Source organism: Amycolatopsis sp. QT-25 (genome assembly GCF_029369745.1).
Lineage (GTDB): Bacteria > Actinomycetota > Actinomycetes > Mycobacteriales > Pseudonocardiaceae > Amycolatopsis.
Window position 1 is genome coordinate 6,400,896 of sequence record NZ_CP120210.1, and the last position, 56,409, is coordinate 6,457,304.

The following is a 56,409-nucleotide window of genomic DNA, read 5'->3' on the forward strand; positions in this document are numbered from 1 at the left end:
CCCGCGTGTAGCCGGCGAGGAGGACGACCCCGGCGACCGCCGCCGAACCTTCGACTCCCGCCGCGAGGATGTCCCGCACCGCGGCGGAGTGCTGATCGAAGACGGCCGACAGCCCGGGCACGGCCGCCGCCGCCGCGAGCCCCGCGACACCGAGCTGCTGGTGCAGCCGGGAAAGCGTGCTACGAGCCGAAGATTCCACCCAGGACGAGACCAGATCCTTCACCCGACCAGGTTAGCCAGACCGGACGATTTGTCGACATCCTCGTGACGACCGTCGCAGCACTCAGCAAGCCTTGAGTGCCTGGGCCAAGTCGTGCCACAGGTCCTCGACGTCCTCCAGCCCCACCGACATGCGGATGAGCCGGTCGGTCACGCCCGCGCCGCGCCGGTCGTCTTCGGCCACGATCCGGTGACTGATCGACGCCGGATGCTGGATGAGCGAATCGACGCTGCCGAGGCTGACGGCCGGGGTGATCAACCGGACCGCACCGATGAGCGCGTGCGGATCCCCGTCGACCTCGAACGCGATCAGCGGACCGCCGACGGCCGGGTAGTGCACGGCGCTCACGTTCGCGTGACCGCGAAGCCGCTCGACGAGTTCGGCGGCTGTCGCGGACGCGGCGTTGACGCGCAGCGGGAGGGTCGAGAGGCCGCGAAGCAGCATGTACCCGGCCAGCGGGTGCAGTACGCCACCGGTGGCGAAGCGGATCTGCCGCAACATCCCGGCGTCTTCGGCACTGCAAGCGATCACGCCGCCCATGACGTCGCCGTGGCCACCGAGGAACTTGGTCGCGCTGTGCAGGACGAACCGGGCGCCGTGCCGTCCCGGCCGCTGGAGCACGGGAGTCGCGAAGGTGTTGTCGACCAGCACCGGGACCTCGCCCGCGGCACGCACGATCTCGGCGACGTCGACCTCGCGCAGCGTCGGGTTCGCGGGGGTCTCGAGCAGCACCAGTCCGGTGCCCGGCCGCAGCGCCGACACGACACCCTCCGGATCGGCCCAGGTCACCTCGGTGCCGAGCAGGCCGGACGTCAGCAGGTGGTCGGTGCAGCCGTAGACCGGCCGGACGGCGACGACATGCCGTTTGCCCTGTGCGACAGCGGTGAGCAGCGAAGCCGAGACCGCGGCCATGCCGGTGGCGAACGCGACGGCGTCGTCGAACCCTTCGAGTTCGGCGAGCGCCTTCTCGAACCGTTCGACGGTCGGGTTGCTCAGCCGCCCGTAGACCGGGAGCCCGGACAACGAGCCCGAGGCGGCGAATTCGTCGATGCGGCCCGCCTCCTCGACGCTTTTCCGTGACGGGTAGGTCGTGGACAGATCGAGCGGAGCGGCGTGGACGCCGAGGTCCGTGAGATCGTCACGGCCGGCGTGGACGGCTCGGGTGCGCAGCGTTGCGGTCATACCGAGATCCTGCGTTTTTCTCCGGAACGACCGCAATGTTCTCGGATATCATTCGCCGATGTCGGAATCTGGCGAACTGAGCACGGTCGATCTTCGAATTCTGCGGCTCCTCCAGAACGACGCCCGGATCTCGAACAAGGATTTGGCCGCCGAAGTGGGCATCGCGCCCTCGACCTGTCTCGACCGCGTCAACCGGCTGCGCGAGCTCGGCGTGATCACCGGCCAGCGCGCCGAGGTGGACGCCGCCAAACTCGGCCGCCCGCTCGAAGCGCTCCTGTTCGTCCAGGTCCGCCCGCACCGGCGGGCACTGGTCGACTCGTTCGTCGAGCATCTGCTGGCCCTGCCGGAGGTCCGCGCCGTCTACCACCTGACCGGCCCGGACGACTTCCTCGCGCATGTCGCCACCGCTTCGGCGACCGAGCTGCAACGGCTGGTGCTCGACGAACTGACCGCCCGCGACGAGGTCGCCAGGGTGCACACGAACCTGGTCTTCCAGCACTGGAGCGGGGGACCTTTGCTACCGCCGGGCTCGGCGCCTAGTCGATCCGGACCTTGAAGGGATGCGTGACGTCGGTGGGACAGGTGAAGACGTTCAGCGCGCCTTGCCGGCTGAACGACCAGCCCGCCGGTTCGCCTTCGCCTGCTTCGCATCCGCAGCCGACCTCGTGTTCCTCCGTGGCCAGCGCGATCGTCTGGCGTAGTTCTGCTCCGCACTCCCGGCAATCCAGCTCGGAGCGGTCGTTCGCGCCCCAGGCGGTCCAGCCGCCGATCTTCGAATAGTGATCCAGCTCGGGCCAGCCCTCCGGCTCGTCACCCGCTCCCTCGGGGATGCCGAGCGCGGCGCGGGTCTCCGCCGGGAAGTCACAGAGCCGGGGCAGCTCGTCGATCGAGCACGGCTCGAAAACGCAGGGTTCCGGCAGGTACGCGGCTTCGGCCTCCCCGGGGGCGGGCGGCGGATCCGAGACATCCCGCACCTCGCCGGAATCACGCCAGATCAGCCGGACCGCGGGCCCCTGGTGATACGGGCTGTCGTGCCCCATCGGGCAGAACAGGATCTGCAGGACGTCGGTGCCCTCCGGGAAGGGCAGTTCCGGGAAGTCGTCGCGGAAGAACTGCGCCACGCCGACCATCGCCGGGACCGGCGCGTCGAGTGGATGCCCGCCCGCCCACGCGTCGTCGGAGGCGTCCGGGTCGGGCGGCCAGGTGACCGGGCACTCCGGCCACGGCTCGTCGGACGGCCAGAGCAGCGGGCCGCCGAAGTGGCTTTCGTCCGGACCGGGCACTCCGGGCGCGGGGTGCAGCCGGATGGCCGTCCGGACCAGATCGTTCAGGCCGGGGATGGGCATCCCGTCGTAGGTGAGCTGACGCACTCACGCGAGCTTAGAGGTCCGGCAGCGGATCTTCAGGTTTTACCCGAAGGATCTCGGCGTCGGCCGCGTGCACCACCGCGACGTACTCGTCGTCGACTTCGTAGACGACGCCGTTGAACTCGAACCACGGCGTGGTCGTCGTCTCGACCGGCCCGATCCGGTGGTTACGCAGCGTCGTCGAGATGACGTGTTTCGGCGCCTTCCTGCTCCACCGGCCGGTGGTCAGGATCGTGATCGTCTTGCGGGTCACCGCGAAGAAGACGCAGGGATTGAAGCTGCCCGCGATGTCGGCTGGGAACACGTAATGGATCTCGTCGTCCGGATCGAGGAGTTCCTTGATCCGTTTCCTGACCCCCGAGGAAACCGGCATGGCAGCCAAGCTACCGGGCCGAGTAGTCCTTGAACCCCTTCCCGGTCTTCCGGCCCAGCCGCCCGGCGGTCACGAGGTGCTCCAGCAGCGGCGCCGGCGCGAAGCCTTCTTCGCGGAACTCGTTGAACAGGGTCCGCTGGATCGCCAGCGAAACGTCCAGCCCGACGACGTCGAGCAGTTCGAACGGGCCCATCGGCAGCCCGCAGCCCACCTTCATCGCGGTGTCGATGTCGTCGGCCTCCGCGTAGTGCGCTTCGAGCATCTTCACCGCGTCGTTGAGGTACGGGAACAGCAGCGCGTTGACGATGAACCCGGCCCGGTCGCCGCAGTGCACGGGGTGTTTGCCGACCGCTCCGCAGACGGCGTCGACGGTCGCGATCACGTCGGGTGCGGTGGCGATGGTCGAGACGACCTCGACGAGTTTCATCACCGGCGCCGGGTTGAAGAAGTGCACGCCGACGACGTCGGACGGCCGTGAAGTGGCGGCCGCGCATTCGATGACCGGCAGGGAGGACGTGGTCGTCGCCAGGACCGCGCCCGGCTTCACGACGTCGTCGAGCGCGGCGAAAACAGCCTGCTTGACGGCCAGATCCTCGGCCACCGCCTCGACGACGAGGTCCACGTCGGCCAGTTCCCCGAACTCCACCGCCGGCGAGATCCGGCCGAGGGCGGCGGCCGCGTCCTCCTCGGACAGTTTGCCCTTGACGACGGCCTTGTCCAGCGACTTCTTCACCCGCGCGACGGACGCCGCGGCCTTCTCCGCGCTGCGCGCCCGCAGGATGACCTCGTAGCCACGCTTCGCGAACACCTCCACGATGCCGGTCGCCATGGTCCCGGTGCCGACGACGCCGACCTTGCGCACCTCGCGCGGCGAGGCGGTGTCCACAGTGGACTTCGTGACCGCGTCGGTCACCGTCGGCGAATCGGGCGCGTCGTAGGCGTAGAAACCCTGCCCGGTCTTCCGGCCGAGCAGTCCGGCGGTGATCATCTGCTTCAGCAGCGGCGCCGGCGCGTGCAGCCGGTTGCGGGACTGGTGGTACATCGTGTCGAGGATCTCGTACGCGGTGTCCAACCCGATGAGATCGAGCAACGCCAAGGGCCCCATGGGATATCCGCAGCCGAACCGCATCGCCGCGTCGAGATCCTCACGCGTGGCGTAACGCTGCTCGTACATCCGCACCGCGTGGTTGAGATACCCGAACAGCAGGGCGTTCGCGATGAACCCGGCGCGGTCCCCGATCACCACCGGGGTCTTGCCGAGACGTTCGGCGAACGCGACGACGTCGGTGATCACGTCGGGTTCCGTCACGACCGTACGGACGACCTCGACCAGCTTGAGGATCGGCGCCGGGTTGAAGAAATGCATCCCGACGACCTTGCCCGGCCGCGCGGTGTGCACGCCGATCTCGGTGATCGACAGCGACGAGGTGTTCGAGACGAAGATCGTGTCCGGGCCGGTGATCTTGTCCAGCTGCGCGAACACGTCGGATTTCGCTTCGAGACTCTCCGGAATCGCCTCGATCACCAGGTCCACATCGGACAGTTCGGCCAATGAGGTGGTGTACCGGATCCGGCCGAGCAACCCTTCGCGTCCCTCGGCGTCGAGTTTGCCGCCCGACACCGCCCGTTCGGTCGAATGCTCCAGATGACCACGGCCCCGGCGCACGCCGTCGTCGTCGATCTCCACCGCGACGACGGACACGCCGCTCCGCGCGAGCACCTCGGTGATCCCGGCACCCATGGTGCCGAGACCGATGACTCCCACACTCGCGATTTCCCGCGCCACGACCGGCCTCCGGAGGTTACTCGCTGGTAATTTCTCCGATCGTGCCATGCCGGACCGCGGAAAGCAGCGGCTGTCACCCTCCGAATCGAGCAAGTGTCACTCACGGACGAAGCCCGGCGGGGACTTTTCCCTGCGTGCGACGCGGGGACGGGGTCGGCCACTGCGGCGGATGCAATGAAAGGCTCCTTCCTTGCAAATTTTGCAAGGAAGGAGCCTTTCATTGCACCGACTGGAGCGGGCCGGGCAGGCGCGGGATCAAGGGACCTTTGCTATCGCCCCCGGCCGGAATGCAGGCCTCAGCCCCCAGCTCACGAAACCCCAGCTCACGAAACCCCGGCTCACGAAACTCCAGCTCACGAACCCCCGGCTCACGAAACCCCGGCTCACGAGCCCCCAGCTCACTCGCCGAAGTTCTGCTCGACGAGGTCCTTGACCTTGCTGAGCGCCTCCTCGGCCTGCGCGCCCTTCGCCCGGACCTCGATCCGGTCGCCCTGACGCGCGCCGAGCGCCATCAGCGCGAGCACGCTGTCGGCGTCCGCGGTCTCGTCGCCGAGCCGCACGGTGACCTCCGCGTCGAGCCCCGCGATACTCCGGGCCAGGACGGCGGCCGGCCGCGCGTGCAGCCCGACCTCGTTCCGCAGCGTGAGTTCGACACTGCTCTCGCCGTCCTGCACACCTTCGTCGAACGTCAGGTCCGGCGGGGCGCCCGCCGAAGCGGCGGCCGCGGCGACGGCGGCGCGATCCGCCCCGCCCTGTGCCGCGACGGCGGCGGCGATCGCGCCTTCGACCAGTGGCGCGTCCACGACGACCGCCGCCGACGGGTCGGCGAGCGATTCGACGGCCAGTTCCGCGGTCATCTGCGCGCTACCGAGGTCGTACAGCAGGACGACACCCGCCCCCGCGTCAGCACGCTGCGTCGCGGCGACGACCTCGTCGTAATCCGTTCCGATCCCGCCTCCGGCCAGGCCGCCCGCCGCCGCGATGGTGACGTCCGGTGCCATCTGCGCGGCGAGTTCCGCGAGCCCTTCGGCGAGTTCGGCGCTGTGGGAGACGAGCACGATTCCGACGCTCACTTCGCGGCCTCCGCGAACGCGCGCAGCAGCAACGCCGTCGAACGGGCACCGGGATCCAGATGTCCCTTGGCCCGTTCGCCGAGATAGGACGCCCGGCCCTTGCGCGGTACCAGGTCCACAGTGGACTCGGCACCCTTGTCCGCGGCGTCGGCGGCCGCGGCCAGGATCGCCGCGACGCCGGCGCCGGACACCTCCTCGGCGGCGGAGACGGCGGGGAGCAGGGCGTCGACCATGGTCGCGTCTCCCTCGACGGCCCTGCCTCGCGCCTGCACTCCTTCGAGGGCCGCGCGCAGGGCCTCGACCAGCAGCGGACCGTCCACTTCGGCCGCGTCGCCCAGTTTGCCCGACGCGCGCAGGAAAGCCGTGCCGTACAACGGGCCCGCCGCACCGCCGACCTTCGAGATCAACGTCGTGGCGGCCAGTTTCGCGACGGCAGCCGGTGTTTCGGGCGTGGCGGTGTCCAAAGCGGACACGATGGCGGTGAACCCGCGGTCCAGGTTCTCCCCGTGGTCGGCGTCGCCGATCGCGCGGTCGAGGTCGACCAGTTCGGCGCGATGTTCGGCGACCACCGCGGCCGCCGCCCGCAAGGCGGCGGCGAGCGTCTCGGCGGTGCAGGCCATCAGACTCCCCACCTCAGTGCCGGGGTGTGCACCGGCGCGTCCCACAACTCGGTCAGCTCGTCGTCCAGTTTCAGCAACGTCAGGCTCATCCCCTGCATCTCCAGGCTGGTGATGTACGGCCCCACCAGGCGCCGCTCGACCACGATCCCACGCTCGGCCAGCAGCCGCTCGGCGATCCCGTGGGCGAGGTACAACTCGACCAGCGGGGTCCCGCCCATCGAGTTCGTGAACAGCAGGACCTTGTCGCCGTCGCCGAAGGGCAGGTCGGTGACCACCGCGTCGACCATGCGCGCGACGAGTTCGTCGGCGGAGAGGGCCGGTGTCCTTTCGATGCCCGGCTCGCCGTGGATGCCGATGCCGAACTCGATCTCGTCGTCGGCGAGGTCGAAACTCGGCTCGCCCGCGTGCGGCACCGTCGGGGCGGTGAGCGCGACGCCGATCGACCGGACCTGGCCGATCACCTTGCGCGCCAAGGCCTCCACCGCGTCGAGCGGGTCACCTCGTTCGGCGGCGGCGCCGGTGATCTTCTCCAGCGGCACCGTGCCGCCGACACCGCGACGGCCGGCGGTGTAGGTGGAGTCCTTGACCGCGACGTCGTCGTCGATCACCACGCTCCGCACGTCCAGCCCCTCGGCGGCGGCGAGTTCCGCGGCGGTCTCGAAGTTGAGCACGTCGCCGGTGTAGTTCTTCACGATCAGCAGCGCGCCCGCGTCCCCGGTGGTGGCCTTGACCGCGGCTTCCACGGCGTCCGGCGTCGGCGACGTGAACACCGCGCCGGGTACGGCGGCGGAGAGCATGCCCTGCCCGACGAAGCCACCGTGCAGCGGTTCGTGCCCGGAGCCGCCGCCGGAGATCACCGCGACCTTGCCGTCCAGTGGCGCGTCCGCGCGCACCACGATCGCCGGATCGTCCCGCACGCGCAGGACGTCCGCATGCGCCGCGGCGAGTCCGCGCAAGGATTCCGCGACCACCATCTTCGGGTCGTTGATGATCTTCTTCAAAGCGGCCTCCGACACGTCGGCGGGTGAGGTGTCCCCTTCCTACCTCGCCCCGCCGGATGCCGCCAGCGTCAGGGCTTCGGCAGCTTGGAGATCACCGATTTGGCGATCTTCACCGCTTTCCCGCAGGACGCGGCTTCGTCCTTCTTCTCGTCGTAGTGCTTGTAAATCACACTGGCGACCTCGACGTACTCGCCGGTCCACGGCTTGTGCTGCCACTCGACCTTGCACTCGGCGGAACTGCTGTTGCCGACTTTCTGGTAGGCGGTGACCCCGTCGATCTCGATCTGCTTGCTGTCGTCGCGTACCTCCGGCGGCCGGCCGGGGCGGAAGCCGATCGAGATCCGCGGGTTGGAGCCCGGGGTCCAGTCACAGGAGTGGAAGCTCGTCAGCATGGTGGCACCATGCGGTACCACCTCACCGAGGACGGCCGCGTCAGCCGCGGCGCACGGGTCGACAGCGGTCAGCGTGCCCGCGTCGGCGGGGAACTTGGCCGGCGACGCGTGCAAGGCCTTCGCGGCCTTCGCGGCCACCGCGCGGGCAGCCCCGCACGGGTCGCCGCCGTCGTAGACGACCGAGAAACCCACTCCGCGCTCAGGCTTGCGCAACGTCATGATGCCGACATCGCAGCTCTTGCCGTCCTTGCTCTTCCGCTCGACCTGGGGCAGGCCCTCGACCACCGAAACGGTCACCCCACTGGTCGAGACGTACGTCGACGCGCCGATGTCGACGGAGACCGTGAGCTTCTTGCCTCCGGCGTCGACGACCTTCGTCCGGCAGCCGCCGAACGCGATGACCGACGGCTGCGGATCCTCGGGGGTGCCGAGGCCGCTCAGCACGTCCTTGCCCACCAGCGGGCACGGATCGATCGTGCGCATCACCGCGGGGGTGACCGCCGGGTCGTTGATGTCCCCGTCGGGCACCGGACCGGCACCGGCTTCGGCGGCGACGGTGGTGCGGGCGAAGTTGGACTTGCCGAGGTTCTGACCGCAGGCCGTCAGCGCGCCGAGTGCGGCGACCAGGGCCAGCACGGACGCGATCCGGCGACGTCGAGCGTTGAGCGACACGACGTGCACGGTAGCCGGACCGTCTCGCGCCTGTCCGGACAACCCGGCTATTCGCCGCCCTCGCCGCCGGGCGGCACCACGATGGGCCGCAGCTTCGCCCACAGCACGAACAACGCCGCGAACACCAGCATGCCGATGCCCGCCCACAGGTTGATGTTGACGTCGGCGGCCTTGGCCAGCTCCTCCTCGGTGGTGAACCAGAGGCCCATGATCGTGAGCACCAGCCCGTAGCCGCCGATGAGCAGCGCGATGATCAGCCGGATGTCGAAGACGCCGGCCTTCTTCGGAGCTTGGGACGCAGCCATCTCCGGCCTCCTAGAAGATGATGTTGAGCGCGATGGTCAGGATCAGCACGATGCCCGCGAGCAGGCCCGGCTTGCGGTACCAGCCCGCGTCGTCACCGGTTTCGTCGTGCTTCAGCGACTCCTTCGGGGTGAGGGAGTACACGAGGCCGACCAGCTGGGCCTCCGGCTTGGGCGCGGTGGCGAGGGAGACCCCGACGCTGACCGCGATGTCGACGACGAACGCCGTACCGGCGGCCACGAAGCTGATGCCCTGCCCGGTGAGCCCGAGAACCCCGGCCTGGGAGAGCAGCCAGACGGTGATCGCGGAAGCGGTACCGGACACGAGACCGACCCAGCCCGCCGTCGGCGTCATCCGCTTCCAGAACATGCCCAGGATGAAGGTGGCGAACAGCGGCGCGTTGAAGAAGGAGAACAGGTCCTGGAGATAGGTCAGGATGTTCCCGGAGTTCGACGCGATGAACGCGGTGCCGATCGCGAGCACGGTGCCCACCGCGGTGACCAGGCGGCCGAGCCGGAGGTAGTAACCGTCCGACTCGTTCTTCTTCACGTACGACTGCCAGATGTCGTAGGTGAACACGGTGTTGAAGGAGCTCAGGTTCGCCGCCATCCCGGCCATGAACGACGCGAGCAGACCGGCGAGCGCGACGCCGAGCATGCCGTTGGGCAGCAGGTCGCGCATCAGCAGCAGGATCGCGTTGTTCGCGGTGACGCCGCTGGGCGCCTCGCCGCCGTCCAGCAGGACCTGCTTGTCCTGGACGTACTCGGACACGGTGACCGCGGCGATCATGCCGGGGATGATCACGATGAACGGGATGAACATCTTCGGGAACGCGCCGATGATCGGCGTCCGCCGCGCGGCCGACATGCTCTTCGACGCCATCGCGCGCTGGACCTCGACGAAGTTCGTCGTCCAGTAGCCGAAGGACAGCACGAAACCGAGGCCGAAGACGAGACCGAGGATCGACAGGAAGCTGTTCCCGAAGCCGGTGAGGTTGTCACCCGGCCACGAATGCAGCTGCGCTTCGCCGCCGGGGCTCGCGGTGACCTTGTCGACCAGGCCCTGCCAGCCGCCGACCTTCACCAGGCCGACGATGGTCAGCGGCAGCAGCGCCGCGACGATCACGAAGAACTGGAGGACCTCGTTGTAGATCGCGGCGGAGAGACCACCGAGCGCGGTGTAGGAGAGCACGACCGCGGCCGCGACGATGATCGACACCCACAGCGGCCAGCCCAGCAGGAGGTTCACCACGCTGGCGAGCAGGAACAGGTTCGCGCCGGCGATGAGGATCTGCGCGCTCGCGAAGCTGATGCCGTTGACCAGGTGGGCGGGTTTGCCGAACCGGCGGAGCATGAACTCCGGGACACTGCGGACCTTCGAGCCGTAGTAGAACGGCATCATCACGATGCCGAGGAACAGCATCGCCGGGATCGCGCCGATCCAGAAGTAGTGGACCGTCGGCAGGCCGTAGAGCACGCCGTTGGCCGACATGCCCATGATCTCGACCGCGCCGAGGTTCGCCGAAATGAAGGCGAGACCGGTGACCCAGGCGGGCAGTGAGCGGCCGGAGAGGAAGAAGTCGAGGCTGCTCGAGACCGACTTTCGCGCCATGTACCCGATGCCGAGCACAAGGGCGAAATAGAAGGCGAGCAGGACGTAGTCGATCGGACTTGCGTCGAGCCGCAGGTTCGCATCGGCCAGCACGGGCAACCGACCCACCTCCATCAGTGAATACGTTCACGAGAAACGTTCGTGTCGCGTCAATCGCGGACCATACTGCATGGATTCAGGAACGGCAGTGCGGGCGGGCGAGGACCACCCCGAGTGTCCGGAATGGACTGTTCCTGACAATTCTTGTCCGGTTCGGCCCCTCGGCGAGCGGAACCCCCACAGCCGGGAAAGGGCCGCTCCGGCTTTCGCCCGGAACGGCCCTTTCCCGTGACCGGCGGGGGTTCACCGGTCCGTGGGCAGGCCGACTTCGCCGTCCTCCTCGATCAGCCGGGCGAGGACGTCGTCCGGCAGGTACGTCCGGTGCGGGTAGCCCGAGCCCCACGAGTTGAGGAACGGCACGGCGCCGAGTTCGTCGGCACGCGGATTGCTTAGCACCGCGTGCACCTCGTCGACCGTCTTCGCCCAGCGATAGGCGTGGAGGCCGTTCTCGGCATCGGGCGTGTAGGCGGCCCGCCTGACGTGATCGTCTTCGGCGTAGGTCTCCGACCACGGGACGTGTCCCCGTTCGAGCAGCACCTCGGCCGCCGCGCGGACGGACGTGCCGTTGTCGTCGCCGGGGTTGGTCTCGCCCCATTCGTCACGCAGCTTCGACTGGTCCCACAGCCACCGCGCGGCGTAGAGGTCTCCGTTGAAAAGCGTCATGCACCTCGACCAGCCGAAGCCGACGCAGGCGCCCTCCTTGCCCTGGTCGTAAAAGGAATACTGGGTGTCTCCGTCGGTCGATTCACCGGGTTCGAGGCAGACGCAGTGCCCGCCGCGGATCCTGGTGAGCGATTTCGCACCGCCTTTCGCGACGAAGAACTCGCCGGACTTCTCGTCCTTTTCCGGGACGTCGAATTCCTGGTACCAGTTGACGCCGATGACGACCGGAGACCGGGTGGGCCGGTCCTCCGTGGCGAGCGCGGTCAACGGATAGCGCTCGACGTGAAGCCAGTCGTCCGGGACGAACCGGCCGAGGCGGCCGTCCGCCGGGTCACTGCCGATCGGGCGATAACGCATGGGATCCTCCTGTCCCTCATCCACCGGAACACCGTCGGCGAGTTCACCGCGGCACCATCATTTCCACCAACCGCCGCGGCCTCCCGTCCGCTTCGGCAGCGGCACTTCTTTTCCTCTTCGGAGCACACCTTCCTCGTGCGATCGGTAACGATTCCAGTCCGGCAACGGGATTTCGAGCGAACCGATGACGATCCGCAACGCACTCTTCACCGGTTCGCCCCTGACGCCCACGGGTTCCCCGAAAAGCTTCATCCCCCAGGTGGCCATCGGGGCTTCTTCGTGTCGGTCCGGTCGAAGACGGCGATGGGGAAGTTCGACAGCATGCCCCGGCGTTTTTGATAAGCGGCGATCAGCGGGAACCAATAGCCGGCTTCGTGCCATCCCAGCACCGCTTCCCACAGCTCGATGCCTTTGAAGCCGCCGTCTTCGAGCCCGAGATCGACATGATCAAATGAATCGTGCATGGCCATCACCCCCGCGACCGCGACCACCGGAAGCCGGTGATTCCCCTCGCGGAATTCGAGTGTGGCACAGCGCGAGACGAAGGAATCCGCGGTTCACCCGAATGACACCAAAACAGCCGGTTCTTTTGCGAGAGACCCCGAGTTCGTTAATTTCCCGCCGCCCTTGGCGGCATTCCGTGGCGCGGGAAAGAACGCAGATACAAAACCGGGAACTCGATTCGGTATCGGCTGTTCAAGGCCACGAACCCGCGCAAGTAGTCCGCTGGATGCGACGGTCGCGCGGCCAACCACCGCATCCAGAGGACTACTTGCGCCAGGAGGTTCGCGTGCCGTCCGTCAGTCACGACGTTCGCGCGTGCAGGCCCTTCCCCAGCACAGGAGGCGCCTCTCGCAGCTCGCTCAGAAGAGGCGGAACTCGTCCGACTCGATGCCGCGCAAAGCGTCGTAGTCCAGCGTGAGGCATCGGATACCGCGGTCCTCGGCCAGCACCCGCGCCTGCGGCTTGATGATCTGCGCCGCGAAGACGCCCTGCACCGGCGCCAGCAGCGGGTCGCGGTTGAGCAGTTCGAGGTACCGCGTCAACTGCTCGACGCCGTCGATCTCGCCGCGCCGCTTGATCTCGACGGCGACGCTGGCACCGTCGGCGTCGCGGGCCATGATGTCGACCGGGCCGATCGCGGTCGGGAATTCCCGTCGCACCAGGGTGTAGCCGTCGCCGAGGGTCTTGATGTGCTCGGCGAGCAGTTCCTGCAGGTGGGCCTCGACGCCGTCCTTCCGCAGTCCCGGTTCCGCGCCGAGTTCCTCAGCGTGATCGTGGAAGATCTCGTCGATGGTGATGACGAGCTTCTCTCCCTGCTTGTTCTCGACGATCCACAGCTTGCCGTCCTCGATCAGCCAGCACGGCGGGCTCATCCAGTTCAACGGCTTGTAGGCGCGGTCGTCCGAGTGCACGGACACCGAGCCGTCGGCCTTCACGAGCAGCAGCCGGGTGGCCATCGGCAGATGGGCGGTCAGACGGCCGGCGTAGTCGACCTGGCAGCGAGCGATCACAAGGCGCACCACGCGAGGGTAGGACAAGCACGGCGATACTGTGCGCATGGACCCCGTTCAGCGTGTCAGCTCGCGTGAGGTGTACCGGAACAACTGGATGACCGTGCGCGAGGACGCCGTCCGGCGGCTCGATGGTTCCGAAGGGATCTACGCCGTCGTCGACAAACCCCTCTGCGCCGTGGTCATCCCGTTCGACGGCGCCCGGTTCCACCTGGTCGAGCAGTTCCGCTATCCACTCGGGCTGCGGCGCTGGGAGTTCCCCATGGGCACCGCGCCCGGCCGGGCCGACGTCCCGCCGCTCGAACTCGCCGCCCGCGAGTTGCGCGAGGAGACCGGATTGATCGCGGGTTCGTGGACCGACCTCGGCATGACCGACGTCGCCCCCGGCTTGACGAGCCAGCGCGGGCACGTGTTCCTGGCCACCGACCTCACGCAGGGGGAAGCCCAGCGCGAGGTCGAGGAGCAGGACATGCGGACGGCTTGGTTCGACCTGGACGAGTTCGAGAAGATGATCGCCACCGGTGACATCACCGACGCGCAGACGCTGGCCGCCTACATGGTGCTGCTCATGCGCGAACGCGCGCTCTGACCTCAGTCAGGCCACACCGGCGAACGCTTCTCCAGAAAGGCCGCCATTCCCTCACGCGCCCCTGGTAGCTGCGAAGCCGAGGCCATCACCTCCAGCGCCAGCGCGTAGGCGTCGGCCTCGGGCCGGTCCAGCTGCGCGTAGAGGGTCTGCTTGCCCATCGCCTTGCTCGCCCGGCTTCCCCGCGTCGCCCGCCCGAGCAGTGCGGCGACGGCCTCGTCCAGCGCATCGTCCGGGACCACACGGTTCACCAGGCCCCAGTCCAGCGCGGTCGCGGCGTCGACGACGTCGCCGGTGAGCGCCAGTTCCATCAGCCGTTTCCGGCCGATCGCGCGCGCCACCGGCACCGCGGGGGTGTGGCAGAACCAGCCGCCCTTGCCGCCGGGCAGCGCGAATCCGGCGGATTCGGCGGCGACGGCGAGGTCGCACGAGGCCACCAGCTGGCAACCCGCCGCGGTCGCGAGCCCGTGCACTCGCGCGACGACGACTTGCGGCACCGACTGCATCGTGCCCATCAGGTCCGTGCACAGGCGCAGCAGCTCACGCACGGCCATCAGGTCGCGCGCGGCGACGTCGCCGAAGTCGTGTCCCGCCGAGAACACCGGCCCGGCGCCCGCCAGGACGATCCCGGTGGCGTCGCTCTCGCCGGCCTCGCGGAACGCCGCGAGCAGCTCGGCGAGGTGGTCCGCCGACAGCGAGTTGCGCCGCGCGGCGCGGTTCATGGTGATCGTGACGGTGTCACCGTCCCGCTTCACGAGGATGTGCTCGTACCCGGCCATGCTTCGACGGTAACCGACCGGAACGTCCGGCGATACGAATCGGGACCGACACCGACGTCGGCCCGTAGCCGTCGCCGCAGGTTGGCAGCGGTGCCGAGGCCGGACCGCCGCGCGACCCGCTCGACCGGGAGGTCGGTGGTCTCCAGCAGCCGCCGTGCGAGCCGCACCCGCTGCGCGCGCAGCCAGCGCCCCGGCGTCACCCCGGTGGCCGCCGCGAACTCGCGGTGGAAGGTCCGCTCGCTCAGCCCGGCGTGAACGACGAGGTCGTCGACGCCGATGTCATCGGCGATCCGCGCCAGTGCCCAGTCCATTGTGGACGAAACACTCGGCCGGGACGGTTTGGGCGGCAACGGGTTGTCGACATACTGCCGCTGGCCGCCTTCCCGTGCCGGTGGCATCACCAGACGGCGGGCGAGGGCGGCGGCGATCTCGGCGCCGTGCTCGCGGCGCACCAGGTGCAGGCAAAGGTCCAGCCCGCCGACCACGCCGGCGGAGGTCAGCACGCCACCCTCGTCGGTGAACAGGACGTCCCGCTGGACGACGGCGTCGGGAGCGGCCGCTTCGAGGTCGTCCAGCAATCGCCAGTGCGTGGTGACGGACCGGCCGTCGAGCAGCCCGGCCGCGGCGAGGGTGAACGCCCCGGAACACAGCGACGCCACCGTGATTCCCGCCCGATGCGCCCCGCGCAGCGCGGCGACGGCCGCCGCGGGTACCTCGGCGTGCGGATCGACCCGGCCGGGTACGAGGACGAGATCGCAGCCCGCCAGTCCGCTCAGCCCCTGGGTCGCCTCGACCCGGCCGAACGGGTGGGTGGCGATCCGGCCGCGGCCGGACGCGCAGAGCCGGACCTCGAACGGGCCGATGCCGCTGTCGGTGCGGTCCACGCCCCAGACCTCGCCGAGCACGCCCAGATCGAAGGACCGGCTGCCCGGCAAGAGGAGCACACCCACGGTTCTCATGGCAGGAAAGTACCGCATCGCGCCTCTTCTGCCACTCCCCTGTGGCGGCGGACCACGTGAGACTCGAAGTCATGACCACTGGAAACAAGGCCCTGCTCGTGATCGACGTCCAGCGTGGCTTCGACGAGCCCGTCTGGGGCCCGCGCGACAATCCCGGCGCGGAGGCCAACATCAAGGCGCTCGTGGCCGCGTACCAGGAGCGCGGGCTGCCGATCGTGCTGGTGCACCACGATTCCGTGCAACCCGGCTCGTCACTGCGACCTGGCCAGGAGGGCAATCACTTCAAACCCGAACTCGACGGTGTGCGCGCGGATCTGGTGTTCGGCAAGAAGGTCAACTCGGCCTTCCACGGCGACATCGATCTCGACGGCTGGCTCAAGACCCGCGGCATCACTTCGTTCGTGCTCGCCGGTATCCAGACGAACTTCTGCTGCGAGACCACCGCGCGCGTCGGCGGGAACCTCGGCTACGACGTGACTTTCGCGCTCGACGCCACCTTCACCTTCGACCTCGCCGGGCCGGACGGCAGCGTCCTGACCGCCGGCGAGCTGTCCAAGGCGACCGCGACGAACCTGCACGGCGGCGGGTTCGCCACGGTCACCTCGACGAAAGAGATCCTCGGGAGCCTTTGAAACCCCGGAAGCGCTTGGGCCGGGCTGGTCGTGAGTGGCGATTCGGGTTCCAGTGCGGGTTAAGGCAAACGTGTCGTGTGGGTGGCAAGGCCGTGAAGGACTCCTTGAGGGACCCAGGGTCCCTCAAGGAGGCCTTCACGGCCAGCAAACCGACCCCTCGCGCACGACCACCTGTACCGGCGCCTTCCCGCAGTTCTCCCCTCAGGCCCGGTCGATGACCGCCTTGAGGAACCGCCGCGTCCGGTCGTGGTCCGGATCGTTGAACAGCTTGTCCGGGGTGGCGTCCTCCAGCACCTGTCCCTGGTCGAACATCATCACCCGATCCGAGACGTCCCGCGCGAACTGCATTTCGTGCGTGACACAGAGGATCGTGATGTCGGTGGACGCCGCGATCTCGCGCAGCACGCGCAGGACGTCGGCGACCAGTTCCGGGTCGAGTGCGGAGGTCACCTCGTCCAGCAGCAGCACGTCCGGCCGCATGGCGAGCGCGCGGGCGATCGCGACGCGCTGCTGCTGGCCGCCGGACAGCTGTGTGGGGTGCGCGTCCCTCTTGTCCGCGAGCCCCACCATATCCAGCAGTTCGACGGCCCGCGCCTCGGCTTCGTCCCTGGTGACGCCGAGCGAGTGGATCGGTGCTTCGGTGATGTTGCGCAGTACGTTCATGTTGGGGAACAGGTTGAACTGCTGGAACACCATCCCGATCCGCTTGCGCGCCTGCCGCAGGTACTTCTCGTCCGCGGGCACCAGTTTTTCACCGCGCTTCGTGTGGCTCAGGTAATCGCCGCAGACCTCGATGGTGCCGCCGTCGACCTTCTCCAGGGTCATCAGCAAGCGCAGGATCGTCGTCTTGCCGGACCCGCTCGGCCCGATCAGCGAGACGAATTCCCCTGGCGCGACGGTGAAATCGAGGTCCCGCAGCACCACGTGGTCACCGTAGGACTTGACCACCCGCGAGAACCGGATCATCGGGGATTCAACCGTGGGCGGCACGACGCTCCAACCTTCTCACCAGAATCGAAGCCGGCAGGCTCACCAGCAGGAACAGCACCCCGGCCAGGGTGTACGGCTCGACGACGCGGAACGTTTCGGCGCCGACCTCTTTCGCCCGGTTGAGCACGTCGAGGACGCCGATCCCCAGCAGCAGCGGGACTTCCTTGAACAACGAGATCGTGTAGTTGCCCAACGCGGGCACCACTCGCGGCACCGCCTGCGGCAGGACCACGGCCGTCCACACCCGTGACCGCGGCAGGTTCAGCGCGGTCGCGGCCTCCCACTGTCCTCTCGGGACGGCTTCGATCCCGGCCCGGTAGACCTCCGCCGCGTAGGTCGCGTAGTGCACGCCGAGCGCCACGACACCGGTGACGAACGGCGACATCGTGAACCCCGTCAGCGGTGGCACCAGGTAGAAGATCGCGAACACCTGGATCAGCAACGGAGTGCTGCGGACGAACTCGATGAACAGCGTGACCGCCTGCGACAACACGGGAATGCCCGTGCGGCGGATCAGCGCGAACATCAGCCCGAGCGCGTACGCGACGGCCGAGGCGAGCAGCGTGATCTCGACGGTGACCAGAAGCCCCTTCAGCAGCAAAGGAATCGAGTCGTAAGCCGCTTCCCAGCTCCAGTCCATCAGACACCCCCCGCCACGGCCGTCATCTTCGACGGCACCTTGCCGAGACGCCGCGCCGCGGCCCGCTCCAGCGCCCGCATCCCGCTGGTGATCAACAAGGCGATGAGCAGGTAGAGCACGAGTTCGGTGCCGTAGATCCAGCCGATCTCGGCGCCGAACACCGGCCGCAGCAGTTCACCTTGCCGCGCCATCTCCGGCACGGCGATGAACGACAGCAGCGCGGTGCTCTTCAGCAACTGGATGAACAGGTTGTTGAACGGCGGCAGCATTTCCACGAACGCCTGCGGGAGAATCACCCGCCGCATCCGCTGAGCGGGCGTCAGGTTGAGCGCGATGGCTCCTTCGAACTGAGCCCGCGGGACCGAATTCACCGCGCCGCGCACGATTTCGGCGCCGTACGCGCCGTGATTGAGCCCGAGCACGAGAATCCCGGCGAACATCGGGACCAGTTGGAAACCGACCAGCACGGGCAGGACGAAATACAGCCAGAAAAGCTGGACGACCTCCGACGTTCCACGGAAGATCTCCACGTACACCCGTGAAATTCCCCGCACGAGCCGGGACGGCGATCTCAGCGCGAGCCCGGCGGCCAGCGAGAGCACCACGGTGAGTGCGATCCCGCCGAGGGTGGCGGTGACGGTCGCGGGCAGTCCACTGAGGACGGACGTGATGATGTGCGACACCGACGACGACATGACGTCAGCCCCGTCACACCGCGCAGAGTTTCTCGGTGGTGACGTCGGGCTTCGGCAGGTTGGCCGCCGAGAAGCCGAACGGCGTCACGATCCTGGTCCATTCGCCACTGTCCTGCAGCTTCTTGAGTTCGGTGTCGAAGGCCTCGCGCAAGGGGTTGTCGTCCTTGCGGAAGACGAAGGCGCCGGCGGAAACGACCGGCTTGCCGTCCTTGATCGGATCGAAGCCGGGGGTGACCTCGGCCGCCGCGCCCGGATTCTTGCTCAGCACGTCCTTGAGGGAGATGTCGGTGAGCGCGGCGCAGTAGACCCGGCCGTCGGTGACCGCGCGAAGCATGTTGTCCTGCGAATCGAGCGTGACGATCTGGTCCTCGGCGACACCGGAGTCGGCGGCGTACCCCTTCTCCACGGCCGCCGAGAGCACGGCGACCTTGACCTTCTTGGCCGCGATGTCCTCGAACTTCAGCACCTGCCGCGGATTTCCCTCGGGTACCAGCAAAGCGGTCAGCGCCGAGTAGTCGGGGATCGAGAAGGCCGCCGCGTCGCACCGCTCCTTCTTGATGTTCATCCCCGCCGCGACGATGTCGTACTTCCTGGCGTTGAGCCCGGGGATCAACTGGTCGAAGGAGACCGCTTCGGCTTCCACGCCGTCGATGTTCATGGCCTTGAAGACGGCTCGGGCGACTTCGGGGGCTTCCCCGGTGACCTTGCCGCTCTGGTCCGTGAAACCGTAGGGCGCTTCGTTCGCGATTCCGATTTTGATCTTCTTCGCGTCCTTGGCCGATTGCAGTACGTCCCCCGAGCCGGTCGACGTACACGCGGACGACAGAACCGGGCCGCCGATCGTCACCGCGCCCAGAACAGCCGACCGCCGGAAGAATTCTCGCCTCGACCATTCGCCGTGCGCCATTGCCGCACCCCTTTTCGATCGATCGGTTCGATCGAAACGTAGGGCGGGCACCTCTGTCCCGGCAATGCGAGCGGCTCACCCATCAGCGGGCCGTTACGGTACCGAGATCAACGGTGACGTTCAGTGCCCAGACCGTGGCGCTCCCGCACCAATCCGACAATTCCGTCCATGATGTCGGTGAGTTCGTAGTCCTTCGGCGTGAACACCTTCGCGATCCCCCGCTCCAGCAGGAGCTTCTCGTCGTCGGGCGGGATGATGCCGCCGACGATGACCGGGACGTCGCCCGCGCCCGCGGCCCGCAAACCGTCCACGACCTGTGGCACGACCTCGAGATGCGAACCGGAAAGCACCGAAAGCCCGACCACGTGCACGCCCTCCTGGACGGCGGCCGCGACGATCTGCTCCGGCGTGAGCCGGATGCCCTGGTACACCACCTCGAAACCGACGTCACGCGCCCGGACGGCCACCTGTTCGGCGCCGTTCGAATGCCCGTCCAGGCCGGGTTTGCCGACCAGGATCCGCAGCCGCTCACCGAGTTCGGTGTTCGTCGCCTTGACCCTGTCGCGGACGCGGCGGAGTTCCTCGTTGCCCTCACCCGCGGCCGCCGAGGCGGAAACCCCGGTAGGGGCACGGTATTCACCGAACACTTCGCGCAACGCCCCCGACCATTCCCCGGTGGTGACACCGGCGCGGGCGCACTCGATCGTCGCCTCGAACAGGTTTTCCGATGTCTTCGCGACGGTCTTCAGCTTCTCCAGCGCCGACTCGGCGGCCGCGCTGTCGCGGTGCGCCCGCCATTCCTCGATCGCCGTGACGGCCTGTTTCTCGACGGCCGGGTCGATCGTTTCGATCGCCTTGGCGCCTTCGGCCTGCAACGGGGAAGGCTCCGTGGTCTCGAACTTGTTGACCCCGACCAGGATCCGCTCGCCGTTCTCCATACCGCGCCGGTATTCCGCGAGCGAGGCGACGAGTTGCGACTTCATGTAACCGCTTTCGACAGCGGCGACCGCACCGCCGAGATCCTGCACCCGCGCGATCTCTTCGCGCGCGCCCGCCATGATCTCGTCGACCTTGGCCTGGATGACGTGCGAGCCGTCGAAGATGTCCTCGTACTCCAGCAGATCGGTCTCGAACGCCAGCACCTGCTGCATCCGCAGCGCCCACTGCTGATCCCACGGCCGGGGCAGGCCGAGTGCCTCGTTCCACGCGGGCAACTGGATCGCGCGGGCCCTCGCACCGCGGGAAAGCGAGACCGCGAGCATCTCCAGCACGATGCGCTGGACGTTGTTCTCCGGCTGCGCCTCGGTCAGTCCCAGCGAGTTGACCTGCACGCCGTAACGCAACCGGCGCGCCTTCGAATCCGTGACGCCGTACCGATCACGGGTGATTTCGTCCCACAGCGCGGTGAACGCGCGCATCTTCGACATCTCTTCGACGAACCGCACACCGGCGTTGACGAAGAACGAGATCCGCGCGACCACCTTGGCCATGTCGGACTGCTCGACCTGCCCGGAATCCCGCACCGCGTCGAGGACGGCGATGGCGGTGCACAACGCGTACGCGACCTCTTGCGTCGGCGTCGCGCCGGCCTCCTGCAGGTGATAACTGCAGATGTTGATCGGATTCCACTTCGGCACGTGGTGCACGGTCCACGCGATCATGTCGGTGATCAGGCGGAGACTCGGGCCCGGCGGGAAGATGTAGGTGCCACGGGAGAGGTATTCCTTGATGATGTCGTTCTGCGTCGTGCCGGTGAGCTTGGCCAGCACCTCGTCCACGTCACGGCCCTCGGCTTCGGCCTGCTCGCGCGCCACGGAGACGTAGAGCGCCAGCAGCCACATGGCCGGCGCGTTGATCGTCATCGACGTGTTGGCCTCGGCGAGCGGGATGCCGTCGAACAGGCGCCGCATGTCGCCGATATGCGAGACCGGGACGCCGACCTTGCCGACCTCGCCCTTGGACAGCTGGTGGTCCGGGTCGTAGCCGGTCTGCGTCGGCAGATCGAAGGCGACCGAGAGACCGGTCTGCCCCTTCGCGAGGTTGCGGCGATACAGCTCGTTGGACGCGGCCGCGGACGAGTGGCCCGCGTAGGTCCGCATCACCCAGGGGCGGTCCCGTTCACGATCCGTGGGATAGGGCACGGTACACCTCCGGCACTGGACGACCGCCTGAGTGTACCGGCCGGTAACATCGGCCGTGCAGTTGAATCGGACACAGTCGGGTCATTCTCCGGCGACCGAATCGTGGCGCTGCCGTGCCTCGCCCACCGCTGTCGCGAGCTTTTCCCGCACTTTCGCCACATCACTTCGCCACCTCACCGACACCCACGAGGATGACCGGCGCCTCGCGATCCTTTCCGGTGCCCGCACCGAAGTTCGCCGACGCCCACGCCAGCACGCCGAGCCTGCCGAAGGTGATCGTCCCGGTCTCGCCGGGTCCCGGGGTGACGACAGGATCGGCCGGCCCCGCCGGCTCCTTGAACTTTTCCTTGCGGCGAACCAGCGAGCTGGTCTGGATGACCCGGCCGTCCGTCACGGCGTAGGTGGTCGACGCGAGCCTGAGGTAGCGGATCAGCTGCCTGCCGACGGAAGGGAACACACCCGCGACGGTGAGCACGGCCCACGCGGCCACGTGGACCGCCGTGTCGTGGTTGCCCGAAAAGAACAACGTGACGCCACCGAGCCAGAGCAGGCCGACAGGGACGTTGAAGTAGTCGCCGGGATCGAAGAGGGGCCTGCGCACCGGCTGCCCGGCCCAGCTGACCCGTTCGCCTGGAAGGAGGTCGATCCGCCCCTCATGCGTGCCACGGCACCCTACCCGTCCGCGAGGCGGGCGAGGAGTGCCCGTTCGTCGGTCGCCGGCAGGCCGAACGGACCTCGATACATGAGCGGACGACAAGCCCGCCTCTTCCCGCAGGCCAGGGCTTGCCGGGAAGCGCACCGGACACTGTGACCGAAATCCGGGAGACTCCCCCGCATGCGGCGTCTAGCGTGAGTGACCGTGACCTGGAGTTCGTACAGCAGCTACCTGCTCATCGTCGTCCTGCTCGTCCTCGCGCCGGGGCCGGACACGATGATCATGCTCAAGAACTCCCTGTCCGGTGGCACCCGCGGCGGTTTCCTCGCCACGGCGGGGATTTTCGTGGCCAACACCGTCCAGGGCACCGCGGCCGCGCTCGGCCTCGGCGTCGTCATCGCGCAGTCCCAGCCGGTGTTCGTGACGCTCAAGTGGGTCGGCGCCGCGTATCTCGTCTTCCTCGGTTTCCAAGCGCTGCGCGGCGCTCGGCGAGGCGACTATTCCGGTGTCGCGGCCGTGAAGCAGCAGGGAGCGACCGGATTCCGCCGCTTCCGCGAAGGTTTCCTTTCCAACATCACCAACCCCAAGGTGCTCGTGCTGTATCTGTCCGTGCTGCCGCAGTTCCTCGACCCCGTGACGACGTCGGCGTGGCACGCCCTGCTCCTCGCCTACACCGTCGCGGTGCTGGGCGCGATCTGGCTGATGACGCTGCTGTTCTTCGTGCATCGCGTGCGTGCCTGGCTGGAACGCCGCGAGGTCCGCCGCGCGCTCGACGGCGTCACCGGGACGGCGCTGGTCGGGTTCGGCGCGGCGCTCGTGCTCGAGTGACGAACCCGCGCTGCCGGGCCGGGTCCGCCGACCGCGGGCGGTGCCCCGGTCTTGGCCGGAACCCGGCGGCGCGTGACCTACGGTCTGCTCAAGCCCGGTCGGGTTCCCCCGTGACGCGCTCGATCCGGGCGCCGAGGCGGTTCAGGTTCTCCACGAAATGCGGATATCCGCGATCGATGTGGAAGACGTCCCAGACCTCGGTGACACCGTCCGCGCACAGCCCGGCCAGCACCAGCCCGGCGCCGGCGCGGATGTCCGCCGCCCACACCGGAGCGCTCGAAAGCTTCTCCACGCCCCGGACGACGGCGTGGTGCCCGTCGGTGCGCGCGTCGCCGGAAAGCCGCATCATCTCTTCGATGAAGCGGAACCGGGCCTCGTAGATGTTTTCCGTGATCATCGACGTGCCTTCGGAGACCGCCGACAACGCCACCGCGAACGGCTGCAGGTCGGTCGCGAAACCGGGGTACGGCAGCGTCACCCAGTCGACGGCCTTCGGGCGCTCGTTCTGGACGATGCGGAAACCCTTGCCGTCGAACGTCTCGACCTCGGCGCCCGCCAGGCGGAGCTTGTCGAGGACCAAGTCGAGGTAGTGCGGGTTGACGCCGCGGACGGTCAGGTCGCCCCTGGTCATCGCGGCGGCGAACGCCCAGGTCGCGCCGACGATCCGGTCACCGATCACGCGGTGCTCGGTGGGATGCAGCTTCTCGACGCCCTCGACGGTGAGCGTCGAGGTGCCCGCGCCTTCGACCTTCGCGCCCATCTCGGTCAGCATCGTGCAGATGTCGACGATCTCGGGCTCGCGTGCGGCGTTGTCGATGACCGTGGTGCCCTCGGCGAGCACGGCGGCCATCAGGATGTTCTCGGTGGCGCCGACGCTCGGGAAGTCCAGCCAGATCTGCGCGCCGCGCAGCCCGTCGGCCTTCGCCACGACGCAGCCGTGCTCGATGGTGCTGGTGGCGCCCAGTTTGCGCAGGCCGTTCTGGTGCATGTCCAGCGGACGGGAACCGATCGCGTCACCGCCCGGCAGCGCGACGACGGCCTGCTTGAGCCGTCCGACGAGGGGACCCAGGACGCACACCGACGCGCGCAGCTTGCCCATCGCGGCCGAATCGGCCCGATGCGACAACTCCGCCGGAGTGGTGATCTTGGCGGTGTCACCGTCGATGACGACGTCGCAGCCGACACTGCGCAGGACGTCGCCCATCAGGGGGACGTCCAGGATCTGGGGGCAGTTCGTGATGGTCGTCGTACCCTCGGCCAGCAGGGCCGCGGCCATCAGTTTCAGGACGCTGTTCTTGGCCCCGACCACGTCGACCTCGCCGACCAGCCGTGCTCCGCCGTGCACGTCGAAGTGCTCGCTCATGGGCGCCAATCATGCCCTCTCGCCCGGATTTGCCTTACGCCGGGCCGGTAGAGTCGGCTTCATGGTCGTTCGAATCAACCGCGTGTACACGAAGGTCGGCGACAACGGCACCACGGCCCTCGGCGACGGTTCCCGCGTGCCGAAGACCTCGCCGCGGCTGTCCGCGTATGCCGACGTCGACGAAGCCAACTCCGTCATCGGGCTCGCGCTCGCGATGGGCGGTCTCTCCGAGGAGATCACGCAGGTGCTGCGTACGGTGCAGAACGACCTCTTCGACGTCGGCGCGGATCTGTGCGCGCCGATCGTGGAGAACCCGCCGTACGAGCCGCTGCGCATCACCGAGCGGTACATCGAGCGGCTGGAAGGCTGGTGCGACGAGTTCAACGAGCGCGTGCCGAAGCTGACGTCGTTCATCCTGCCGGGTGGCACCCCGGGCGCGGCGTTCCTGCATCAGGCCCGCACGGTCGCACGACGGGCGGAGCGTTCCGGCTGGGCACTGTCCGAGGCCGAACAGGCCACGACGAATCAGCTCGCGATCAAGTACTTGAACCGGCTTTCGGACCTGCTGTTCATCCTGTCGCGGCTGGCGAACCCGGACGGCGACATCCTCTGGCAGCCCGGTGGCGCCTCCTGACGACGCAATTCGGCACCTGGTTGCGGTCGTTGCGCGTGCAAGTACCGCAACCAGGTGCCGAATTGCGTGCCGGTCGGAAGTTCAGCCCTGTTCCTGCGCAGTCCAATAACGCTCGAGGTCGACTTCGGGCGTGCCGTCCTTACCCGGGTCGATCGCCTTCATCGTGATCGTGTCCTCCAGGGACACGGCCTCGGGAAGGTGGCTCCAGCGGTTCGTGTCCTCGCTCTGAGTCATAGACCGAGAATAGACGTGAATCACGTCGGGAACCCGGTAGAAATGCCGCTTCGTGATGATCCCATGTTTCGAGGGCGCATCCAGTCGACTAAACGCCCCAGGAACTCCGAAGCGCGGCGAGGGCGTCATGGAAGCCGGGGAAGGTCTTCTTCACGCACCCCGGGTCGTCCAGCGTGATCCCCGGTGTCCGCAGCCCCGTGACGCTGAACGCCATCGCGATCCGGTGGTCGCGCCGGCACTTCACCGGAGTCCCCGCCGGCACACCAGGCCGGATCTCGATCCAGTCCCGCCCGGTCTCCACCGAGACACCCATCGCGCGCAGGTTCTCCTCGCACGCCGCCAGCCGGTCGCATTCCTTGATCCGCGTGTTGTAGACGTCCTCGATCCGCACCGGCCCGTCCGCGAAGGGCGCGATGGCCGCGAGCGTGGGCACGGTGTCGGAGATGTCGCGCATGTTCACCGTGACGCCGCGCAGCCCGCCGGTCCCGGTCACGGTCACGGCGTCCGAACCCACCTCGACCTCCGCGCCCATCTGCCGCAGGACGTCGACGAAGGCCAGGTCGCCCTGCAGAGCGCCCTCGCCAAGGCCCGGCACGGTCACCGAGTTGCCGGTCAACGCGGCGGCCGCGAAGAAGTAGCTGGACGTCGAGGCGTCGGGCTCGATCTCGTAGCGGCAAGCCCGGTACGGCGTGGGCGGCACGACGAACGTGTCGCCGTTCCGCACCACCTCGACGCCGAAGCGCCGCATCATGGCGATGGTGATCTCGACGTAGGGCACCGAAACGAGGTCGGTCACGGTGATCCGCAGTCCCTCGGCGGTCAGCGGCCCGGTGAGCAGCAACGCGGTCAGGAACTGGGAGGACAGCCCGGCGTCCAGCGTCAGTTCCCCGCCCTTGATCCCGGCGGCCCGCACGACCAGTGGATGGTGCCCCGGCGAGCCTTCGAAGGTCAGGTCGACGCCCAGTTCCCGCAACGCGTCGGTCAGCGGCCCCAGCGGCCGGGCGCGCATCTGCGCGGAGGCGTCGAACCGGAAGGTGCCGTGCCCGGCGGCGGCCAGTGCGGGCAGGAAACGCGCGGTGGTGGCGCCGTCGCGGCAGAAGACGTCCGCGCTGTCGACGGCGGGCCCCTCGGGCCTTCCCTCGATCGTCCACTCGCCGGAAGCGCGGGAAACCTGATAGCCGAGGTCGAGGAGACCTTCGGCGAAGCCCTCGGAGTCATCCGAACGCAGCGGCCTGCCCAGCACGGTCGTCCCGTGGGCGGCGGCCGCGAGGAACAGGCCTCGGGCGGTGATCGACTTCGAACCGGGGATGTCGACGATGGTCACGGCGTGAGCATACGGCGTGCCGGACCGGCGAACTCACGTGCTCAGAGGCGCGACACGCGTGATTGGACGCGTAACTCACGTGCTCAGAGGCGTAACTCGCGTGCTCAGGAGGCGCGCGGGAGGCGGCGCCCTGGTGGGGCCGACTCGAGCCAGGAGAGGAAACCGGTGAGGGCGCCGGGGCCCATCGCCATCTCGATCGCCTCCTGCGTGGCGGATTCACACCGCAGGACGATCGAGCCTTCGGGGACGGCGTACGCCTCCGTGCCGGAGGGGTCGCGCCGGTCCGCGATCTCCATGCTCTCCCGCTGGAAGACACGGTCCGGGCCGGTCCGCAGGCTCCACACCCGGAACCAGACGAACTCGTCGCCCTCGTAGCGGCCCAGCCCCAGATGCCAGCTGGACCGCGCCTCGTCCGGACGCCACCGCAGCGCGACGCTCACGCCGCCACCGCGGCGCATCCGGACCCACCGCAACGAATACCAGGCCGCGACGACGGCCAGGACGGTCAGGGCCCCGAGAACACCCACGGCGATTTCCACGGCCCGGCCCCTGTCCTTCGCCCGGTCAGACTGACTGACCGGCCGCGCGGAGCTGGGCGGTCGCCCTGGCCCGCTCTTGCTCGTCGTCGCCGCTCAGCGCCTTCTTGGCCGCATCGACGTCGATCTCGTGCGAAAGCTCCGCGCTTTCGGCGAGGACGCTCACGCCGGTCGCGGTGACCGACAGGAATCCGCCGTGCACCGCGGCGGTCACGGTCTCGCCGTCGGTGGTCGTCACCTTGACGACGCCACCCTCGACGAGCTGACCGAGGACAGGCTCGTGACCGGCCATGATGCCGATCTCGCCCTCGGTGGTCTGCGCCACCACGAACGTGGCGGTACCGGACCAGAGACGGCGCTCGACGGCTACCAGCTCGACAGAAATCTCAGCCACGTAGCTTCCCTTCACTTCAGGTGCTGGCACCGAGTGTAATAGTCGACGATCCCGGTATGCGAACGACGGGACCAGTGTCCACAACAGACACCGATCCCGCCGCTCGCCGGAACATCACTTCTTGGTGATTTCCTTGTACTTCTTCTCGAGGTCTTCGAGGCCACCGATACCCAGGAACGCCTGCTCCGGGTAGTGGTCGAAGTCGCCCTTGCTGATGCGGTCGAAGGACTCGATGGTCTCCGACAGCGGCACGGTCGAGCCCGGGATGTTCGTGAACGCCTCGGCGACCAGCATGTTCTGCGACAGGAACCGCTCGATGCGGCGCGCGCGCTGCACGGTGAGCTTGTCCTCTTCCGAGAGCTCGTCCATCCCGAGGATCGCGATGATGTCCTGCAGCTCCTTGTACTTCTGCAGGATCCGGATGACCTCGGAGGCCACGCGGTAGTGCTCCTCGCCGACGATGGCCGGGTCGAGAATGGTCGACGTCGACGCCAGCGGGTCCACCGCCGGGAAGATGCCCTTCTGGAAGACACCACGCGAAAGCTCGGTGGTGGCGTCCAGGTGGGCGAACGTCGTGGCCGGGGCCGGGTCGGTGTAGTCGTCCGCGGGGACGTAGATCGCCTGCATCGAGGTGATCGACCGGCCACGGGTCGAGGTGATCCGCTCCTGGAGCTGACCCATCTCGTCGGCCAGCGTCGGCTGGTAACCCACGGCCGAAGGCATGCGGCCCAGCAGGGTCGACACCTCGGAACCGGCCTGGGTGAACCGGAAGATGTTGTCGATGAAGAGCAGCACGTCCTGGTTCTGCACATCGCGGAAGTACTCCGCCATGGTCAGCGCGGACAGCGCGACCCGCATCCGGGTGCCCGGCGGCTCGTCCATCTGACCGAAGACGAGGGCGGTGTCGTTGATGACGCCGTCCTCGGACATCTCCAGGAAGAGGTCGTTGCCCTCACGGGTGCGCTCGCCGACCCCGGCGAACACCGAGGTACCACCGAAGTTCCGGGCGACACGGGTGATCATCTCCTTGATGAGCACCGTCTTGCCGACGCCGGCACCGCCGAACAGGCCGATCTTGCCACCCTGCACGTACGGGGTCAGCAGGTCGACGACCTTGAGGCCGGTCTCCAGCATCTCCGTCTTGCCCTCGAGCTGGTCGAAGGACGGCGGGTTGCGGTGGATGCCCCAGCGCTCGAGGTCGTCGCCGTAGCCGGGCTCGTCGAGGCACTCGCCGAGCGCGTTGTAGACGTGGCCCTTGACCTTGTCGCCCACCGGCACGGTGATGGGGCCACCGGTGTTGGTGACCTCGGCGCCACGGACGAGGCCGTCCTGCGGCTGGAGCGAGATGGTGCGGACGAGGTTGTCACCGAGGTGGCTGGCGACCTCGAGCGTCACCGTCTTGCGGAGCTGCTCGAACTCGATTTCGACCTTGAGCGCGTTGAACTGGTCGGGGACGGAACCGCGCGGGAATTCGACGTCGACGACCGGGCCGGTCACCGAGACGATGCGCCCCTTGGCACGGGCTTCAGTACTGGTCATCAGTCATCACTTCCTGCTGCGGTGAGAGCGTTCGCCCCACCGACGATTTCGGAGATCTCCTGGGTGATCTGCGCCTGGCGGGCCTGGTTCGCCTCCCGCGTCAACGTGTTCACCAGTTCGTTCGCGTTGTCCGACGCCGCCTTCATCGCGGTGCGGCGGGCGGCGAGTTCGGACGCGGCCGACTCGAGCATCGCCGCGAAGATCCGCGTGTTGATGTACTTCGGCAGCAACGCGGAGAGCAGCTTCTCGGCACTGGGCTCGAACTCGTAGCTCGGGAGCAGGCTTTCCGGCTTCTCTTCTTCGCCCTCGGTGTACTCGACCTCGAGCGGCGCGACGCGCTTGGCGGTCGGACGCTGGGTGAGCATCGAGACGAACTCGGTGTAGACGACGTGGATCTCGTCGACACCCAGGATGCCGTCGGCGTTGCCCGCCTCGTCGTCGGCGCCGTTCAGGAACGACTCGACGATGAGCTCACCGGCTTCGACGGCGTTGGTGTAACCGGGCTGGTCGGAGAAACCCGTCCAGCCTTCGGTCACCTCGCGGCCGCGGAACCGGTAGTAGCTCAGGCCCTTGTTGCCGGTCACGTACAGCACCGGCTCCTTGCCCTGTTCACGCAGCAGCGTGAGGAGCTCCTCGGTCGCCTTCAGCACGTTGGAGTTGTATCCACCGCACTGGCCCTTGTCGCTGGTGATCACGAGGACCGCCGCCCGCTTCGGGTCGGGGCGCTCGACCAGCAGCGGATGGTCGAGGTTGGCCGAGGCGCCGGCCAGGGCCGAGAGCACGTTCGTGATCTCGTCCGAGTAGGGCCGGGACGCCGCGACCTTCGCCCGCGCCTTGGTGATGCGCGCGGTGGCGATGAGCTCCATCGCCTTGGTGATCTTGCCGATGGACTTGGTCGCCTTGATACGCGACCGGAGTTCTCGGAGTTGTGCGGCCATGAGCTATCAGCTCACTTCTTCGGTGCGGGCTTGTTGACCTTGACGGTCTCCTGCCCGACCTTCTCGGCGTCCATCGCGTCGGAGACCTCGAGGAGGCTCTTGCCCTCGGCGGTGGTGAACTCCCTCTTGAACTCGTTCACCGCGTCGACCAGCCCGGAAGCGGTCTCGTCGGAGAACTTGCCCGACTCGCGGATGTCCTTGAGGAGCTCGCCGTGCTTACGACGGGCGGAGTCGATGAACTCTTGGCTGAAGCGGCGCACGTCCTCGGTCGGAACCGAGTCGAAGTGCCCGTTGGTACCGAGGTACACCGTGACGACCTGCTCCTCGACCGGGATCGGGGAGTACTGCGGCTGCTTGAGCACCTCGTACAGGCGGGCACCACGCTCGAGCTGCGCCTTCGACGCGTCGTCGAGGTCCGAGGCGAAGGCCGCGAAGGCCTCCAGCTCGCGGTACTGCGACAGGTCGATACGGAGCGAACCCGAAACCGACTTCATCGCCTTGACCTGCGCGGCACCACCCACGCGGGAAACCGAGATACCCACGTCGATGGCCGGGCGCTGACCGGCGTTGAACAGGTCCGACTGGAAGAAGCACTGACCGTCGGTGATCGAGATGACGTTGGTCGGGATGTAGGCCGACACGTCGTTCGCCTTGGTCTCGATGATCGGGAGACCGGTCAGCGAACCCGCGCCCAGCTCGTCCGAGAGCTTCGCGCAACGCTCGAGGAGACGGGAGTGCAAGTAGAAGACGTCGCCGGGGAAGGCTTCACGGCCCGGCGGGCGGCGCAGCAGCAGCGAGATCGCGCGGTACGCGTCGGCCTGCTTGGTCAGGTCGTCGAACACGATGAGGACGTGCTTGCCCTCGTACATCCAGTGCTGGCCGATGGCCGAGCCGGTGTACGGCGCGATCCACTTGAAGCCGGCGGAGTCCGACGCGGGGGCCGCGACGATGGTGGTGTACTCCATCGCGCCGGCGTCCTCGAGGGACTTCTTGACCGCGGCGATCGTGGAGCCCTTCTGGCCGACCGCGACGTAGATGCAGCGAACCTGCTTCGACGGGTCGCCGGAGTCCCAGTTGGCCTTCTGGTTGATGATCGTGTCCACCGCGACGGCCGTCTTACCGGTCTTGCGGTCACCGATGATCAGCTGACGCTGGCCACGGCCGATCGGGGTCATCGCGTCGATCGCGGTGATACCGGTCTGCAGCGGCTCCGACACCGGCTGGCGCTCGACCACCGAAGCGGCCTTGACCTCCAGCGGGCGGCGGCCGGTGGTCTCGATCTCGCCGAGGCCGTCGATCGGGGCGCCCAGCGGGTTCACGACGCGGCCGAGGTAGCCCTCGCCGACCGGAACCGAAAGGACCTGCCCGGTCCGCTTGACTTCCTGACCTTCGACGACGGTCTCGAAGTCACCGAGGATCGCGGCACCGATGGAGCGCGCGTCCAGGTTCAGCGCCACCCCGAGGACTCCGCCGGGGAACTCGAGCAGTTCGTTGGCCATCGCCGAGGGAAGGCCCTCGACGTGGGCGATGCCGTCACCGGCGTCGATGACGACGCCAACTTCTTCCCGGCTCACGTCCGGGGCGTAACTCGAGACGTAGTTCTCGATCGCGCTACGGATCTCATCCGAGGAGATCGTCAGCTCCGCCATTTCAATCCCGCTCTCGCTTCGTTCGTGCCAGTGTGCAAAGTCGTTGTTGTGGGTCAGCCGGCCAGACTGGATTTCCCCCGCCCCCTGCGGGGCCCACCCCCGGCCCGCGGCTAACCGGCGAGTCGCCGCCGTAGCGCGTCCAGCCTGCCCGCGGTGCTGCCGTCGATGACCTCGTCGCCGACGCGGACGACGAGTCCGCCGCCCAGTGACGGGTCGACCTCGACGTGCAGCGCGAGCTGCCGCCCGTACAGGGCGTTGAGCTTCTCGCTCAGCCGAGCCTGCTGCTCGTCGGACAGCGCGCTCGCGCTGGTCACCTGGGCGACCGAGCGCTGACGGCGTTCCGCGGCCAGCTGGACCAGCCGCTCGAGGGCGTTGCCGACTCCACGGCCCTTGGCGCGCAGGACGACCTGCTCGACGAGGGTCTTGGTGACCACGTCCACCTTGTCGGCGAACAGGGTGCGGACGAGGGTCCGCTTCGCCTCGGGGGGAGCGGTCAGGTCGGACAGGGCCTGTTCGAGCTCCGGTGCACCCGCAACGATACGAGTGACCCGGAACAGCTGGTCTTCGACAGCGTCGATGTTCCCGGACTTCTCCGCACTGGTGAGCAGCGCCGAGCGGCCGAGGGCCTCGAGCCCGTCGGTCAGTTCGCGCGGGCTCGACCAGCGGCTGCCCGCCACGGAGTCGAGCACCTGCAGGGCCGGCTCGGACACCTTGCCCGCGAGAATCCCGCGAGCGAGGCCGATCCGGGCTTCGGGCGTGGCCGAACCGTCGGCGACGGCCCGGCGCAGGCCGATCTCCCGGTCCAGCAGGGCGACGACCGAAAGCAGCTCGTCGCCGACCGTCGCCGGGTCGGTACCCGCGGCGGCCAACACCTCGCCGAGACGATTCTCGGCGAGGTCGAGCGCTTCACGGCTCGCAGCATGCAGCGTCATTCTGGTCTACTTTCCCGCTCCGAGACCGGCACCGTTGGTACCGGCGGTCTCCAATTCGGCCAGGAACCGGTCCACGGTGCCGTGGCGGCGCGCGTCGTCCGCGAGCGACTCGCCGACGATGCGGCTGGCCAGCTCGACGGAGTTACGGCCGAGTTCGGCGCGCAGCTCGGCGATGATCTGCGCCTTCTGGGCCTGCAGCTGGGCCTGCCCCTGGGCGACGATGCGCTGGGACTCGGCCTCCGCCTCGGTGCGAAGCTCCGCCTTGATCTGCTCGGCTTCGAGCCGGGCGTCGTCGCGGATCTTCGCGGCCTCGGAACGGGCTTCCGCCAGCTGCGCCTTGTACTGCGCAAGGTTTTCTTCGGCTTCGGCCTGCGCCTTCTCGGCTCGCTCGATGCCACCCTCGATCAGCTTGGTCCGCTCTTCGTAGGCCGTCTCGAATCGCGGGACGACGTACTTCTTCAGAACGAACAGCAGCAGAAGGAAGGCGACGAATCCGAGGATGAGCTCGGGAATGTGCGGCACGATCGGGTTGGGCACCTCTTCGGCGGCCAACACCAATTCGGTCTTCAGCACAACGTCTCCTTAAAGCGAGTTGAGTTGGGAAAACTCAGCCGACGGAGGCGAGGAAGTAGATAACGATACCGATCAGCGCCAGCACCTCGGTCAGCACGAAGGTCGAGAAGGCGATGCTCTGCAGCTTGCCCTGCGCCTCCGGCTGACGGGCGGTGCCGTTGATGACCGCGGCGAAGATCAGACCCACACCGATGCCGGGGCCGATCGCGCCGAGGCCGTAACCGATGGCGGCGAGACCCGGGTTGATGTTGACAGCGGCCTCGGCAGCCTGCGCAAGAACGATGTTGCTCACGTGCGTTTCCCTTCAAACTCGGTCCGCGCGACTCACGCGGATCGGGGGCTTTGGTGTTTCTCAGTGCTCCGACGCCAGCGCGGCGCCGATGTAGCCTGCGGACAGCAGTGCGAAAATGTATGCCTGCAGGACCTGGATGAATGCCTCCAGGAACGTCATCGCGATGGCGAACAGGAACGCCACCGGCGACGCGGCCTTGACGATGCCTTCACCGTCGGTCAGCAGGAAGCTCCCGCCGAGCGTGAAGACCATGATGATGAGGTGACCGGCGAACATCGCGGCGAAGACCCGGATGGCCAGCGTGGCCGGTGCGATGAAGAACTTCTGCGCGAACTCGATGGTGGAGTACAGCGGCAGAACGAATCCGGGAATGCCCGCCGGCGCCAGTTCCTTCTTCAGGTAACCCTTGAAGCCGTGGCGTTTGAACCCGACGTAGTGGTACACCGGGTAAACGACAAGGAACGCGAGAGCGACCGGGAAGCCGATTCGCGCCATCGTCGGGAACTGGAAGAACGGGATGATCCCGAAGATGTTGTTCACCAGCACGAAGCTGAACAGACCCAGGATCAGCGGAATGAACGGCTTGAAGTCGGCAGAGCCGATCTGTTCCCGCGCGATGTTGTTGCGGCCGAAGTTGTAAATCGACTCGGCGATGAACTGTCCCTTACCCGGGACGACCTTCAGCCTGCGCGACGACACCATGAAGTAGGTGACGAGGATGATCAGGGAGATGACCACCAGCAACATCGGCTTGGTGAAGCTCAACCAATAGCCGGAGCCGAACAACGGCGGTAGGTTGAAGTCTTTGACGCCAGGCGGCGTGAACTCCGCACCCTCGGCTAGTACCAGCGCGCCCACTGGGCTCCTTCCGGTTCTCCCGGCCGGCGTTCACTCCGCCGGGGGAATCGTCACGATCTGGACTTAACGTACCCGACACGTATCGGGCCGTCGGAGGCGGCCACCCCACGATGTGCTGAACACGGTTTCACGTTCCGCGCACGAGGATTCTCGATGCAGTGCTCCCGGGAGACAAACGCCTGCCAGCGGGTAAGAGGGACGAATCAACGCCGTCGCCACACTGCTGTTCGGGGTTCGTCATCGGGAGCCGGCAGCCGAGGCCGCCGCCCATACGCGGACCATATCAGCAGGTTCACCCGCGCCGTACAGGCGTACTACATTGCCCCCGATCGGCCGAGGACCTAGGTCCCGCACCAGGTCAGGACCTCGGTCCCGGGATCAGCGGGAGGCGGGGATGATCGTCGGGATCTTGGTCTTGCGGAACGCCGCGAACTCGACGGCGGCGGCCACGAGGATGGCCACGATCATGGTGACACCGAGGGCCATCGGGTGGATCGCGGTGACCCCGCGAAGCAGGCTCAGCGCCGCGAACAGGACGACGACCTTGAGCACGTAACCACCGAGGGCGATCACCATCACGAACATCGGGTCCATGCCCGCGCTGAAGCGCATGAGGCCCAGCGTCGCGAGCGCGGACACGAGGGCGAGCACGCCACCGATGACCGAACCGAGCAGTCCCGGCTGTCCGTTGAGGATGGTGAACACGACGATGCAGATCAGCACCGCGGGCGGAACCAGCTTCAGGGAAGCCTTCGTCATCGCGTTGGCCGCCTGCAGAACCACCTTGGCGTGGGGGTTCTCCTCCGCCTCGACGGTCTTCTCGGTCTCGCTCACAGAAAGCTCCCTGGTCGTCTCAGCCCGCCAGTGTAGGCCCGGGCGGATGCGGGCGTTCAGGCGGTCCGGTTCCGCGATCGCAGCCGCGGGACGACCGACACCAGGGTCGCCAGCAGGAACCCGAAGCCGACGATCCAGAAGACCGCGACATCGTCGAACAACGTCACCGAGACCGCGCCGAACGCGAGCAGACCGGCCCACAAATAGATGAGCAGTACCGCGCGACGCTGGGAATGGCCGATCTCCAGCAGGCGATGGTGCAGGTGCATCTTGTCCGCGGCGAACGGGCTCTCGCCGCGACGGGTGCGACGGATGACCGCCATGATCAGGTCCAGCAACGGTACGAAAAGGACCGCGGCGACCACGACGAGCGGCGAGAGCAGCGCGAGCGCGTCCTTACCGCTGAACTGCGGATACGGCACGCGACCCGACGCCGACGTCGTCGCGCCCGCCAGCATGAGACCGATCATCATCGAACCCGAGTCGCCCATGAAGATCTTCGCGGGCTGGAAGTTGTACGGCAGGAAGCCCAGACAGGCCCCGGCGAGCGTGGCGGCGATGAGGGCGGGCGGGTACGCGCCGACGTCCCCGCCCGAGGAATCGAGCAGGCCGAGGGAGAAGGAGCACGTCGCCGCGGCGGCGATGAAGCCGAGACCGCCGGCGAGCCCGTCGAGGCCGTCGACGAAGTTCATCGCGTTGACCATGACGACCACCAGCACGACGGTCAGCAGCGCACCCTGGTTCTTGTCCAGCACCAGCACCTGGCCGAAGGACTCGCCACCACCGCCCCACGGCACCCAGAACGACACCCACTGCACCCCGAAGATCACCAGGATCCCCGCGCACATGACCTGACCCGCCAGTTTCGTCCAAGCGTCCAGTTCGAACCGGTCGTCGAGCGCGCCGATCAGGGAGATCACCCCGGCGGCGAGCAGGACACCCAGCGAGTCGAAGGAGAAGTCGAAGCCTCGGCTCAGCGCGGGCAACTGGTGCGCGAGCCCCATCGCGGCGGCGACCCCGAGGAATATGCCGATGCCGCCCATCCGCGGGATCGGGGTGACGTGGACGTCGCGGGCCCGCGGGTTGGCGATCGCGCCGATCCGGATCGCGACCCGGCGCACGACGCCGGTGAGCAGGAAGGTCACGGCCGCCGCGGTGAGGGCGACGAGGATGTACTCCCGGATCGGGAGGCCTTGCGCAGGAGGCATGATGCGTTACGCCGCCGAGGTCCAAGTCACTCGAACACGCTACCGCGCCAGGGGGACACGGCGGCCAACGGTCCTGCCCCGCGGCGGATCGGCCGCGGATGTGCCGTCCATCCGAGCACGCGAGTCGTCCGGCGAGTCACCCGTGTCGTCCATCCGCTCACGCGGCGCTCAGGCGAGTGACTCCGCGGGCACGCCCAGTACCTCCGCGACGGCGGCACGGCTGACCGCGCCCTCCCGCAGGATGACCGGGTCGTCGCCGGTGAGGTCGACCATCGTGGACGGAACGGGCTCTCCGGTGGACCCGCCGTCGAGGTACACCGCGACACTGTCGCCGAGCTGGTCGACGGCCTCCTGCGCGGTGGAGGCGGGCGGCTGACCGGACACGTTGGCGCTGGAGACCGCCATCGGGCCGACGTCCCGCAGCAGTTCCAGCGCGACCGGGTGCAGCGGCATCCGCAGCATCACCGTTCCGCGTGACTGGCCGAGATCCCACTGCAGGCTCGGCGCGTGCGGCAGGACGATGGAGAGGTCGCCGGGCCAGAAGGCCTCGATGAGCGCGCGGGCCTGCGGCGGCGTGCCGAGCACGAGGCCGTCCACAGTGGACCAGGAACCGACCAGGACCCCGACCGGCATGTCCGGGCCGCGGTTCTTGGCCCGCAGGAGGGACTGGACGGCGCCACCGTCGAAGGCGTCCGCGCCGATGCCGTAGACCGTGTCGGTCGGGAGGACGACGAGGCGGCTGGAGCGCACCGCGCTCGCCGCCGCGGCGAGCCCGTCGGCCCGCGATTCACGCTTGCTGCAGTCGTACACCGCGCTCATGGCCCGTGAGCCTAGCGCTGTGCCGGATTCGCGAAGGCGCCCGCCCTGTGCGATGAAGGGGCCTTTCCTCGCGAATTTCGCGAGGAAAGGCCCCTTCATCGCAGCCGAGGGCGGAGGTCAGAAGGCGAAAGCGGTGCAGAACGACGTCGCCGTCTTCGCCGGGTCCGCGATCGACGTCGCGGTCAGCTTGATGTGCGCGACGTGGTCACCGCCCGCGGCCCGTTTGGCGTGCGCCGTCGCCGAAGACCGTCCGCCGAACGGGACGGTGGACAGCTCGTTCGGCAGCCGCACCTGCCAGCCCTTCGCGCTGGTGGACGCGCTCAGGCGGTAGGTGTCGGTGTCGTACGGCGCCGCCGCGCCCTTCGCGTTGCCGGTGTTGAACACCGGGAACGAGCAGCTCGCGAGCCCCTGCTTGGCGAACGCGGGGGCCGACGGCCACAGCGAAACGCCCCTGGCCTGCGATCCCGCCCCGTCGAGGGAGGCCACCGTGACGACGTAGGACAGCACGCCCTTGCGGTCGCGCTCGACGTCCGAGACGAGGAACTTGAGCTTGTTCGCCACGTCGGTGTACTCGTACTTGCTCGCCGAACCGGTGCCCGCCTTGAACGCGGCGTCGTTGAGCTGACGGTAATCACCGATGGGGATGGGGACCGCGGTGCCGTCGGGCTTCTTGTAGTCGGTCATGCCGATGTCGGCCGGGTTCGCGTCGACGATCCATTCGAACGGCGCGTTGTCCTGGTTCTTCGTCTTCGCGATGATGACGCCGGAATCGGGGGCGAAGGAATCGCTGCCCATCCGGTCGACGACCTCGACGGTGTAGTTGTCGTAGCCGCCACCGTCGCAGAACGGGTCCTTCGAGCGATCGCATTTCGGCGAGAGGTCCCCGCCGTTGAGCGCGATCGTGATGCCGCTGTAGGCGCCCTGCCCCGGCAGGACCGAACGCGCCGTGATCCTGGCCGAGACCGGCCCGTTCTCGGCGAGCTGGTTCCGGTCGATCCTGAGGACGTCTTCGAGGTCGATGATGTCCAGTTTCATCTTGGTGCGCAGCATGTGGTGCGAGCCCATCGAGCCGCCCTGCGTCGCCGGGATCTGCCAGCGGGTGTGCGGTCCGCCGGGGCCGTTGAAACTGCCGCGCGACATCATCTCCCACGGACCGGTGTAGGTCCTGGACGGCGGGGTGCCGAACGGGTTGTTGTAGTTGTCGCCGATACCGAGGATGTGGCTCAGTTCGTGCGCGTACACCGCCTGACCCGAGCTTTCGGCCTGGGTCGAGGAGCCGGTGACCGCGTTCGGCCAGATGCTCGCCGCCGATTTCCACGACGTCCACGGGACGTAACGGGTGGAGGCGGCGTTCGGCATTCCGGCGACACCGGGACCGAATTCGTCGGGCACGTTCCCCGGCTCGCCGAACTTCATCACGCCGAATTCCTGCCAGGTCGCGCTCTCGTCCTGGCCGGCGGAAAGATAGAAGATGAAGTCGAACTGCTTGGAGACGTCGCCCACGTCCGCCCGCCAGGCGGCGCCCGCGTCGGCGCGGAGATCACGTTTGCAGTTCGCGCCCGGCGGACAGGCGTCGGGCTGGAACTCCATGCCGTATTCGAAGGACTTGCCGGGCAGCCGGTACGGCCCGAACGCGGTCAGGTCGACACCCATCCTGCCGCCGGAGTCCTCCATCCAGTACTCGTTGATGGTGTGGCCCTGGTTCAGCGCCTGCGGTTTGTTGAGGAAGTCCTGATAGAACTGCGCGACGTTCGCGCGGGGGACGTTGCTCGCGGCGGGGCCGGGATTGCCGAACACCGTCGAACGCGCCGGCTGCGTGACGGCGAACTCCTGGTCCGGGTAGTCCGCGAGCACCACGGCGCCCTTGAACGTCCGCTTTGTCGGCTTCAGCGAAGGGTCGGCCCAGTTGGTGCCGGGCGGCTTGCGGTAGTCGTCCCACGTCATGTGGTCCTGGTTCTCCCAGGTCGACCCGTCGATCGGGGCGGGCCAGCCCTTCACGGGCACCGCGGCGGACGCGGGCTGGGCGACCAGACCCGGCAGTAACGCGACGGTGGCGAGGACGGCGAGTGTGCTGAGTGGGGCTCGTCGGAGAGACGATCGCATCGGGGTACACCTCCCAGTCGGACCGCCGAACGAGGCGGCCGGGACCGACGTTAGGAGGTGGGCTTTGCCCTGGGCACCGCCGGAAGTCGTGAGTCTCGCTAACTATCCGGCCTTACCCGCCGGAAACCTCAGGAGACGCGCAGGGCGGTGACGAACCGGGGCCGTCCGGCGAGGTCGACGTGCCCCCGCACGTCGGTCAGCACCCGCCGCGCCCGCACCAGCGCCGGGACGGCGGAGCCGTGCGTGTCGTCGTGCTCGATCGCCATCCCGCCGGTGGGCCGCAGCAGCCGGGCGGCGGCGGCGATCGCGTGCCGGATCACCGCGAGCCCGCTCTCCTCCGCGAACACCGCCCGCGGCGGATCGTGCTCGGCGACCTCCGCCGGCACCGGGGTGCCTTCCGGCACGTACGGCGGGTTGCACAGGACCAGGTCGACGAGCCCGTCGAGTTCGGCGAACATCGTGCTGTCCGCGACGTCACCGGAGTACAGCCGGATGGGGGTGTCCCCCGCGTCGGCGTGGACGTCGGCGTTGTGCCGGGCCCAGGCGAGCGCCTGCGCGTCGATGTCGACGGCGTAGACGACCGCGTCCGGCCGCGCGTGCTGCACGGCCAGCGCCAGCGCGCCGGAGCCGGTGCACAGATCGACCACCACCGGGTACTCGCGCCCGTGCAGCAGTTTGAGGCCCCATTCCAGGAGCAGTTCGGTCTCCGGGCGCGGGACGAACACCCCGGCGCCGACGTTCACCGTGATGTCGCCGAGCGCGGCCCAGCCGGTGAGGTACTGCAGCGGAATTCGTTTGGCCCGCTGGTTCACGAGCTGGCCGATCGCGTCGATGACGGGCGGGTCCACCAGCGGCACCATCGGCAGCCGGCCGCGGTCGACGCCGAGGACATGGGAGGCGATCAGTTCCGCGTCCGAGCGCGGTGACGCCACACCGGCCTCGGTGAGGATGCGGGTCGCTTCCATGATGGCGAGGCGCAACGGCTGCCGGTTCACTGGTGTTCCTTCACAGAGTCAAGCCTGACACACGAGGCACGCGTGCCGGGGTCGATACACGCGGGCCCAGGGTATCGATTCCTTTCAGCGCACCCGCCACGAGAGCGACGACAACGTCAGCGCCGCTTCGGCCACACCACGCGCCAGGTCGGTCTGAAGGTTTTTCATCGCCGAAGCGATCCACTCATCGACGTTCCGTACGCCGACATCGCGATACTCGAGGGCCTGAAGCAGCATTTCGAGCTTGTCCGCGTCGCGTGCGTAAAGCGCTTCGAGGCTTTCCGCGGCTTCGTACTCGTCGACGGCGTCACGCACCGAATCACGCGCCGCGCCGGGGAGCGCCGACGTCTGCGCGGCGGTGATCGCCCGTGGATCCGGTTTCTCGACGAAACCCTTGATCGTATGCGGGAGATCGCCGGTCCGTGTCTCCTGCGTGTCGTGCCAGAGCGCGAGATACGCCGCCCGTGCCGGTTCGGCGCCGCCCTCGGCCGCCAGGAGTCCGGCCAGCTGCGCGACCCGGGTGGTGTGCTCGGCGACCGATTCGGGGTCGCGGACCCCGGCCTGCCACCACCCGGCCCGGCGGATCCGCTTGAGCACACCCAGTTCGAACCCGAATCTGGCCAGGGCTTCCACAGTTCTCCTACGCGTCGGCGGTGAGATATCCGGCCAGTGTCCCGCGCCGCTGCCGGAGGGTGTCGATGCGGTCGTCCATTTCGGCCAATTCCCGCCGGATCTCCGCCACGACCGTGGGGCACAGGTCGAGTTCCGGCAGTTCGCCGTTCGCGCACGGCAACACCTTCGCGATGACCTGCGTGCTCAACCCCGCCGAGAGGAACGCGCGGATCTGCCGCACCGTGGTGACCGCGTCGTCGTCGAAGGTGCGGTAGCCGTTGAAGTCGCGTCGTGAGACCAGCAACCCCTGTTCCTCGTAATAGCGCAGCAGCCGATGGCTCACGCCGGTCCGCCGGGACAGCTCGCCGATCAGCATGTGACCCCCGTCATCCGTGGTTGCCCTTCACATCGATGTCAGTACCTAACGTCGCCGGCATGACGAATCATTTCGCGCACATCGTCCGCGGTTCCGGCCCCGGCCTGCTGCTCGCCCACGGCGGTGGCGGCAGCGTCGAGGGCAACTTCGGCGGCATCGTCGACGACCTCGCCCGCACGCACACCGTCGTCGGCCCCGACTACCCCGGCTCCGGGGCCACCCCGCGCGGTAGCGAACCGCTGGACCTCGACACCATCGCGGACGAGCTGGTCTCCATCGCCGTCGACGCCGGGCTCGACCGCTTCACGATCCTCGGCTACTCCCTCGGCACCGGAGTCGCCGTCCGCGCCGCGACGCGGCACCCCGATCGGGTCACCGGTCTCATCCTGACCGCCGGGTTCACGAAACCGGACAACCGGCTTCTGCTGGCCGTCGACATCTGGCGCGAACTGCTGGGCGGTGACCGGCGGCTACTGGCGAAGTTCCTCACCTTCGCCGCCACCGGCGAGAAGCACCTGAACGCGTTGTCACCTTCGGAGCTCGAAGCCGCGATCGAAGGACTCGCCTGCTTCATCCCGGAGGGCAGCCCCGAACACGTCGCCCTGGTCGCCGGTGTCGACACCCGGGCCGAACTCGCCGGGATCTCGGTCCCCACCCTCGTCATCGCCACGACCCTGGACGGTCTGGTCTCGCCCGCCCATTCCCGCGAACTCGCGGCCGGGATTCCCGGTGCCGAACTGGTCGAGATCGAGGCCGGGCACGGTATCGGCGTGGAGGCCAGCGACGCATGGCTCGGCGTGCTCCAGAAGTTCCTCTCCGCAGGCGAGGGTAGGAACTGATCACCCTGCGAAATCTTCTAAGGTGACGCGGGTGAAGATCCGGGAAATCCGACTGACCCTTGGCGTGTTCTTCGCCGCGCTCGGGGTGCTCCTCGCCCGTTTCCTGGTTCCGCGGCCGATCGGCATGGCGGACAACGGCGACGGCTGGCGCATCCTGTGCCGGCTCGGTGCCCGTGAGCTCGACCGGCCTTCGGAATACTTCGTCCGCTTCTCTTACGGCCCCGCTCCGGCCTGCAACAGCGACTACATCTCCAGTCAGAGCTGGATCGACAAGCTCGCCGGCGGGATCGGGCAGTTGCTCGGCTCGTCCGCGATCCTGAACCTGCTGGTCCTGGGGGTGCTGGGCTGTCTGCTGGTCGCGGGCGGGATCGCCGCGATCGTCGTCGGCCTGCGCCTCTCGGTCCGGAACAGCGTCATCGCCACGGCCGCGCTGCTGCTGGTCGCGGCGGACTCGGCCTTCTTCGGCTACTTCGCCTCGGTCCTGAGCGAGGGCGCCGCCTTCGTCGGGATGCTCCTGCTCGCCGGTGGGCTGCTGCTCATGCACCGCACCGGACCGTGGCGCTACACCGGCGCCGCGGTCACCGTGCTCGGCGCGATGATCGGCATCAACGCGAAATCGCAGACACTGCTGCTGATCCCGCTGTTCGCGCTCGCGCTGCTGTTCGTCCGCCCGGCGGGCACCCGTGGCCTCGCCCGGTGGGCGCTGCCGCTGGCCGTGCTCGCCGTCGTCGGCACGGGAACCGCGCTGGTGCAGGGCGCGGGCGACTCGGCCAACGCGGAGTACCGCGAGGCCAACATGTACCACGTCGTGTTCAACGGGATCGTGGACGGAAAGCACGACACCAACGCCGACCTGGCCGCGCTGGGCCTCCCACCCGAATTCGCGAAGTACATCGGCACGGGCTGGTGGAGCGCGAACGCCGCCTGGCGCGACCCCGAGTACGCCCGGTACCGCGACAAGATCAGCCGCCGCAACGTCGCCCAGTACTACCTCGACCATCCGGGCCGCGTGGTCCAGATGCTGCACCGGTCCGCGCAGGAGACGCTGACCGCGCGGGTGCCGAACCTCGGCAGCTTCGGCGAACACGCCGGGCAGCCGCCGCTCGCCAAGGAGTACCGCGTCCCGGTGCTGTCCGGGATCACCGGCTGGATCGCGCCGCTGGGCCTGTTCGCCCTGCTGCCGATCTGGCTGCTGATCGGCTGGGCCGGGCTCCGCGCCTTCCGGAACCGCACCGGCCGCCGCGACGTCGGCATCGTGGTGCTCATGTTCCTGCTCTTCGCGATGGGCCAGATCCTGGTCTCCGGCCTCGCGGAAGGCATCGAAAACGTCAAGCACCAGCAGCTGACGATCTACCCGACCCTGCTCGCCGCCGCCTTCGCCGCGCTCTCGTTCCTGCCGCGGCGGAAGGAAGAGACGCCGGCCGTCGAAGAGCGCGAGCCGGAGACGGCGTCCGTCTCCGGCTGAGGCTTCAACAGGACCCGGTCAGTCATTCTCAGCCGGTACCGCAGAGCATGGGCACGATCCATCTCCCGAAACGCTCGAATCGTCGGCCCTGCTGTTCGAACTGAGCAGCCCGGAGGCAGCGGGCTTCGTGGTGGCGTCACGGGCGCGGATGACAAAGAATTCCCGGCAAGGGTCGAGAAAGATTTGCTTTTCCTGAGTCCATCGCGAACCAGCCGCACGACGGTGATCGATTGTTCGCCCGAGGATTCCCGGCGCCGGCAGCCGAAACAGCACGCGACGCGGGTGACACGTAGACTGAGGCGCATCTGTCGTCACCGAAGGGCCCGCCAGCCAGTCATGGATCTCCGGGAAACGGAAGTCGTCACGCGGATATCCGCGAATATCGATACCGAGGATTTCGCCGCTGCCGCCGCGCTGGGCGAACGTCTCATCGGCGAGTTCGAGGCCACCGAGCTGGAGATCTGCCGGGCGGATCCCGAAGGTGGCTGGACGGGCTACTCGGTTTCCGTCGGCTATCGCACCCCTCCGGCGGACGGCGAGGAGCCTGCCGAAACGCTGCACCGGGCCGCGGTACCGGCGCTGTTCCACTTCGGCCTGAACGCGGAATTCTTCGAAATTCGTGGCACGCCGGAGACCGGTCAATACGGAAATTACACCGCCTACGACACCCAAGCCGACGGATACACGCTTTATTCACTGATGGCGTCCGTCGGCGGCACCGATCCGCGTGAACCCGCATATGTCCCCCGGCACGATTTCTCCCCGCGCGCGGAAACCGATGTCATCTCACGGGTGCATCTCTACGTCCCCACCGGTGACCTGCGGCTGGCCGTGGACCTGTGCGGCCGTCCCGCGACCGACCTGTCGGCCTCGCTGATCCGGATCAGCACGGACGCGGGTCCTTGCGAAGCGGTGCTGCTGTCGGCTTTCCCCGCTCATGCCGGAGAAAGCGGCGAAGAGGCGCTCAGCCGGGTCACGAGCGAGGTGACCGACAGGCTCTCCCAGGTGGGCATGTCCGTCCGGGCCATCCATACCGGACTGGAGGACGACCCGTTCTCCACCGAACCCGGCTAGTACGCTGTGGAGCCCGTTCGCTGGAGTATCGATTGACCGGAGCCGATCGTGAACCCGCCGCTCACCCCGCAAGATCTGCGAAGCGCCCTGGAAGCGTTGGATCATGTCTTCGAGGCGTTCACCGAGGAGATCGGCGAAGAGCCGACACTCGGTGAATTCCTCGAAATAATGAGCCTCGCGATCGAACCGGACGAGGATGTCCTTCCTGGTGCTCCCGTTCCCCTGCTGATGAAGGCGAAGAAGAAGAACGGCCGATGGTACGAAGCCGAACTTTCCGACAGCGTGGCTTCGCTCAACGACAACACCTTCGCCGAGGCCGGTGCGTTCCTGACGCTTCTCATGGACCGGCACACGGCCGACGGTACCCCGACGATGTCGACCGAGGAGCTCGCGAACGGTGTCCTCGAGGTTCTTCAGGCAAGCGAGCGCGCCTTCGCCGATATCGCGGCCGAGGACATCCATGCGCTCACACTGCCGAAAGTCAAGAAGAGTTTCCGGTCGAAGACCGGCGACGTCTTCGCGATCCCTGCGGAACCACAGGGATACCACTTGGCGGTAGTGATCGGTAACGACAGGATGGGCCTCGCCATCGGGCTGCTGGAAGGTGTCTTCTCGCGGCCGGAGGTGGGCGAGGTGGGCCGCCATCGCGCCCGGCACATCCCGATCCACACCGGTACTCGACTGATCAAAGACGGAACTTGGCAGATCATCGGGAATCATCCGAGTCTGCTCGAGTTGTTCCCTGATCCGCCCGATCTCTACTGGAACGCGGTGACCGTCTCGGGACGTCGGTTCGGTGAGTACGGTGGCGCGGGCCCCATCGAAGGACCTTTCCGCCTCATCGGGAAGGCCGAAGCGGAGGCCGTCGGCCTGCTGGACGAAACCTATCGATCGTCCTATACGGAGGAATACCTCCAGAAACAGCTCAATGAGGGCCGTTTCGACAACGGACCGGCACCGAGGTCGTGGCTCTGACCCGCCGGATCAGCCGGCGTGTTCGGCCAGCCGCTCTTCGCGGTCCGCGGTGATGAGCGCGTCCAGCACGCCGTCGAGGTCGCCGTCGAGAACCTGGTCCAGGTTGTACGCCTTGTAGTTCACCCGGTGGTCGGCGATGCGGTTCTCGGCGAAGTTGTAGGTGCGGACCCGCTCGGAGCGGTCGACGGTGCGGATCTGCGAGCGGCGCGCGTCCGACGCCTTCGCGGCGGCCTCCTCCTCGGCGATCGCCTGGAGGCGGGCCTGCAGTACCTGCAGGGCGCGGGCGCGGTTCTGGATCTGCGACTTCTCGTTCTGGCACGAGACGACCACGCCGGTCGGGAGGTGCGTGATGCGCACGGCCGAGTCGGTCGTGTTCACGCTCTGGCCGCCGGGGCCGGACGAGCGGTAGACGTCGATCCGCAGGTCGTTCGGGTCGATCTCGACCTCGACGTCCTCGGGTTCGGGGTAGATGAGCACGCCGGAGGCGGAGGTGTGGATGCGGCCCTGCGATTCGGTGGCGGGCACGCGCTGCACGCGGTGCACCCCGCCTTCGAACTTCAGGCGTGCCCAGACCCCGTCGACGGCGGCCGAGCGGCTCTTGATGGACACGGTGACGTCCTTGAAGCCGCCGAGGTCCGAGTCGACCGAGTCGAGCACCTCGGCCTTCCAGCCGTGACGCTCGGCGTAGCGCAGGTACATGCGCAGCAGGTCGCCGGCGAACAGCGCCGACTCCTCGCCGCCTTCACCCGATTTGATCTCCATGACCACGTCGGAGCCGTCGTACGGGTCGCGCGGCAGGAGCAGTTCGGTGAGTTTCGCTTCGAGCGCGGGGATCTTGGCGGAGATCTCCTCGGCCTCGGCCGCGAAGGTCGAGTCTTCCGACACCAGCTCCTTCGCCGTCTCGAGGTCGTCGCGCGCGGTGTCGAGCTCGCGGATCGTCTTGACGACAGGGCTCAGCTCGGCGTACCGGCGGCCGAGTTTGCGGGCACGCGCCTGGTCGGCGTGCACGGACGGGTCGGCCAGCTGCTCTTCCAGCTGGGCGTGCTCCTCGAGCAGACCCCACAGCGAACTCGAATCCACCACTCCACCTCTCAACGACCTGGACGAAACCATGAAAAACGGCGCCTACCCGGACATGCGGGTAGGCGCCGTCGTTCAAGCTACTTGGCGTCTTCGGCCTTCTTGCGCTTGCCGTAGCGAGCCTCGAAGCGCGCGACGCGGCCGCCGGTGTCCATGAGCTTCTGCTTGCCGGTGTAGAACGGGTGGCAGTTCGAGCAGATCTCGACGTGGAGGTTGCCGGAGGTCTTGGTGCTGCGCGTGGTGAATTCGTTGCCACAGTCACAGTTCACGTGCGTGACGACGTACTCGGGGTGAATACCGCTTTTCATGGTGTCCTCTCTCGTTGGCCCCGGGTCCCCGTGCGGGGTGAACCGGTGCCGGACTTCAGCGGATGATTTTGCCAGATGTGCTGGCAGTGGACTCAACGCACCCCTCTGCCGGAGTATTCCACCACGTTGAGTTATCAACTACTACGCCCGGTTGTACGAAATTTGTACTTGGCCACGGGATCGTCCTCACTGTTGGTAATTCCTCGACAGGAGGTACTGATCATGCGCAGCATCCTCGCCAAGGTGGCGAAGCCGGCGTCCGTCGCCGCGCTGGCCATCTCGGCCCTCGCCGTGGCTCCAGTCGCCGGGGCCGCTCCGGCCGCCCCCGAAGCGGGCGCCACCATCACCGCCGCCGACATCAACCCGGCCGCGGGAACGTTCACCACCCTGTCCGACGGTGACCTGGCCATCCAGGGCGCCGGCGACGGCACGCCCGCCGGTGCCGTCCAGTGGTTCAAGAACCGCATGGGCTCCACCGCGTACCAGGGCCTCTGCGAGAAGGCCGTCGAGAACGCGTACGGCACCACCGGCGTCTGGGCCTCGGCCAACGCGCACTGGAACGGCGCGAGCCCGAAGCGCACGACCGGGACGCCGCCGAAGGGCTCCTTCGTGTACTGGAACATCAGCAAGTGGGGCCACGTCGGCATCGCCGACGGTTCCGGCGGGATCTACGCCACCAGCATCGGCGGCAAGATCGGCCACGCGTCGAGCGTGCGCTACTTCAACAACTACCGTGGCTGGACCCCCGCGGCGGTTCCGCGCCGCTGAGCACTCCGTTGGGTCCTGAGTGGCGATTCGGGTGCCGGCGAGCCTCTTCTCAGGTACCTGTGGCGTTCGGTCGAAGTACATGAAGGCCCCCTTCCTGTACCCAGGCGCAAGGATGGGGTCCTTCATGTACTTCGAAAGGCGTGAAGGCAGGGAGGCCCTCATGGACCACTCACGACCACCCCGGCCCAGCGCGGTCCGGTTACCGGAAGGGGCGAAGGTCGAGTTTCTCGGCTGGCGCCTTCGACGCGCCGCCGTGTGACTAGAGATGCTGCTGGGACTCAAGGTGTTGTTCCGAGGGCCGTGAGGGCCTCCTTGAGGACTCTGGGTCCCCTCAAGGAGGCTCTCACGGCATCGCGGCCGGACTCGCCCGGCACAGACCGTGGCGCCCGAGTACAAGAAGGCCCCTTTCCTCGCGTCCAGCGTGAGGAAAGGGGCCTCCTGATGTGATGAAGGCGACCGAAGGATCAGTCGTCGTCGTTCGAGCCGAGGGCCGTCTTCGAGACCTGCATGAGGAACTCGATGTTGGTCTTCGTCTTGCGCAGACGCGAGATCAGCAGGTCGATGGCCTGCTGCGAGTCCAGCGCGTGCAGCACCCGGTGCAGCTTGTGGGTGACCGCGAGCTCGTCCGGCGAAAGCAGCAGGTCTTCCTTGCGGGTACCGGACGGGTTGATGTCCACCGCGGGGAACACGCGCCGCTCGGCGATCTTCCGGTCGAGCTTGAGGTCCGCGTTCGCGGTGCCCTTGAACTCCTCGAAGATGACCGTGTCACCGGTGGATCCGGTTTCGACCATCGTCGTGGCGAAGATCGTCAGCGAGCCGCCGTTCTCGATGTTGCGCGCCGCGCCGAGGAACCGCTTCGGCGGGAACAGCGCCGTCGAGTCGACACCACCGGAAAGGATCCGGCCGGACGCCGGGGCCGCCAGGTTGTAGGCACGACCCAGCCGGGTGATCGAGTCGAGCAGCACGACGACGTCGTGGCCCATCTCCACCAGCCGCTTCGCGCGCTCGATGGCGAGCTCCGCGACCGAGGTGTGGTCGGACGGCGGACGGTCGAAGGTGGAGGCGATGACCTCACCCTTCACCGACCGCTGCATGTCCGTGACCTCTTCCGGACGTTCGTCCACGAGCACGACCATCAGGTGGCACTCGGGGTTGTTCGTCGAGATCGCGTTCGCGATGTCCTGCATGATCGTCGTCTTGCCTGCCTTGGGCGGCGACACGATCAGGGCACGCTGCCCCTTGCCGACCGGCATCACCAGGTCGATGACGCGGGTGGTGAGCTTGTGCGGCTCGGTCTCGAGGCGCAGTCGCTCGTTCGGGTACAGCGGGGTCAGCTTGGTGAACTCGGGACGGCGCTTGGCCTCGTCCGGCTCCAGGCCGTTGATCGAGTCGACGCGCACCAGCGGGTTGAACTTCTGCCGCTGCTGCTCGCCGTCACGCGGCTGGCGCACGACACCGGTGATGGCGTCACCGCGGCGCAGGCCGTACTTGCGGACCAGCGAAAGCGAGACGTACACGTCGTTCGGCCCGGCGAGGTAGCCCGAGGTACGCACGAACGCGTAGTTGTCGAGTACGTCCAGGATGCCCGCGACGGGCAGCAGGACGTCGTCCTCGCGGATCTCGGTGTCGGGCGAAGCGCCCTGTTCACGGCCACCGCCGGCACCCCGGCGGCGACGGTCGCGGAAGCGACGGCCGCGACGGCCGCCTTCCTCGTCGTCGTCACCCTGCGGGCCCTGGCCCTGACGCTGGCTGCCGTCCTGGCCGCCGCCCTGCTGGTTGCGCTGGCGGTTGTCCTGGCCACGGTTGTCGCGATTGCCGTCGCGATTGCCGTCGCGATTGCCGTCGCGGTTGCCCTGACGGTTGCCGCCCTGCTCCCCGCGGTCACCACGCTCGTTGCGGTCACCCCGGTCACCACGCTCACGCTGGTCACCCCGGTCGCCGCGATCACGCTGCTCGCCACGGTCACGCTGGTCGCCACGGTCACGCTGCTGGCCACCCTGTTCGGGCGAACCCGCGGCGCGGTTGGAGCCGCGACGACGACGGCTACGGCCGCCCTCTTCCGGCTGCGACTGGCCGTCCTGCTGGGCGTTCTCCTGCTGCGCGGGCCGCTCGGCGGCCGGCGCGGCGCCGTTCTCGGCGACCTTTTCGCCGCGTGGGGCTTCGGCCGGGGCGGCTTCCGCCTTCGGCGCTTCGGCCTTCGGGGCCTCCTGCTTCGGGGCCTCCGTCTTGGGCGCTTCGGCCTTGGGAGCCTTGCGCGGTGCGTCGATCCCCTCGAGCGGAAGCGTTTCGCTCGCCGCGGCGGGGGTCTTGCGCTTGGTCTTGCCCTGGCGCTCGCGGATGGCCGCGATCAGATCGCCCTTGCGCATGCCCGTCGTCTCGCCGATGCCGAGGTCCCCAGCGATCGAGCGCAGTTCGGCGACGGTCTTGCCGGTCAGTCCGCCGACCGTGCGCTTGGGAGCGACGGCGCCGTTCGACTCGGCGGCGCCACCTTCGACGTCGCTCAAAAGATCGGTGTTGCTCACAAATGTCCTTCCTGACCGATCCACGCCTCCAGGTGGATCAGCGGACCGCCGCTCGCGTCCGATTGCGAAACGGCGTAAATGGCCCCCGATACGGGCGAGCAACTCCTCGGCCGTGTTGAACACAGCTAGAAGGCCTCCAGCACAGGGATTTGCTTCCTCCAAACGGAGGAAGCGGAATTCGGCACCGCCGGAACCGGGAACCCGCCTGCGTCCATCCGCTACCCCCCGCTTGCCAAGGCGGTGTGCGGAACGGCGGATCAACGAAGGATGCGGGCCAAGGATGACACTGGTCACCTGGACCGGCACCGGGTGCGGAAACGCACGGTGATCGAACGCCCCCGAGGGTAGACCGCGTCACGGCCCGGTGCAACAACCACCCCCCGCGTGGCGGGGCGGGGCGCCTGCCCGTGACCGAGGCTTTACTGGGCCGCAACCTGGACGCCGCCCGGATCGATCGGCAGCTCGGTGACTTCGAAAGACGTAACGTCGACGCCTGCCGGGAGTATTCCGCCGGTGGTCAGCGCGAGCACGGTCGGACCGGCTCCGGAAATGGCCGCCGCCACCCCTTCGGCCCGCAGCGCGCGCACCAGTTCACTGCTCGCCGGATACGCGGGCGCCCGGTAATGCTGGTGGAGCCGGTCTTCGGTCGCGGAGAGCAACAGGTCGGGGCGCGCGGTGAGCGCGTGGACCGCGAGCGCCGCGCGGCCCGCCGTGAACGCCGCGTCGGCGTGCGGGACCTGCGCGGGAAGCAGTCCGCGCGTCGCTTCGGTCGAGGATCGCAGCGCCGGAACGGCGATCACGGGCCGGATGTCGTGATGCGGCTGAAGCCGTTCGGCGCGGAACCGCTCGCCCTCGTTCCAGGCGACCACGAAGCCACCCAGCAGGCTCGCGGCGGCGTTGTCCGCGTGTCCCTCGAAGCCTGCCGCCAGTTGCAGCGCGTCGTCGTCCAAAGCCTGCCCGGCCAGCGCGTACGCCGCCGCGACGCCGGTCACCACGGCGGACGCGGACGAGCCGAGGCCCCTGGCGTGCGGGATGGCGTTGAAACACCGCAGATGCAGGCCGGGCGGTTCGAGTCCGAGGTGCTCGCAACCACGGCGGAAAGCCCGGACGACCAGGTGCGATTCGTCGGTCGGGACGTCGTCCACGCCGCCCGCGCCGACGTCGGTCACCTCGACCTTGAGTCCCGCGTCGCTGATCTGGAGTTCGACCCGGTCGTACAGCGCGAGCGCCAGCCCGAGGGTGTCGAATCCGGGGCCGAGGTTCGCCGAAGACGCCGGGACCTTGACTTCGATCAACGTCATCGCAGGTCCAGCGCGGCGGCGACGGCGGTCGGGTCGACGGCGAGCGGCTCGACCTCGACGTTGCCCTCCAGCGCCGTGGCCGGATCCTTCAAACCGTGTCCGGTGACGGTGCATACGACGGTCGCCCCCCGCGGCAGGCGTCCGTCCGCGGCCGTGGCGAGGAGGCCCGCGACGCTGGTCGCCGAAGCGGGTTCGACGAACACGCCTTCCTTGCGGGCCAGCAGCCGGTACGCCTCGAGGATCTTCTCGTCGGTGATCGCTTCGAACAGCCCGGTGGAAGCGTTCTTCGCCTTCATCGCGCCGTCCCAGGAGGCGGGGCTGCCGATGCGGATCGCGGTCGCGATGGTGTCCGGGTCGGCCACCGGCTCGCCGTGCACCAGCGGCGCGGCACCGGCGGCCTGGAAGCCGAACATCCGCGGGGTGTTCTTCACCACACCGTCGCCCGCGTACTCGGAATATCCGGCCCAGTACGCGGTGATGTTGCCCGCGTTCCCGACCGGGAGGCAGTGGATGTCCGGCGCCCGGCCGAGCACGTCGCAGATTTCGAACGCGGCCGACTTCTGGCCGGCGATGCGCACCGGGTTGACCGAGTTGACCAAGGTCACCGGATAGTCGATCGCGGTCTTCTGCGCGAGTTCGAGGCAGTCGTCGAAGTTGCCGTCCACCTGCAGGATCCGCGCGCCGTGCAGGACGGCCTGGGCCAGTTTGCCCATCGCGATCTTGCCTTGGGGCACGAGCACGGCGCAGGTGAGCCCGGCGCGGGCCGCGTACGCCGCGGCCGACGCCGAGGTGTTGCCGGTGGAGGCGCAGATGACCGCCTGGAGCCCGCTGGCGAGCGCGTGCGTGATGGCCACGGTCATCCCGCGGTCCTTGAACGACCCGGTCGGGTTCGCGCCTTCGACCTTGAGATACACCTCGCAGCCGGTGAGTCCCGAGAGGTGCGGGGCGGGCAGCAACGGGGTGTTGCCCTCGCCGAGCGTGATCACCTTCGCGCCGGACGGGACCGGGATCCGGTCGGGATAAGCCTGGATGATCCCTGGCCATGGTTGGGGAATCACTGGTGTTCGCCTTCCACACGCATCACACTGACGACCTGGTGCACCACATCGAGCTCGGCAATGTCGTCCACAGTGGACCGCAGTGCCGCGTCCGGCGCCAGGTGGGTGACCACGACCAGGCTGGCCGTGTCGTTCGCGTCGCGCTGCCGCACCGCGGCGATGCTGACACCGTGCCCGGCGAACGCCTGGGCCACCTGGGCGAGGACGCCCGCTCGATCGGCCACGTCGAGACTGACGTGGTACCGCGTCGGCGTCTGGCCCATCGGCCTGACCGGGAGCGCGGCGTGCGCGGATTCGCGCGGGCCACGGCCGCCGACGACCCGGTTTCGAGCCACCGCGACGAGGTCGCCGAGCACGGCACTCGCGGTCGGCGCGCCACCGGCGCCCTGACCGTAGAACATGAGCTCACCGGCGGCGTCGGCCTCGACGTAGACGGCGTTGTACGCGCCGCCCACCCCGGCGAGCTGGTGGTTGCGCGGGATCATCACCGGATGCACACGCGCCGAAACGGAGTCGGTGCCGTCGTCGGCGGTGACGCGCTCGCAGATGGCGAGCAGTTTCACCGTGCGGCCCAGCACGTTCGCCGCGGCGAGGTCCGACGCGGTGACGTCGGCGATGCCCTCACGGTGCACGTCGGACGCCGTCACCCTGGTGTGGAACGCGAGCGAGGCGAGGATGGCGGCCTTGGACGCCGCGTCGTAGCCGTCGACGTCGGCCGTGGGATCCGCCTCGGCGTATCCGAGCCTGCTGGCCTCTTCCAGCGTTTCCGCGTAGCCGGCGCCGGTGGAGTCCATCGCGGACAGGATGTAGTTGGTGGTGCCGTTGACGATGCCCATCACGCGGGTGATGCGGTCACCGGCCAGCGATTCGCGCAGCGGGCGCAGCAACGGGATCGCCCCGGCCACGGCCGCCTCGAAGTACAGGTCCGCGCCTGCCGCGTCGGCGGCCTCGAACAGCTCCGCGGAATGCTCGGCCAGCAGCGCTTTGTTCGCCGTGACGACGGATTTCCCGGCTTTGAGCGCGTCGAGCAGCCACTGCCGCACCGGCTCGATCCCGCCGACCAGCTCGACGACGACGTCGACGTCTTCGGAGGTGACGAGCTTCGTCACGTCTGAGGTCACCAGCTCCGGCGGCAGCTCGGGGTGCTTGTCGGGGCGCCGCACCGCGATCCCGGCCAGCTCCACCCGCGCGCCCGCCCTGGCGGCGAGCTCCTCGGCCTGCTCGGTGAGCAGCCGGACCACCTCGCCGCCGACCGTTCCGCAGCCCAGCAGGGCGACCCTGATCACGCGTCCGTCCACAGTAGACACTTGCTAGACCTCCAGGCGCAGCATGTCGTCCGTCGTCTCCCGCCGCAGCAGCACCCGGGCGCTGCCGTTGCGCACGGCCACCACCGCGGGCCGCGGCTGCCGGTTGTAGCCGCTGGCCATCGAGTAGCAGTACGCCCCGGTGGCCGCCACGGCGAGCAGGTCGCCGGGAGCAAGAGTGTCGGGGAGCCAGCAGTCCCGGACGACGATGTCGCCGGACTCACAGTGTTTTCCCACGACCCGGGACAACGCGGCGGCGGCCTGGCCGTCCCCGTCGTCGTCGGCCGAGCGGGAAACGAGACGGCAGTCGTACACCGCGTCGTAGAGCGCGGTGCGGATGTTGTCGCTCATCCCGCCGTCGACGCTGACGTAACGCCGGGAGGCCTTGTCGCCGAGCGAAACGTCCTTGATGGTGCCGACCTCGTAGAGCGTGATCGTGCCGGGACCGGCGATGGCGCGGCCCGGCTCACCGGCGATCTTCGGCACCGGAAGGCCCGCGTACTCGCATTCCTTGCGGACGATCTCGCGGATCTGCGTGATCATCTGCGCGGGTGGGGGCGGGTTGTCCTTGTCGGTGTAGGCGATACCGAAACCGCCGCCGAGGTCGACGATCTCCAGCTGATCGAGCAGGTCGGTACCGTGCTCCTTGGCGAGTTCGGCCAGCAGGCCGACCACGCGGCGGGCGGCGACCTCGAAGCCGTCGGCGTCGAAGATCTGCGAACCGATGTGGCTGTGCAGGCCGATCAGCTTGAGCGACGGCGCGTTGAGCACGCGGCGCACGGCCTCGGCCGCGTCACCGGAGGCCAGCGAGAAACCGAACTTCTGGTCCTCGTGCGCGGTCGCGATGAACTCGTGGGTGTGCGCCTCGACACCGACGGTGACCCGGATCAGCACGTTCTGCACGACGTCGTGCCGCGCGGCGACATCGGCCAGCCGCGCGATCTCGAAGTAGGAGTCCACCACGACCGTGCCGACGCCGGCTTCGACAGCGGCTTCCAGCTCGGGCAGCGACTTGTTGTTGCCATGGAAGGTGATCCGCTCCGCCGGGAAGTTCGCGCGCCGCGCGACGGCGAGTTCGCCACCACTGCAGACGTCCAGGCTCAGCCCCTGCTCGGCCACCCAGCGGGCGATCTCGATGGAAAGGAACGCCTTGGACGCGTAGTGCACGAGCGCCGGGTCGTCGAACGCCTCGGCGTAGTCGGCGCAGCGGGACTTGAAGTCGGCCTCGTCGACGACGAACAGCGGCGTGCCGTACTGCTCGGCGAGTTCGCGGACGTCGACGCCGGCGATGCGGACGACGCCGTCACCGCCACGGAAAGTGTTGCGGGGCCAGACTTTCGGGTACAGCCTGTCGAGTTCTTCCGGACTCGACGGCGGAAAACCGGAGGCGTCGGCGTGGGGGTGGACGTCGGCGTGGCGGGGACCCGCGGGGTGAGCCATTCTGGGTTACATCCGTTCCGGAGCAGAGACACCGAGCACGTCGAGGCCGTTCGCCAGCACCTGGCGGGCGGCCTGACACAGCGCGAGCCGGGCGAACGTGAGGGGGGTGGCCTCCTCGTCGCCCTGGGGAAGAACCCGGCCCACGGTGTAGAACTTGTGGTACGCGCCGGCGAGTTCTTCGAGGTACCGGGCGACGCGGTGCGGTTCGCGCAGCAGCGCGGCCCGGCGAAGGACGGTCGGGAATTCGCCGATCGTGCGGATCAGCTCGCCCTCGGCGGGCAGCGTGAGGAGGCCGAAGTCGACTTCGCCATCGGTTTTCAGCCCGAGGTCGGAAGCGTTGCGCTGCAACGAGGCCAGCCGCGCGTGGGCGTACTGGACGTAGTAGACCGGGTTGTCGTTGGAGTGCTTGCGCAGCAGGTCGAGGTCGATGTCCAAAGTGGAATCGACGGAGTAGCGGATCAGCTCGTAGCGGGCCGCGTCGACGCCGACGGTGCCGACCAGGTCCTCCATGGTGATCACGGTGCCCGCCCGCTTGCTCATCCGGACCGGTTTGCCCTCGGAGACCAGGTTGACCATCTGGCCGATCAGGACCTCGACCACGGCCGGGTCGTCACCGAAGGCGGCCGCGGCGGCCTTCAGGCGGGCGATGTAGCCGTGGTGGTCCGCGCCGAGCATGTAGATGCAGAGGTCGAAACCGCGTTTGCGCTTGTCCTGGAAGTAGGCGAGGTCACCGGCGATGTAGGCGGGGTTGCCGTCCTTCTTGATGACGACGCGGTCCTTGTCGTCACCGTGCTCCTTGGACTTGAGCCACCAGGCGCCGTCGGAGAAGTACAGGTTCCCGGAGTCCTTCAGCCGCTGGACCGACGAGGCGACGGCGCCGGAGTCGTGCAGCGAGTTCTCGTGGAAGTAGACGTCGAAATCGGTGCCGAAATCGTGCAGGCTCTGCTTGATCTCGGTGAACATCAGCTCGATGCCGACCCGGCGGAAGGTCTCGGCCCGCTCGTCGTCCGGCAGCGA

59 protein-coding genes (2 of these 59 running past the window's edge) are annotated in these 56,409 nt (G+C 68.2%); 10 read left to right on the forward strand and 49 right to left on the reverse strand.

Translation table 11 applies throughout. The features are described from left to right. Together P3102_RS29815 and P3102_RS29820 are read right to left on the reverse strand one after the other, a co-directional pair. Nucleotides 1–223: the 5' portion of a DUF6401 family natural product biosynthesis protein gene (locus P3102_RS29815; protein WP_276363636.1), read on the reverse strand. It extends 152 nt beyond the left edge of the window; only the first 223 of its 375 coding nucleotides appear in the window; its start codon is at nt 221–223; its stop codon lies off the left edge, out of view. 60 nt (nt 224–283) lie between these two features. Continuing rightward, nucleotides 284–1,402, reverse strand: coding sequence for an aminotransferase class I/II-fold pyridoxal phosphate-dependent enzyme (locus P3102_RS29820; RefSeq protein ID WP_276363637.1), 1,119 nt, complete (start codon nt 1,400–1,402; stop codon nt 284–286). A 58-nt stretch (nt 1,403–1,460) separates the two neighbouring features. Here P3102_RS29820 and P3102_RS29825 point away from each other — a divergent pair, with 58 nt between their 5' ends. After that, the gene (locus tag P3102_RS29825; protein WP_276363639.1) at nt 1,461–1,958 is read left to right on the forward strand and encodes an Lrp/AsnC family transcriptional regulator; all 498 of its coding nucleotides are present in this window, start codon (nt 1,461–1,463) and stop codon (nt 1,956–1,958) included. Here P3102_RS29825 and P3102_RS29830 read toward each other — a convergent pair. From P3102_RS29830 to nucS, 12 genes are all read right to left on the reverse strand, one after another. Then, nucleotides 1,939–2,772, reverse strand: a complete 834-nt coding sequence (locus P3102_RS29830; protein ID WP_276363640.1) for a hypothetical protein — start codon at nt 2,770–2,772, stop codon at nt 1,939–1,941. The two genes, P3102_RS29825 and P3102_RS29830, sit on opposite strands and share 20 nt — an antisense overlap. 10 nt (nt 2,773–2,782) lie before the next feature. Then, nucleotides 2,783–3,142: a hypothetical protein gene (locus P3102_RS29835; protein WP_276363642.1), complete on the reverse strand. Its 360-nt coding sequence runs from the start codon at nt 3,140–3,142 to the stop codon at nt 2,783–2,785. Nucleotides 3,143–3,152: 10 nt separating this feature from the next. Then, the gene (locus P3102_RS29840; protein WP_276363643.1) at nt 3,153–4,928 is read right to left on the reverse strand and encodes a 3-hydroxybutyryl-CoA dehydrogenase; all 1,776 of its coding nucleotides are present in this window, start codon (nt 4,926–4,928) and stop codon (nt 3,153–3,155) included. Between the two features lie 398 nt (nt 4,929–5,326). Further along, nucleotides 5,327–6,001 carry a dihydroxyacetone kinase phosphoryl donor subunit DhaM gene (gene dhaM, locus P3102_RS29845; protein ID WP_276363644.1) on the reverse strand — a complete coding sequence of 225 codons (675 nt, stop codon included), beginning with the start codon at nt 5,999–6,001 and terminating at the stop codon, nt 5,327–5,329. Further along, entirely contained in the window at nt 5,998–6,621 is a 624-nt protein-coding gene (gene dhaL / locus P3102_RS29850; protein ID WP_276363646.1) for a dihydroxyacetone kinase subunit DhaL, read from the reverse strand. Before dhaL ends, dhaM begins: the two co-directional genes overlap by 4 nt. Then, a complete protein-coding gene (dhaK, locus tag P3102_RS29855; RefSeq protein WP_276363647.1) occupies nt 6,621–7,622 on the reverse strand; it encodes a dihydroxyacetone kinase subunit DhaK in 1,002 nt (333 codons plus the stop codon). Before dhaK ends, dhaL begins: the two co-directional genes overlap by 1 nt. 68 nt (nt 7,623–7,690) lie before the next feature. After that, the gene (locus P3102_RS29860) at nt 7,691–8,686 is read right to left on the reverse strand and encodes a DUF3558 domain-containing protein (RefSeq protein ID WP_276363649.1); all 996 of its coding nucleotides are present in this window, start codon (nt 8,684–8,686) and stop codon (nt 7,691–7,693) included. 47 nt (nt 8,687–8,733) lie between these two features. After that, nucleotides 8,734–8,991 (reverse strand): hypothetical protein, encoded by a 258-nt coding sequence (locus tag P3102_RS29865; RefSeq protein WP_276363650.1) that lies wholly within the window; start codon nt 8,989–8,991, stop codon nt 8,734–8,736. A gap of 10 nt (nt 8,992–9,001) precedes the next feature. After that, complete coding sequence (locus tag P3102_RS29870; protein WP_276371414.1) at nt 9,002–10,699, reverse strand: sodium:solute symporter family protein; 1,698 nt, start codon at nt 10,697–10,699, stop codon at nt 9,002–9,004. 243 nt (nt 10,700–10,942) lie between these two features. Continuing rightward, nucleotides 10,943–11,719: a hypothetical protein gene (locus P3102_RS29875; RefSeq protein ID WP_276363652.1), complete on the reverse strand. Its 777-nt coding sequence runs from the start codon at nt 11,717–11,719 to the stop codon at nt 10,943–10,945. Nucleotides 11,720–11,967: 248 nt separating this feature from the next. Further along, on the reverse strand, nt 11,968–12,210 hold the full coding sequence (locus P3102_RS29880) for a hypothetical protein (protein WP_276363653.1): 243 nt from the start codon (nt 12,208–12,210) through the stop codon (nt 11,968–11,970). Between the two features lie 372 nt (nt 12,211–12,582). Continuing rightward, a complete protein-coding gene (gene nucS, locus P3102_RS29885) occupies nt 12,583–13,242 on the reverse strand; it encodes an endonuclease NucS (protein WP_276363655.1) in 660 nt (219 codons plus the stop codon). Nucleotides 13,243–13,279: 37 nt separating this feature from the next. On the opposite strand from nucS, the gene P3102_RS29890 reads away from it, so the two are divergent. Further along, a complete protein-coding gene (locus tag P3102_RS29890; RefSeq protein ID WP_276363657.1) occupies nt 13,280–13,822 on the forward strand; it encodes an NUDIX hydrolase in 543 nt (180 codons plus the stop codon). 2 nt (nt 13,823–13,824) lie between these two features. On the opposite strand, the gene P3102_RS29895 is transcribed toward P3102_RS29890, so the two are convergent. After that, a complete protein-coding gene (locus P3102_RS29895) occupies nt 13,825–14,598 on the reverse strand; it encodes an enoyl-CoA hydratase-related protein (RefSeq protein ID WP_276363658.1) in 774 nt (257 codons plus the stop codon). Further along, complete coding sequence (locus P3102_RS29900) at nt 14,571–15,557, reverse strand: helix-turn-helix domain-containing protein (protein ID WP_276363660.1); 987 nt, start codon at nt 15,555–15,557, stop codon at nt 14,571–14,573. The genes P3102_RS29895 and P3102_RS29900 overlap by 28 nt, the downstream gene beginning before the upstream one ends. 71 nt (nt 15,558–15,628) lie before the next feature. On the opposite strand from P3102_RS29900, the gene P3102_RS29905 reads away from it, so the two are divergent. Next, a complete protein-coding gene (locus P3102_RS29905) occupies nt 15,629–16,189 on the forward strand; it encodes a cysteine hydrolase family protein (RefSeq protein WP_276363661.1) in 561 nt (186 codons plus the stop codon). Nucleotides 16,190–16,390: 201 nt separating this feature from the next. Here P3102_RS29905 and ehuA read toward each other — a convergent pair whose 3' ends face one another. The 6 genes from ehuA to P3102_RS29935 form a co-directional block, all read right to left on the reverse strand. Next, nucleotides 16,391–17,155 carry an ectoine/hydroxyectoine ABC transporter ATP-binding protein EhuA gene (gene ehuA / locus P3102_RS29910; RefSeq protein ID WP_276371416.1) on the reverse strand — a complete coding sequence of 255 codons (765 nt, stop codon included), beginning with the start codon at nt 17,153–17,155 and terminating at the stop codon, nt 16,391–16,393. Between the two features lie 7 nt (nt 17,156–17,162). Then, on the reverse strand, nt 17,163–17,819 hold the full coding sequence (gene ehuD, locus P3102_RS29915; RefSeq protein WP_276363663.1) for an ectoine/hydroxyectoine ABC transporter permease subunit EhuD: 657 nt from the start codon (nt 17,817–17,819) through the stop codon (nt 17,163–17,165). Then, nucleotides 17,819–18,514 carry an ectoine/hydroxyectoine ABC transporter permease subunit EhuC gene (gene ehuC, locus P3102_RS29920; protein WP_276363665.1) on the reverse strand — a complete coding sequence of 232 codons (696 nt, stop codon included), beginning with the start codon at nt 18,512–18,514 and terminating at the stop codon, nt 17,819–17,821. Before ehuC ends, ehuD begins: the two co-directional genes overlap by 1 nt. 13 nt (nt 18,515–18,527) lie before the next feature. Further along, nucleotides 18,528–19,421, reverse strand: coding sequence for an ectoine/hydroxyectoine ABC transporter substrate-binding protein EhuB (gene ehuB, locus P3102_RS29925; protein WP_276363667.1), 894 nt, complete (start codon nt 19,419–19,421; stop codon nt 18,528–18,530). Between the two features lie 107 nt (nt 19,422–19,528). After that, entirely contained in the window at nt 19,529–21,562 is a 2,034-nt protein-coding gene (locus P3102_RS29930; RefSeq protein ID WP_276363668.1) for a protein meaA, read from the reverse strand. Between the two features lie 160 nt (nt 21,563–21,722). Next, nucleotides 21,723–22,163, reverse strand: coding sequence for a hypothetical protein (locus tag P3102_RS29935; protein ID WP_276363670.1), 441 nt, complete (start codon nt 22,161–22,163; stop codon nt 21,723–21,725). A gap of 252 nt (nt 22,164–22,415) precedes the next feature. Here P3102_RS29935 and P3102_RS29940 point away from each other — a divergent pair, with 252 nt between their 5' ends. After that, nucleotides 22,416–23,045: a LysE family transporter gene (locus P3102_RS29940; protein ID WP_276363671.1), complete on the forward strand. Its 630-nt coding sequence runs from the start codon at nt 22,416–22,418 to the stop codon at nt 23,043–23,045. 88 nt (nt 23,046–23,133) lie between these two features. Here P3102_RS29940 and murA read toward each other — a convergent pair whose 3' ends face one another. Further along, nucleotides 23,134–24,408 carry a UDP-N-acetylglucosamine 1-carboxyvinyltransferase gene (murA, locus tag P3102_RS29945; RefSeq protein ID WP_276363673.1) on the reverse strand — a complete coding sequence of 425 codons (1,275 nt, stop codon included), beginning with the start codon at nt 24,406–24,408 and terminating at the stop codon, nt 23,134–23,136. Nucleotides 24,409–24,469: 61 nt separating this feature from the next. Here murA and P3102_RS29950 point away from each other — a divergent pair, with 61 nt between their 5' ends. After that, on the forward strand, nt 24,470–25,042 hold the full coding sequence (locus P3102_RS29950) for a cob(I)yrinic acid a,c-diamide adenosyltransferase (protein WP_276363674.1): 573 nt from the start codon (nt 24,470–24,472) through the stop codon (nt 25,040–25,042). Between the two features lie 81 nt (nt 25,043–25,123). Here the strand turns inward: P3102_RS29950 and P3102_RS29955 are convergent, their stop codons facing one another. From P3102_RS29955 to P3102_RS30040, 18 genes are all read right to left on the reverse strand, one after another. Continuing rightward, the gene (locus P3102_RS29955; protein ID WP_276363676.1) at nt 25,124–25,276 is read right to left on the reverse strand and encodes a hypothetical protein; all 153 of its coding nucleotides are present in this window, start codon (nt 25,274–25,276) and stop codon (nt 25,124–25,126) included. 88 nt (nt 25,277–25,364) lie between these two features. Beyond that, nucleotides 25,365–26,600, reverse strand: a complete 1,236-nt coding sequence (gene aroA / locus P3102_RS29960; protein ID WP_276363677.1) for a 3-phosphoshikimate 1-carboxyvinyltransferase — start codon at nt 26,598–26,600, stop codon at nt 25,365–25,367. Nucleotides 26,601–26,704: 104 nt separating this feature from the next. After that, nucleotides 26,705–27,139 (reverse strand): DUF2550 domain-containing protein, encoded by a 435-nt coding sequence (locus P3102_RS29965; RefSeq protein WP_276363679.1) that lies wholly within the window; start codon nt 27,137–27,139, stop codon nt 26,705–26,707. Nucleotides 27,140–27,164: 25 nt separating this feature from the next. Further along, complete coding sequence (locus P3102_RS29970; RefSeq protein WP_125785130.1) at nt 27,165–27,530, reverse strand: F0F1 ATP synthase subunit epsilon; 366 nt, start codon at nt 27,528–27,530, stop codon at nt 27,165–27,167. 114 nt (nt 27,531–27,644) lie between these two features. Then, complete coding sequence (atpD, locus tag P3102_RS29975) at nt 27,645–29,069, reverse strand: F0F1 ATP synthase subunit beta (protein WP_276363681.1); 1,425 nt, start codon at nt 29,067–29,069, stop codon at nt 27,645–27,647. Continuing rightward, on the reverse strand, nt 29,069–30,007 hold the full coding sequence (locus P3102_RS29980; RefSeq protein ID WP_276363683.1) for a F0F1 ATP synthase subunit gamma: 939 nt from the start codon (nt 30,005–30,007) through the stop codon (nt 29,069–29,071). Before P3102_RS29980 ends, atpD begins: the two co-directional genes overlap by 1 nt. Nucleotides 30,008–30,018: 11 nt before the next feature. Continuing rightward, nucleotides 30,019–31,656 (reverse strand): F0F1 ATP synthase subunit alpha, encoded by a 1,638-nt coding sequence (gene atpA / locus P3102_RS29985; protein WP_276363685.1) that lies wholly within the window; start codon nt 31,654–31,656, stop codon nt 30,019–30,021. Nucleotides 31,657–31,766: 110 nt separating this feature from the next. Next, complete coding sequence (locus P3102_RS29990) at nt 31,767–32,588, reverse strand: F0F1 ATP synthase subunit delta (RefSeq protein WP_276363686.1); 822 nt, start codon at nt 32,586–32,588, stop codon at nt 31,767–31,769. 6 nt (nt 32,589–32,594) lie between these two features. Then, nucleotides 32,595–33,161: a F0F1 ATP synthase subunit B gene (locus P3102_RS29995; RefSeq protein ID WP_276363688.1), complete on the reverse strand. Its 567-nt coding sequence runs from the start codon at nt 33,159–33,161 to the stop codon at nt 32,595–32,597. A gap of 34 nt (nt 33,162–33,195) precedes the next feature. Next, nucleotides 33,196–33,453 (reverse strand): ATP F0F1 synthase subunit C, encoded by a 258-nt coding sequence (locus tag P3102_RS30000; protein ID WP_276363689.1) that lies wholly within the window; start codon nt 33,451–33,453, stop codon nt 33,196–33,198. 60 nt (nt 33,454–33,513) lie between these two features. Further along, the gene (atpB, locus tag P3102_RS30005) at nt 33,514–34,311 is read right to left on the reverse strand and encodes a F0F1 ATP synthase subunit A (protein WP_276363691.1); all 798 of its coding nucleotides are present in this window, start codon (nt 34,309–34,311) and stop codon (nt 33,514–33,516) included. A 378-nt stretch (nt 34,312–34,689) separates the two neighbouring features. Further along, complete coding sequence (locus P3102_RS30010) at nt 34,690–35,145, reverse strand: hypothetical protein (protein WP_276363692.1); 456 nt, start codon at nt 35,143–35,145, stop codon at nt 34,690–34,692. Between the two features lie 56 nt (nt 35,146–35,201). Then, nucleotides 35,202–36,353, reverse strand: coding sequence for an MraY family glycosyltransferase (locus P3102_RS30015; protein WP_276363694.1), 1,152 nt, complete (start codon nt 36,351–36,353; stop codon nt 35,202–35,204). Between the two features lie 168 nt (nt 36,354–36,521). Continuing rightward, nucleotides 36,522–37,172, reverse strand: coding sequence for an L-threonylcarbamoyladenylate synthase (locus P3102_RS30020; protein WP_276363696.1), 651 nt, complete (start codon nt 37,170–37,172; stop codon nt 36,522–36,524). Nucleotides 37,173–37,289: 117 nt separating this feature from the next. After that, on the reverse strand, nt 37,290–39,275 hold the full coding sequence (locus P3102_RS30025; RefSeq protein ID WP_276363698.1) for a M6 family metalloprotease domain-containing protein: 1,986 nt from the start codon (nt 39,273–39,275) through the stop codon (nt 37,290–37,292). Between the two features lie 128 nt (nt 39,276–39,403). Then, a complete protein-coding gene (gene prmC, locus P3102_RS30030; RefSeq protein ID WP_276363699.1) occupies nt 39,404–40,270 on the reverse strand; it encodes a peptide chain release factor N(5)-glutamine methyltransferase in 867 nt (288 codons plus the stop codon). A gap of 84 nt (nt 40,271–40,354) precedes the next feature. Beyond that, nucleotides 40,355–40,903: an HD domain-containing protein gene (locus P3102_RS30035; RefSeq protein WP_276363701.1), complete on the reverse strand. Its 549-nt coding sequence runs from the start codon at nt 40,901–40,903 to the stop codon at nt 40,355–40,357. 7 nt (nt 40,904–40,910) lie between these two features. After that, nucleotides 40,911–41,258, reverse strand: coding sequence for a MerR family transcriptional regulator (locus tag P3102_RS30040; RefSeq protein ID WP_276363702.1), 348 nt, complete (start codon nt 41,256–41,258; stop codon nt 40,911–40,913). A gap of 59 nt (nt 41,259–41,317) precedes the next feature. Here P3102_RS30040 and P3102_RS30045 point away from each other — a divergent pair, with 59 nt between their 5' ends. From P3102_RS30045 to P3102_RS30060, 4 genes are all read left to right on the forward strand, one after another. Beyond that, a complete protein-coding gene (locus P3102_RS30045; protein ID WP_276363704.1) occupies nt 41,318–42,097 on the forward strand; it encodes an alpha/beta fold hydrolase in 780 nt (259 codons plus the stop codon). Nucleotides 42,098–42,128: 31 nt separating this feature from the next. Continuing rightward, entirely contained in the window at nt 42,129–43,562 is a 1,434-nt protein-coding gene (locus P3102_RS30050) for a hypothetical protein (RefSeq protein ID WP_276363705.1), read from the forward strand. A 336-nt stretch (nt 43,563–43,898) separates the two neighbouring features. Then, a complete protein-coding gene (locus P3102_RS30055) occupies nt 43,899–44,636 on the forward strand; it encodes a hypothetical protein (RefSeq protein WP_276363707.1) in 738 nt (245 codons plus the stop codon). 48 nt (nt 44,637–44,684) lie between these two features. Continuing rightward, complete coding sequence (locus P3102_RS30060; protein WP_276363708.1) at nt 44,685–45,611, forward strand: hypothetical protein; 927 nt, start codon at nt 44,685–44,687, stop codon at nt 45,609–45,611. 9 nt (nt 45,612–45,620) lie between these two features. Here P3102_RS30060 and prfA read toward each other — a convergent pair whose 3' ends face one another. Together prfA and rpmE are read right to left on the reverse strand one after the other, a co-directional pair. Then, nucleotides 45,621–46,691, reverse strand: coding sequence for a peptide chain release factor 1 (gene prfA / locus P3102_RS30065; protein ID WP_276363710.1), 1,071 nt, complete (start codon nt 46,689–46,691; stop codon nt 45,621–45,623). Between the two features lie 80 nt (nt 46,692–46,771). Beyond that, nucleotides 46,772–46,999, reverse strand: a complete 228-nt coding sequence (gene rpmE / locus P3102_RS30070) for a 50S ribosomal protein L31 (RefSeq protein ID WP_007028345.1) — start codon at nt 46,997–46,999, stop codon at nt 46,772–46,774. Nucleotides 47,000–47,221: 222 nt separating this feature from the next. Between rpmE and P3102_RS30075 the strand changes: the two genes are divergently transcribed. Beyond that, complete coding sequence (locus P3102_RS30075; protein WP_276363716.1) at nt 47,222–47,767, forward strand: CHAP domain-containing protein; 546 nt, start codon at nt 47,222–47,224, stop codon at nt 47,765–47,767. 464 nt (nt 47,768–48,231) lie between these two features. On the opposite strand, the gene rho is transcribed toward P3102_RS30075, so the two are convergent. The 6 genes from rho to argS all read right to left on the reverse strand — a co-directional run. Continuing rightward, nucleotides 48,232–50,289, reverse strand: coding sequence for a transcription termination factor Rho (gene rho, locus P3102_RS30080; RefSeq protein WP_276363718.1), 2,058 nt, complete (start codon nt 50,287–50,289; stop codon nt 48,232–48,234). 419 nt (nt 50,290–50,708) lie between these two features. Beyond that, nucleotides 50,709–51,590 carry a homoserine kinase gene (thrB, locus tag P3102_RS30085; RefSeq protein ID WP_276363719.1) on the reverse strand — a complete coding sequence of 294 codons (882 nt, stop codon included), beginning with the start codon at nt 51,588–51,590 and terminating at the stop codon, nt 50,709–50,711. After that, entirely contained in the window at nt 51,587–52,648 is a 1,062-nt protein-coding gene (gene thrC, locus P3102_RS30090; RefSeq protein ID WP_276363721.1) for a threonine synthase, read from the reverse strand. Before thrC ends, thrB begins: the two co-directional genes overlap by 4 nt. Next, nucleotides 52,645–53,955: a homoserine dehydrogenase gene (locus tag P3102_RS30095; RefSeq protein WP_276363722.1), complete on the reverse strand. Its 1,311-nt coding sequence runs from the start codon at nt 53,953–53,955 to the stop codon at nt 52,645–52,647. The genes thrC and P3102_RS30095 overlap by 4 nt, the downstream gene beginning before the upstream one ends. Nucleotides 53,956–53,958: 3 nt before the next feature. Then, nucleotides 53,959–55,392: a diaminopimelate decarboxylase gene (gene lysA, locus P3102_RS30100; RefSeq protein ID WP_276363724.1), complete on the reverse strand. Its 1,434-nt coding sequence runs from the start codon at nt 55,390–55,392 to the stop codon at nt 53,959–53,961. Between the two features lie 6 nt (nt 55,393–55,398). Then, nucleotides 55,399–56,409 carry the 3' portion of an arginine--tRNA ligase gene (gene argS, locus P3102_RS30105; RefSeq protein WP_276363725.1) on the reverse strand. The gene runs 645 nt beyond the window's last position, so the window shows 1,011 of its 1,656 coding nt (coding positions 646–1,656); its start codon lies beyond the right edge, outside the window; it ends in the stop codon at nt 55,399–55,401.

Bases quoted from the DNA above. Each gene is read 5' to 3' on its own strand.
- thrB (WP_276363719.1), bottom strand. From the start codon at position 51,590: ATGACGTTGATCGAAGTCAAGGTCCCGGCGTCTTCGGCGAACCTCGGC.
- rpmE (WP_007028345.1), bottom strand. From the start codon at position 46,999: ATGAAAAGCGGTATTCACCCCGAGTACGTCGTCACGCACGTGAACTGT.
- P3102_RS30055 (WP_276363707.1), top strand. From the start codon at position 43,899: ATGGATCTCCGGGAAACGGAAGTCGTCACGCGGATATCCGCGAATATC.
- P3102_RS29900 (WP_276363660.1), bottom strand. From the start codon at position 15,557: ATGAGAACCGTGGGTGTGCTCCTCTTGCCGGGCAGCCGGTCCTTCGAT.
- P3102_RS29820 (WP_276363637.1), bottom strand. From the start codon at position 1,402: ATGACCGCAACGCTGCGCACCCGAGCCGTCCACGCCGGCCGTGACGAT.
- P3102_RS30045 (WP_276363704.1), top strand. From the start codon at position 41,318: ATGACGAATCATTTCGCGCACATCGTCCGCGGTTCCGGCCCCGGCCTG.
- P3102_RS29990 (WP_276363686.1), bottom strand. From the start codon at position 32,588: ATGACGCTGCATGCTGCGAGCCGTGAAGCGCTCGACCTCGCCGAGAAT.
- P3102_RS29895 (WP_276363658.1), bottom strand. From the start codon at position 14,598: ATGGCCGGGTACGAGCACATCCTCGTGAAGCGGGACGGTGACACCGTC.
- P3102_RS29875 (WP_276363652.1), bottom strand. From the start codon at position 11,719: ATGCGTTATCGCCCGATCGGCAGTGACCCGGCGGACGGCCGCCTCGGC.
- P3102_RS29905 (WP_276363661.1), top strand. From the start codon at position 15,629: ATGACCACTGGAAACAAGGCCCTGCTCGTGATCGACGTCCAGCGTGGC.
- lysA (WP_276363724.1), bottom strand. From the start codon at position 55,392: ATGGCTCACCCCGCGGGTCCCCGCCACGCCGACGTCCACCCCCACGCC.
- ehuD (WP_276363663.1), bottom strand. From the start codon at position 17,819: ATGGACTGGAGCTGGGAAGCGGCTTACGACTCGATTCCTTTGCTGCTG.
- P3102_RS29950 (WP_276363674.1), top strand. From the start codon at position 24,470: ATGGTCGTTCGAATCAACCGCGTGTACACGAAGGTCGGCGACAACGGC.
- P3102_RS30020 (WP_276363696.1), bottom strand. From the start codon at position 37,172: ATGAGCGCGGTGTACGACTGCAGCAAGCGTGAATCGCGGGCCGACGGG.
- ehuC (WP_276363665.1), bottom strand. From the start codon at position 18,514: ATGTCGTCGTCGGTGTCGCACATCATCACGTCCGTCCTCAGTGGACTG.
- P3102_RS29825 (WP_276363639.1), top strand. From the start codon at position 1,461: ATGTCGGAATCTGGCGAACTGAGCACGGTCGATCTTCGAATTCTGCGG.
- P3102_RS29980 (WP_276363683.1), bottom strand. From the start codon at position 30,007: ATGGCCGCACAACTCCGAGAACTCCGGTCGCGTATCAAGGCGACCAAG.
- P3102_RS29890 (WP_276363657.1), top strand. From the start codon at position 13,280: ATGGACCCCGTTCAGCGTGTCAGCTCGCGTGAGGTGTACCGGAACAAC.
- P3102_RS29835 (WP_276363642.1), bottom strand. From the start codon at position 3,142: ATGCCGGTTTCCTCGGGGGTCAGGAAACGGATCAAGGAACTCCTCGAT.
- P3102_RS29865 (WP_276363650.1), bottom strand. From the start codon at position 8,991: ATGGCTGCGTCCCAAGCTCCGAAGAAGGCCGGCGTCTTCGACATCCGG.
- ehuB (WP_276363667.1), bottom strand. From the start codon at position 19,421: ATGGCGCACGGCGAATGGTCGAGGCGAGAATTCTTCCGGCGGTCGGCT.
- P3102_RS30040 (WP_276363702.1), bottom strand. From the start codon at position 41,258: ATGCTGATCGGCGAGCTGTCCCGGCGGACCGGCGTGAGCCATCGGCTG.
- atpD (WP_276363681.1), bottom strand. From the start codon at position 29,069: ATGACCAGTACTGAAGCCCGTGCCAAGGGGCGCATCGTCTCGGTGACC.
- murA (WP_276363673.1), bottom strand. From the start codon at position 24,408: ATGAGCGAGCACTTCGACGTGCACGGCGGAGCACGGCTGGTCGGCGAG.
- P3102_RS30025 (WP_276363698.1), bottom strand. From the start codon at position 39,275: ATGCGATCGTCTCTCCGACGAGCCCCACTCAGCACACTCGCCGTCCTC.
- dhaL (WP_276363646.1), bottom strand. From the start codon at position 6,621: ATGGCCTGCACCGCCGAGACGCTCGCCGCCGCCTTGCGGGCGGCGGCC.
- P3102_RS30075 (WP_276363716.1), top strand. From the start codon at position 47,222: ATGCGCAGCATCCTCGCCAAGGTGGCGAAGCCGGCGTCCGTCGCCGCG.
- P3102_RS29955 (WP_276363676.1), bottom strand. From the start codon at position 25,276: ATGACTCAGAGCGAGGACACGAACCGCTGGAGCCACCTTCCCGAGGCC.
- ehuA (WP_276371416.1), bottom strand. From the start codon at position 17,155: ATGATCCGGTTCTCGCGGGTGGTCAAGTCCTACGGTGACCACGTGGTG.
- P3102_RS30015 (WP_276363694.1), bottom strand. From the start codon at position 36,353: ATGCCTCCTGCGCAAGGCCTCCCGATCCGGGAGTACATCCTCGTCGCC.
- atpA (WP_276363685.1), bottom strand. From the start codon at position 31,656: ATGGCGGAGCTGACGATCTCCTCGGATGAGATCCGTAGCGCGATCGAG.